General features: G+C 44.9%; 53 protein-coding genes (1 of these 53 running past the window's edge). 24 read left to right on the plus strand and 29 right to left on the minus strand.

Going from position 1 to position 57,671, the window contains the following annotated elements; all coding sequences use genetic code 11:
* Positions 1-205: 205 nt before the first annotated feature.
* The 11 genes from P2W76_RS03325 to P2W76_RS03375 all read left to right on the plus strand — a co-directional run bounded on the left by P2W76_RS03325 (position 206) and on the right by P2W76_RS03375 (position 5,332).
* Positions 206-538 carry a hypothetical protein gene (locus tag P2W76_RS03325; RefSeq protein ID WP_276346074.1) on the plus strand — a complete coding sequence of 111 codons (333 nt, stop codon included), beginning with the start codon at positions 206-208 and terminating at the stop codon, positions 536-538.
* Positions 539-617: 79 nt separating this feature from the next.
* Positions 618-914, plus strand: a complete 297-nt coding sequence (locus tag P2W76_RS03330; RefSeq protein WP_276346075.1) for a DUF4440 domain-containing protein — start codon at positions 618-620, stop codon at positions 912-914.
* An 88-nt stretch (positions 915-1,002) separates the two neighbouring features.
* Positions 1,003-1,362, plus strand: a complete 360-nt coding sequence (locus P2W76_RS03335) for an MmcQ/YjbR family DNA-binding protein (RefSeq protein ID WP_276346076.1) — start codon at positions 1,003-1,005, stop codon at positions 1,360-1,362.
* Between the two features lie 12 nt (positions 1,363-1,374).
* Positions 1,375-1,869 (plus strand): GNAT family N-acetyltransferase, encoded by a 495-nt coding sequence (locus P2W76_RS03340; protein ID WP_080779274.1) that lies wholly within the window; start codon positions 1,375-1,377, stop codon positions 1,867-1,869.
* A 32-nt stretch (positions 1,870-1,901) separates the two neighbouring features.
* The gene (locus P2W76_RS03345; RefSeq protein WP_276346077.1) at positions 1,902-2,279 is read left to right on the plus strand and encodes a nuclear transport factor 2 family protein; all 378 of its coding nucleotides are present in this window, start codon (positions 1,902-1,904) and stop codon (positions 2,277-2,279) included.
* A gap of 42 nt (positions 2,280-2,321) precedes the next feature.
* Complete coding sequence (locus P2W76_RS03350; protein ID WP_276346078.1) at positions 2,322-2,672, plus strand: DUF4180 domain-containing protein; 351 nt, start codon at positions 2,322-2,324, stop codon at positions 2,670-2,672.
* Between the two features lie 97 nt (positions 2,673-2,769).
* Positions 2,770-3,336: a dihydrofolate reductase family protein gene (locus P2W76_RS03355; protein WP_276346079.1), complete on the plus strand. Its 567-nt coding sequence runs from the start codon at positions 2,770-2,772 to the stop codon at positions 3,334-3,336.
* A 34-nt stretch (positions 3,337-3,370) separates the two neighbouring features.
* Positions 3,371-3,937, plus strand: coding sequence for a cyclic nucleotide-binding domain-containing protein (locus P2W76_RS03360; protein WP_276346080.1), 567 nt, complete (start codon positions 3,371-3,373; stop codon positions 3,935-3,937).
* A gap of 71 nt (positions 3,938-4,008) precedes the next feature.
* Complete coding sequence (locus P2W76_RS03365; protein ID WP_276346081.1) at positions 4,009-4,440, plus strand: DUF1761 domain-containing protein; 432 nt, start codon at positions 4,009-4,011, stop codon at positions 4,438-4,440.
* Position 4,441: 1 nt separating this feature from the next.
* The gene (locus tag P2W76_RS03370) at positions 4,442-4,795 is read left to right on the plus strand and encodes a YciI family protein (protein WP_132776622.1); all 354 of its coding nucleotides are present in this window, start codon (positions 4,442-4,444) and stop codon (positions 4,793-4,795) included.
* A 6-nt stretch (positions 4,796-4,801) separates the two neighbouring features.
* Positions 4,802-5,332: a hypothetical protein gene (locus P2W76_RS03375; RefSeq protein WP_276346082.1), complete on the plus strand. Its 531-nt coding sequence runs from the start codon at positions 4,802-4,804 to the stop codon at positions 5,330-5,332.
* Positions 5,333-6,103: 771 nt separating this feature from the next.
* Here P2W76_RS03375 and P2W76_RS03380 read toward each other — a convergent pair.
* The 12 genes from P2W76_RS03380 to P2W76_RS03435 form a co-directional block, all read right to left on the minus strand.
* The gene (locus P2W76_RS03380; RefSeq protein ID WP_276346083.1) at positions 6,104-6,670 is read right to left on the minus strand and encodes an AraC family transcriptional regulator; all 567 of its coding nucleotides are present in this window, start codon (positions 6,668-6,670) and stop codon (positions 6,104-6,106) included.
* Position 6,671: 1 nt separating this feature from the next.
* Positions 6,672-8,729, minus strand: coding sequence for a copper-translocating P-type ATPase (locus tag P2W76_RS03385; protein WP_276346084.1), 2,058 nt, complete (start codon positions 8,727-8,729; stop codon positions 6,672-6,674).
* 18 nt (positions 8,730-8,747) lie between these two features.
* Positions 8,748-9,956, minus strand: a complete 1,209-nt coding sequence (locus P2W76_RS03390; protein ID WP_276346085.1) for an efflux RND transporter periplasmic adaptor subunit — start codon at positions 9,954-9,956, stop codon at positions 8,748-8,750.
* A gap of 2 nt (positions 9,957-9,958) precedes the next feature.
* Positions 9,959-11,302, minus strand: a complete 1,344-nt coding sequence (locus tag P2W76_RS03395; RefSeq protein ID WP_276346086.1) for an efflux RND transporter periplasmic adaptor subunit — start codon at positions 11,300-11,302, stop codon at positions 9,959-9,961.
* A complete protein-coding gene (locus P2W76_RS03400; RefSeq protein WP_276346087.1) occupies positions 11,280-12,527 on the minus strand; it encodes a TolC family protein in 1,248 nt (415 codons plus the stop codon). Before P2W76_RS03400 ends, P2W76_RS03395 begins: the two co-directional genes overlap by 23 nt.
* Positions 12,514-14,463: an efflux RND transporter permease subunit gene (locus P2W76_RS03405; RefSeq protein WP_276346088.1), complete on the minus strand. Its 1,950-nt coding sequence runs from the start codon at positions 14,461-14,463 to the stop codon at positions 12,514-12,516. The genes P2W76_RS03400 and P2W76_RS03405 overlap by 14 nt, the downstream gene beginning before the upstream one ends.
* On the minus strand, positions 14,453-15,757 hold the full coding sequence (locus tag P2W76_RS03410; protein WP_276346089.1) for an efflux RND transporter permease subunit: 1,305 nt from the start codon (positions 15,755-15,757) through the stop codon (positions 14,453-14,455). The genes P2W76_RS03405 and P2W76_RS03410 overlap by 11 nt, the downstream gene beginning before the upstream one ends.
* A gap of 118 nt (positions 15,758-15,875) precedes the next feature.
* Complete coding sequence (locus P2W76_RS03415) at positions 15,876-16,268, minus strand: hypothetical protein (RefSeq protein WP_276346090.1); 393 nt, start codon at positions 16,266-16,268, stop codon at positions 15,876-15,878.
* Positions 16,269-16,412: 144 nt separating this feature from the next.
* The gene (locus P2W76_RS03420) at positions 16,413-16,877 is read right to left on the minus strand and encodes a heme-binding domain-containing protein (protein WP_276346091.1); all 465 of its coding nucleotides are present in this window, start codon (positions 16,875-16,877) and stop codon (positions 16,413-16,415) included.
* Positions 16,878-16,881: 4 nt separating this feature from the next.
* Complete coding sequence (locus tag P2W76_RS03425) at positions 16,882-17,442, minus strand: DUF3347 domain-containing protein (protein WP_276346092.1); 561 nt, start codon at positions 17,440-17,442, stop codon at positions 16,882-16,884.
* Positions 17,443-17,586: 144 nt separating this feature from the next.
* Positions 17,587-17,979 (minus strand): hypothetical protein, encoded by a 393-nt coding sequence (locus P2W76_RS03430; RefSeq protein WP_276346093.1) that lies wholly within the window; start codon positions 17,977-17,979, stop codon positions 17,587-17,589.
* Between the two features lie 278 nt (positions 17,980-18,257).
* Positions 18,258-18,407 (minus strand): hypothetical protein, encoded by a 150-nt coding sequence (locus P2W76_RS03435; protein WP_276346094.1) that lies wholly within the window; start codon positions 18,405-18,407, stop codon positions 18,258-18,260.
* Between the two features lie 360 nt (positions 18,408-18,767).
* Here P2W76_RS03435 and P2W76_RS03440 point away from each other — a divergent pair, with 360 nt between their 5' ends.
* Positions 18,768-19,298 (plus strand): RNA polymerase sigma factor, encoded by a 531-nt coding sequence (locus P2W76_RS03440; RefSeq protein ID WP_276346095.1) that lies wholly within the window; start codon positions 18,768-18,770, stop codon positions 19,296-19,298.
* Between the two features lie 111 nt (positions 19,299-19,409).
* On the opposite strand, the gene P2W76_RS03445 is transcribed toward P2W76_RS03440, so the two are convergent.
* The 4 genes from P2W76_RS03445 to P2W76_RS03460 form a co-directional block, all read right to left on the minus strand.
* Positions 19,410-20,009, minus strand: coding sequence for a TlpA disulfide reductase family protein (locus P2W76_RS03445; protein ID WP_276346096.1), 600 nt, complete (start codon positions 20,007-20,009; stop codon positions 19,410-19,412).
* 4 nt (positions 20,010-20,013) lie between these two features.
* Positions 20,014-20,499, minus strand: a complete 486-nt coding sequence (locus tag P2W76_RS03450) for a TlpA disulfide reductase family protein (RefSeq protein WP_276346097.1) — start codon at positions 20,497-20,499, stop codon at positions 20,014-20,016.
* A 33-nt stretch (positions 20,500-20,532) separates the two neighbouring features.
* Entirely contained in the window at positions 20,533-20,895 is a 363-nt protein-coding gene (locus P2W76_RS03455) for a nuclear transport factor 2 family protein (RefSeq protein ID WP_276346098.1), read from the minus strand.
* 62 nt (positions 20,896-20,957) lie between these two features.
* A complete protein-coding gene (locus P2W76_RS03460; RefSeq protein WP_276346099.1) occupies positions 20,958-23,810 on the minus strand; it encodes a pitrilysin family protein in 2,853 nt (950 codons plus the stop codon).
* Between the two features lie 653 nt (positions 23,811-24,463).
* Between P2W76_RS03460 and P2W76_RS03465 the strand changes: the two genes are divergently transcribed.
* Positions 24,464-25,147, plus strand: a complete 684-nt coding sequence (locus tag P2W76_RS03465) for a zinc-binding dehydrogenase (RefSeq protein WP_276346100.1) — start codon at positions 24,464-24,466, stop codon at positions 25,145-25,147.
* Positions 25,148-25,219: 72 nt separating this feature from the next.
* Here P2W76_RS03465 and P2W76_RS03470 read toward each other — a convergent pair whose 3' ends face one another.
* Entirely contained in the window at positions 25,220-25,915 is a 696-nt protein-coding gene (locus P2W76_RS03470; protein ID WP_276346101.1) for a response regulator transcription factor, read from the minus strand.
* On the minus strand, positions 25,893-27,047 hold the full coding sequence (locus P2W76_RS03475) for a histidine kinase (RefSeq protein ID WP_276346102.1): 1,155 nt from the start codon (positions 27,045-27,047) through the stop codon (positions 25,893-25,895). Before P2W76_RS03475 ends, P2W76_RS03470 begins: the two co-directional genes overlap by 23 nt.
* Positions 27,048-27,162: 115 nt before the next feature.
* On the opposite strand from P2W76_RS03475, the gene P2W76_RS03480 reads away from it, so the two are divergent.
* Positions 27,163-28,302: a TlpA disulfide reductase family protein gene (locus P2W76_RS03480; RefSeq protein WP_276346103.1), complete on the plus strand. Its 1,140-nt coding sequence runs from the start codon at positions 27,163-27,165 to the stop codon at positions 28,300-28,302.
* Positions 28,303-28,693: 391 nt separating this feature from the next.
* Here the strand turns inward: P2W76_RS03480 and P2W76_RS03485 are convergent, their stop codons facing one another.
* From P2W76_RS03485 to P2W76_RS03505, 5 genes are all read right to left on the minus strand, one after another.
* Positions 28,694-29,071, minus strand: a complete 378-nt coding sequence (locus tag P2W76_RS03485) for an XRE family transcriptional regulator (protein ID WP_276346104.1) — start codon at positions 29,069-29,071, stop codon at positions 28,694-28,696.
* A gap of 17 nt (positions 29,072-29,088) precedes the next feature.
* Complete coding sequence (locus P2W76_RS03490; protein ID WP_276346105.1) at positions 29,089-29,382, minus strand: type II toxin-antitoxin system HigB family toxin; 294 nt, start codon at positions 29,380-29,382, stop codon at positions 29,089-29,091.
* A gap of 154 nt (positions 29,383-29,536) precedes the next feature.
* Positions 29,537-30,280 (minus strand): NAD(+)--rifampin ADP-ribosyltransferase, encoded by a 744-nt coding sequence (gene arr / locus P2W76_RS03495; RefSeq protein WP_276346106.1) that lies wholly within the window; start codon positions 30,278-30,280, stop codon positions 29,537-29,539.
* A gap of 22 nt (positions 30,281-30,302) precedes the next feature.
* On the minus strand, positions 30,303-31,517 hold the full coding sequence (locus P2W76_RS03500; protein ID WP_276346107.1) for a DUF1343 domain-containing protein: 1,215 nt from the start codon (positions 31,515-31,517) through the stop codon (positions 30,303-30,305).
* Positions 31,518-31,612: 95 nt separating this feature from the next.
* Positions 31,613-32,278: an NAD(P)H-dependent oxidoreductase gene (locus tag P2W76_RS03505; RefSeq protein WP_276346108.1), complete on the minus strand. Its 666-nt coding sequence runs from the start codon at positions 32,276-32,278 to the stop codon at positions 31,613-31,615.
* A gap of 277 nt (positions 32,279-32,555) precedes the next feature.
* Here P2W76_RS03505 and P2W76_RS03510 point away from each other — a divergent pair, with 277 nt between their 5' ends.
* The 4 genes from P2W76_RS03510 to P2W76_RS03525 all read left to right on the plus strand — a co-directional run bounded on the left by P2W76_RS03510 (position 32,556) and on the right by P2W76_RS03525 (position 38,656).
* Complete coding sequence (locus tag P2W76_RS03510) at positions 32,556-34,805, plus strand: catalase (RefSeq protein WP_276346109.1); 2,250 nt, start codon at positions 32,556-32,558, stop codon at positions 34,803-34,805.
* A gap of 3 nt (positions 34,806-34,808) precedes the next feature.
* Positions 34,809-35,288 (plus strand): ankyrin repeat domain-containing protein, encoded by a 480-nt coding sequence (locus P2W76_RS03515; RefSeq protein WP_276346110.1) that lies wholly within the window; start codon positions 34,809-34,811, stop codon positions 35,286-35,288.
* 90 nt (positions 35,289-35,378) lie between these two features.
* Positions 35,379-36,182: an alpha/beta hydrolase gene (locus P2W76_RS03520; RefSeq protein WP_276346111.1), complete on the plus strand. Its 804-nt coding sequence runs from the start codon at positions 35,379-35,381 to the stop codon at positions 36,180-36,182.
* A gap of 5 nt (positions 36,183-36,187) precedes the next feature.
* Complete coding sequence (locus P2W76_RS03525; protein WP_276346112.1) at positions 36,188-38,656, plus strand: response regulator; 2,469 nt, start codon at positions 36,188-36,190, stop codon at positions 38,654-38,656.
* 37 nt (positions 38,657-38,693) lie between these two features.
* On the opposite strand, the gene P2W76_RS03530 is transcribed toward P2W76_RS03525, so the two are convergent.
* The 5 genes from P2W76_RS03530 to P2W76_RS03550 all read right to left on the minus strand — a co-directional run bounded on the left by P2W76_RS03530 (position 38,694) and on the right by P2W76_RS03550 (position 47,845).
* Positions 38,694-41,069, minus strand: coding sequence for a multicopper oxidase domain-containing protein (locus tag P2W76_RS03530; RefSeq protein ID WP_276346113.1), 2,376 nt, complete (start codon positions 41,067-41,069; stop codon positions 38,694-38,696).
* A gap of 102 nt (positions 41,070-41,171) precedes the next feature.
* Positions 41,172-41,627, minus strand: coding sequence for a DUF3347 domain-containing protein (locus tag P2W76_RS03535; protein ID WP_276346114.1), 456 nt, complete (start codon positions 41,625-41,627; stop codon positions 41,172-41,174).
* A gap of 77 nt (positions 41,628-41,704) precedes the next feature.
* Positions 41,705-42,214 (minus strand): hypothetical protein, encoded by a 510-nt coding sequence (locus tag P2W76_RS03540; RefSeq protein WP_276346115.1) that lies wholly within the window; start codon positions 42,212-42,214, stop codon positions 41,705-41,707.
* A 129-nt stretch (positions 42,215-42,343) separates the two neighbouring features.
* Entirely contained in the window at positions 42,344-45,415 is a 3,072-nt protein-coding gene (locus P2W76_RS03545; RefSeq protein WP_276346116.1) for a c-type cytochrome, read from the minus strand.
* Between the two features lie 78 nt (positions 45,416-45,493).
* Complete coding sequence (locus P2W76_RS03550) at positions 45,494-47,845, minus strand: dienelactone hydrolase family protein (protein WP_276346117.1); 2,352 nt, start codon at positions 47,843-47,845, stop codon at positions 45,494-45,496.
* Between the two features lie 213 nt (positions 47,846-48,058).
* Between P2W76_RS03550 and P2W76_RS03555 the strand changes: the two genes are divergently transcribed.
* The 4 genes from P2W76_RS03555 to P2W76_RS03570 all read left to right on the plus strand — a co-directional run bounded on the left by P2W76_RS03555 (position 48,059) and on the right by P2W76_RS03570 (position 55,142).
* Positions 48,059-48,649, plus strand: coding sequence for an RNA polymerase sigma-70 factor (locus tag P2W76_RS03555; protein WP_276346118.1), 591 nt, complete (start codon positions 48,059-48,061; stop codon positions 48,647-48,649).
* A gap of 97 nt (positions 48,650-48,746) precedes the next feature.
* Complete coding sequence (locus tag P2W76_RS03560; RefSeq protein WP_276346119.1) at positions 48,747-49,760, plus strand: FecR domain-containing protein; 1,014 nt, start codon at positions 48,747-48,749, stop codon at positions 49,758-49,760.
* A gap of 183 nt (positions 49,761-49,943) precedes the next feature.
* The gene (locus P2W76_RS03565; RefSeq protein ID WP_276346120.1) at positions 49,944-53,411 is read left to right on the plus strand and encodes a TonB-dependent receptor; all 3,468 of its coding nucleotides are present in this window, start codon (positions 49,944-49,946) and stop codon (positions 53,409-53,411) included.
* A gap of 6 nt (positions 53,412-53,417) precedes the next feature.
* On the plus strand, positions 53,418-55,142 hold the full coding sequence (locus P2W76_RS03570; RefSeq protein ID WP_276346121.1) for a RagB/SusD family nutrient uptake outer membrane protein: 1,725 nt from the start codon (positions 53,418-53,420) through the stop codon (positions 55,140-55,142).
* Positions 55,143-55,219: 77 nt separating this feature from the next.
* Here the strand turns inward: P2W76_RS03570 and P2W76_RS03575 are convergent, their stop codons facing one another.
* On the minus strand, positions 55,220-56,752 hold the full coding sequence (locus P2W76_RS03575) for a SulP family inorganic anion transporter (RefSeq protein WP_276346122.1): 1,533 nt from the start codon (positions 56,750-56,752) through the stop codon (positions 55,220-55,222).
* 88 nt (positions 56,753-56,840) lie between these two features.
* Between P2W76_RS03575 and P2W76_RS03580 the strand changes: the two genes are divergently transcribed.
* Positions 56,841-57,050 (plus strand): DUF3606 domain-containing protein, encoded by a 210-nt coding sequence (locus P2W76_RS03580; RefSeq protein WP_276346123.1) that lies wholly within the window; start codon positions 56,841-56,843, stop codon positions 57,048-57,050.
* Between the two features lie 281 nt (positions 57,051-57,331).
* Positions 57,332-57,671, plus strand: partial view of a hypothetical protein gene (locus P2W76_RS03585; RefSeq protein WP_276346124.1) — the 5' portion only. The gene runs 191 nt beyond the window's last position; 340 of the gene's 531 nt are visible here — the first part of the coding sequence; it begins with the start codon at positions 57,332-57,334; its stop codon lies off the right edge, out of view.

Genomic DNA, 57,671 nt, shown 5'->3' on the forward strand with positions numbered 1-57,671 from the left:
GTGAATTGCTGCTTTTTCATTTTATGACATTTGAAATTAAACTTTTTGTCTAATTACTTCATGTCTTAATTTCAGGGAAGCTTACAATTTCAGGGAAGCTTACAATTTCAGGGAAGCTTACAATAGCAATTTTAAAAGACTTATTGGTGTTTGGAAAACCACAGGCAATATCAAATCAAATCGGGGCATTGATAAATTAATTGGCATGGATAGCTACGAGCTGATACTTGACGGAAATTATATTTTGCATAAGGCAGATGTTATGATGGGAAATGAGAGGAGTGAAACTTTTGAACTTATTAAGTTGTATAGCTCATTAGACAAAGCCAAAATGCAATACTTTAACTCAAAAGGAGAAGAAGGTACCATGATAAGTTTTATTATCAACAATGAATTTAAAATTGAAGGAGCAGACTTAAAGTTTAGCGGCCTGATTAATGAAGAAAATACCAAAATAAATGGCAAGTGGTTTATTAATACAGAAAACGAAGGATGGACAGATTTTATTGATCTAAATCTTGTGAAAACGAAAATATGAGAAAAATAATATAATCAAAAAATAGTTAGGGAAAGTCCTGATAACACCGGGCTTTTCCTTATCCAATAAAAAGATGGCAATGAATGAACCAGATTTAATTTCAGAATTTCAACACGTTGAAGATAATTTCAACCGGGCGGTTGTTACCAATGACATCTCAGAAATAAAAAAATGTATAACATCTGATTGGGTATTGGTAGACAGTCAAGGTGGAATTATACAGCAAGAGCGGTTTTTTGAAGTACTGAAACAAGGGCTGCTATCCCATTCGGTGATGAGCAAAGAAGTGTTGCGGGTAAAAATGTACGGAGGTGTAGCACTGGTCTGGCCGGGGGCAAAATACCGGAACCTGGCAAGGAGAACCAATGGAAGCTGATGAATGGATTACAGATGTGTACAAAAAAGACGGTGACGAATGGTTGTGTGGACTGACCCATTTGACCCCGGTAAAAAAATAATTAGTTATGGTAATAGTTGAAAAATTGCTGAAACTGGCACTTTCCTTTCCCGAAACGACGGAAGAGCCCCACTTCGAAAAGACTTCTTTCAGGGTGAAGAAAAAAATATTTGCAACGTATGATGATAAGCTAAAAAGAGTTACCGTCAAGTTATCAGAAATAGATCAGGATATTTTTTCTTCCGCAGATAAATCTGCCATTTATCCGGTTAAAAACAAGTGGGGCAAGCAGGGCTGGACTATAATAGAGCTCGAAATGGTAAGTTGGGAGCTTTTCGTTGAAGTTTTGACAACGGCGTTCTGCGAAGTCGCACCCGAAAAACTAGGCGCCTTAGTTAGATCAGACAAAAATGGACTAAATAAATAAATATACGCTTGCATGGCCATTGAATTTACTGATATAAGCAACCAAAAGCTACTATTAAAACGGCTAACTGAAAAAGATGCTATTGCATTTCACAGTTTGTATTTCCAAAAAGACGGGCAGGAAAGTGAAAAAGTCGAATCAAAGGAGAACAGCAGAGCAGCTTTCGAGTTTACTGAAAATATCATTTCACAATGCAATGATATTTTCACAATACGCACCACCGTAAACCCAGAAAAAATCATTGGAGATTGCGCATTGCACCATTGGGACAAACTGAGGAACGAAATTGAAATCGGCGGCTCCCTGCTTCCCGACTATTGGGGAAAAGGTTTGATGGCAACAGCCTTTCTCTTATTGATCCCCTATGCACAGCGGGAATATGCAATAAACAAAGTCGTAGCGAATACAACCGCTGAAAATATAAACGCATTAAATTTCGCCGAAAAACTAGGTTTCAGAATAGTAGGAACGATGGAAAACAATGTACTGTTAGAAAAAGATTTATGAGGTTTTCTGGCAAATTAATTTAAGACCGAACAATGACAAAACGTGAAGAAATTATAAAAAATTATGTTGACGGCTATAATGCATTCGACATTGACAAGATGGTCCGGGATTTTAACGAAGTTATCATTTTTAAAAACATCAATAATGATGAGGTTACGATGGTGTTAAACGGGATTGAAGCGTTTAGAAAACAAGCTGACCAGGCAAAATCCTATTTTGAAAGCCGGCTGCAAACCATAAAATCTTTCAAGCATAAGGGCGATACCACCGAAATTGAAATAGATTACATTGCAACTTTAGCTTCTGATCTTCCCAACGGATTAAAAAAAGGCGAGCAAATTGATTTAAGCGGAAGATCCATATTCAAATTTTCTGAGGATCAAATTGTTGAGTTAATCGATATAGCTTAGTAAGCGGTACAGATACGAACCATTTAAAAAATTGATCTGACAATGACAATTGAAACACACCATATCAACAATTTAAAAATAGCTGAAATTATTTCTGACGACATTGTTTTAAGATCTGTTGAAGATGGATTAGATTTATTGGGCAATCTATATTATCAGGGATTTGATAAAATATTTATTCATGAAAAAAACATTACGCTCGATTTTTTTGACTTGAAAACAAAACTCGCAGGTGAGGTACTTCAAAAATTTGCTCAGTATCGAATGCCATTAACCATTATAGGTGATTTTTCAAAATCCGAAAGCAAGAGTTTAACGGACTTTATCTATGAAAGCAACAAAGGCCGACAGATCAATTTCGTTGGCTCTCTGTCGGAAGCAATAAAACGATAACTCATCGGTACTTTGGGATTTGCCATTTTAATAAAAGAAATCTGATTTCGAAAGTGAAACACAGCAAAATAAATGAAAAACATGTAAATAAAATACGATGAGAAAAGTAATTGCAACAATCAATACGACACTAGACGGTGTTTGCGACCATACCGCAGGAATTCCTGATGATGAAATACATCAACATTACACAGATTTACTGCGCCATGCGGATGCTATTCTGTTTGGTAGGGTAACGTATCAGCTTATGGAATTTTGGCGGACTTTGGTTGAAAAACCCTCCGGCGAAAAGTCAATGGACGACTTTGCCGCGGTTATAGATAATATCCCAAAAATTGTTTTTTCCCGAACCCTCGAAAGCGTAGACTGGAAAAGTGCAAGGTTGGCGGATCAGAATATAGAAAAAGTGATATTAGAACTTAAACAGCAACCGGGGAAAGACATTCTTATTGGTAGCCGAAGCCTAATTTTACAACTAATGAAACTTGATTTGATTGATCAGTACCATCTTTGTATACACCCTATGGTGGCAGGAGGCGGTTTGCCGTTGTTTGAAGACATAGACAGAACTGTTTTTAAGCTCAATAAAACAAAAATATTCGGCAATGGAGCCGTAATGCTTTACTATGAACCGACAAAGAAAAGCGCTACAAACGGCCAATGACATCATCATGTTAACCATCTTATAACAAAGAGAAATGTCAGAGAAGTTACAATCGGTGCTCAAAATGTTTTCCGACTTTGACGAAAACGAGCTTGTTAGAATATTTAGTTGTTTTAAGCGAAAATCCGTCAGCAAAAATGATGTTTTATTGCATGAGGGAAGCATTTGTAAAGAATTTTACTTTGTGAAAACCGGTTGTGTCCGTATATTTTTTGTAGATAAAAACGGGCATGAAAAGACAAGATACATTATGCTTGATAATCATATTGGAACAGCTTTAACAAGTTTCATTTCTCAAAATCCCTCCGTAGAAATGATAGAAGCTCTTGAAGATACCGAGCTTTTAGCAATCAGTCATGCGGATTTTTATCGGCTGAATAGCCAAATGGATAATTGGAGAAATTTTTATCAGCGAATTTTGGAAATGGCTTATTCGTTTCAAAACAGGAAAATTGAGCAAAGGGTAACCCTAACAGCAAAGCAACGATATGAAATTATTTTGAATGAAAATCCTGCCTTAGTTCAACAGGTATCCAACAAGATATTGGCGTCTTATCTGGATATCCGGGAGGAAACTTTAAGTAGGCTTAAATCAAAATAGAACGATTTTGACCTATGTCAATAGCAATATGTGTAAGACTAAGCATTTTTGCATTTACAAAACGCAATGCAATGCAAAAACTCACACAACACAATTATTGGATAATAATCGCAACGGGACTGATAGCATTTGTCCTCAGTGGAATTTGGTACAGCCCAATGGTTTTCGGTGAAGTATGGGAGACTTACCGAAACCCGCCAAACCCCGAAATACCCAGATGGACGATGGCGTTTGCTCCCTTAAGAGAATTGATTGTTGCATATGTGCTGGCGAAATTAATTCTGCTATTGAATTTATCACAATATAAAGACACATTAAAGCTGGTTTTTCTATTGTGGATTTCCTTTCATGCTGTTGGAATGGCGGGAGCAGTTTTATGGGATCACATGCAATGGCAGTTAGGTGCTGTGCATGCTGGCGATTGGTTAATGAAAATGACATTTATGGGAATTGTGTTGACCAAATGGCTTAATAAGAAATCAATATCATTAAATAATCAATAATATGAAAGAATTTGTTTTATTGTTCCGAATGGACATAAAGAGCGCAGAAGCACAGCCTTCAAAAGAGCAAATGGAAATTTACATGAAACAGTGGATGGTGTGGATCAACGATATCGCAGAGAGAGGTATGCTCGCCGATGGTGGAAATCACTTTTCAAAAGATGGAAGAGTCCTAAAACCCAATGACAGAGTTATTCATCAACCTTATATTGCTGATGATGTATCGGTAGCGGGCTATATAATTATCCTGGCTGAAAACTTAGACGAAGCAACTAAAATAGCTAGGAAATGTCCAATACTAAATGGTCAAAACACAAGTGTTGAAATCAGGGAAACAGCAAAACCCGGCGAATAGAAATCTATGCGAAATACGAAAAAACCATATAAACGAGATATATTAAATCAGATTATAAATTTTTTCTGGACGGCACTCTGTTTTTCTCCTGTATTTTGGTTTTGGTTTCAGGAAGGAATAGACAATATTTACTTTTATGTATTTCTTGGCGTAGCGTTATTTTTTGGGGCTCTTCCAGGGAAGATATTAAGTAAGTTTACGTTAAGTGCAGATAAAAAGGTTTATGAAAAATATGGGATAAAATTCATCAGAAAATTTGTTCAAAATGGAGATATAGTCAATTCCCGAACAAACGGGCTCGGAGCCCCGTCAATAAAGGGTAAAGCTAAAGCGAGGGACTATTTGAAAACAATTGCCATGTATGAACGCTACCATTGGATCTGTCTGCTCTTTTTTCTATTGACGACCATTTATGGTTTTTTCAATGAACATTTTCTTTTGGGATTTTCTATTTTAGCAGCAAATTTTTTATACAACCTTATTCCAATCTTTTTACAGCAATATAATAAAATCAGAATTAAAAAAATAGTGGATTGAATTTGTAAATACTCTAACAAATATAAAATCTTTGAAAGTATAGTGTTTGAGCACTATACTTTTTATTGACTAAAGATCTATAAGGAAATATGTTACTAAATGGTTACCAGTTATATATTACATTCATGTAAGATATTTTTTAAAAATCCAATTGAAGTTATATTAATCTTTTTGAAAAAAGCCCTAAAATGTATTGCCCATTGGGTTAAATTGGCTATATTTGCACCATCGAATCACAAATTATATGTGAGGAAAACGGTGAGTAGTTCTTCAACAAAGAAGTCAGTTTATTGATTAATAGATATTTGAAGGGTAATGGATTCGTCCTGCCACCCCGACAAAAACCAGTTCATCTGGATGCAAAAGCCTCTAAATATCATTATTTAGAGGCTTTTCTGCTTTTAAACAGTTCATATTAATCCGTTTCAATCCATACTTTCTCCAGATGAAAGAAATCCTTGCCACGGAACAATCAAAAACTATTATTATAACCGCAAGTCAGCAAGCAACAAGCGTCCAGTCTATTAATGATGGCGAAAAACTGTCGTCGAAGCTAGAACTAGCTTCAAAAATATAACGCCATTCGCAATTGTCCAAAGTTGATTACTCACAAGAACACATTCAGAAAGTTAATTCATATTTTACGACGGAAGTTGGAGATTGGAAGCATATTAGTTACTCATCTCGATTGGCTAAAGTGGCTAAGCCGGACCTTAACCTTGGTTTAAGACCTGTGTGTTTACTTAAAAAGGAAATACACCAACTATCTGACTAAATAATTTTATCAATGGCCTTTCTGCTGGATCGCGACTTTTTAAAAGCTGATGGTGTCTGTCCGGTAGTCTTTTTAAATTGTGATGAAAGGTGTGCGATACTGCTATATCCTAACTGATTGGCTATCTCTCCCAGGTTTAATTCATTGTAGAAAAGCAGTTCCTTTACCCGTTCTATTCTTTGCCTGATTAAGTATTTTTCTATAGTAACACCCTCCACCGACGAAAATAAAGTGCTTAAATAATTATACTCATGTGAACATTGTTCAGCGATTAGTCTGGACCAGTTCACTTTTGCGCCTACGTCTGCAAAGTTGTAGATTCTGCTGATGATCAGATTTTTTATCTGTTCAACGAGTTGGGTCTTAGTGTTATCTAATAATTCGAATCCCAGTTTTTTAAACACACTATTTAAGGAAGAGAGCTTCTCAGGATCAACGCTCTCCTCAGTAAGTTTTACTATCCCCAGTTCAACGGAAACCGGGTGAAGGTCAAATCCCTGAAGCTCCTCCTTAACAACTTTAATACACCGGTCGCAAACCATGTTTTTTATATACAACTCCATTTTAAGATTTTAAACTGCGTCTCAACAGTTGCGCATTGATTGCCACGATTATAGTACTTGCACTCATCAACACCGCTCCGGCCGCCGGACTAAGCATGAAAGCAGGATACAGAATGCCTGCGGCCAATGGAATGGCTAACACGTTATAGCCTACCGCCCAGATAAGGTTCTGAATCATTTTTCTGTAGACAGCTCTTCCAAATCTTATCATACTAACTACATCCTGAGGATCACTGTTAACTAAAATAATGTCGGCCGTTTCGGCAGCTACATCCGTTCCTGATCCTACAGCAATACCTACATCTGCCTGTGCAAGGGCAGGCGCGTCGTTAACTCCATCACCGGTCATAGCAACAATTTCTCCTTTTTGCTGAAACTCCCTTACTCTTTCCTGTTTTTGATCCGGTAGGACATTCGCTAAAAATCCGTCCATTTCTAAAGAATTCGCAACTGATTCTGCTACATGTTCATTGTCCCCCGTAAGCAGGTAGGACCGAATACCCATAGCTTTAAGTTCTGCTATAGCTGCATGGGAAGTGGGCCGTATAGTATCCGCAAGAGTTATAATACCTACAGGCTGCTCATCAATCAGAAGGAAATTAACGGTTTCTGAAGCGTGATTTATTTGGACAGGAATAGAAGGAATGGCTCGATTTACCTTTTTAAAGTAATTTGGTCCTCCTGCTACAATTTTTTTTCCTTTAACCGTTCCTGTAACACCTGCACCGGGCAAGTAAGCAAAGTCTCCGGATATCCAGAGTTCTAAGCCTCGAGCTTTCAAGATTTTCAATACCCCTCTCGCTATATAATGCTCGGAGTTCTGTTGCAAAGCCGCAGCATATTGCAGTATCTCATTTTCTGTATACTGATTGTCTAAAGAAATAACTTGCTTTACCTGATGGGATCCTTCAGTTAATGTTCCCGTTTTATCAAAAATAATTAAACTCAACTTCCTTGAATCCTCAAATGCCGTACGGTTTCGGATGAGAAGTCCGTTAACTGCCGCCTGGGACGTTGAAATGGCCACCACTAATGGGATTGCAACTCCTAAAGCATGAGGGCATGAGGTTACCATTACCGTAACCATTCTTTCCAGAGCAAACGAAAGATCACCTTCCTGACTAAACCAATATAGGAATGTTGCAATACCAACTGTAAGGGAAATATAAGTAAGCCACTTAGCTACTTTATTGGCCAGATTTTGTGTCGTAGACTTTGTTGCCTGTGCGCTCTGTACCATATTGATCACCTTGTTCAGGTAACTTTCTTTGCCTGTACCAGTAACCAACACCTTTATTGAGCCATCTCCATTGACAGAGCCTCCTATAACTTTATCATCTTTATGCTTTTCAACCGGAAGGCTTTCTCCGGTAAGCATACTTTCATTGACAGAAGAATGTCCCTCCGTAATCCTGCCATCAGCTGGGATCTTTTCTCCCGGTTTTACTAAAATTATATCGTTTTCTCTCAGTTCATTCAGCTGAATATCTGTCACAGAACCATTTCGTTCGACATGGACATTTGAAGGAAGCAGAGCCACCAGTGATTCTAATGCCCTGGACGCGGCCATCTGAGAACGCATCTCAAAATAGTGCCCTAGCAACATTATATCAATCAATGTGGCCAGTTCCCAAAAGAAATCCATCCCCTGTAATCCGAAAATGACAGCCATACTGTATACAAAAGCTACAAGGATCGCTACCCCGATAAGGGTCATCATACCGGGATTCGCGTTCTTAATTTCATTCAGCATTCCCGACAGAAATGGCTTTCCACCATAGAGAAAAACAACAGAGCTAAACCCCAACAGCAGGAGATCCGCTCCGGGAAAGTCTAATTGATATCCAAACCAATGCTGGACCATCTTCGAAAGAAGCAAAATTGGAATCGTCAGAATAATACAAATCCAAAACCGCTTTAAGAAATCGCTGGTATGGTGCCCCATATGTTCGTGGTGGGACGAGCGGTCATCATGAGCTTTAGCGCCATGTTTTGTCGCATGGGTGCTATGCTTCGCTTCCTGATGAATGTTTTCATGGTGATGCTGGTGATTTTCCATAATTACATTTTAGCTTAATTACATTTTACTCATATCGTGGCCGGCCATAGGATCCAAACCCTTCTTTAAGATATACTCACTTGACAGCAGATAAGCACCACTCACTACCACTTCCTTAACCTCTTCTAATCCTGAGGTGATAATTATTTGATTGGCGTCTTCCTGCCCGGTTGTCACCATTCTCGGTGAAAAGGTATTTTTGCCGGTTTTAACCCAGACATGGGCGCCCTTTCCATCCCGGACTACCGCAGCTAAAGGGATGGCGAATCCATTGTTAATTTTTCCTGTACTTAACAATACAGTGGCATGCATTCCCGGTTGAAGCTTCCCCTTGCTTTGTATCGATGCACGAACCTTTAGTATCTGACTCGAAGGGTCTATCTGGGGAGAGATGAAATTTATCTTCAATGTCTGTTCAAATTCCGGAAAGCCGTTGACCGATACGTTGACAGGAGTACCCAGGCTTATCGAACTGGCTTCGGCCGGATAAACGTCAGCTTCTACCCATAACTGGTCGAAATTTTCCAATCTTAGGATTGAAGAACCCTCTGAAACATATTGTCCTTCGGAAACACTTACTTCCTTAACAACACCTGAAGCGGCCGCATTGATGGTTACATAAGGTGAGATTTTGTTCGCCCGCAGCAAAGCGGCAATCTGCAAATCGGAGTACCCAAATAGCTTAAGTTTATTCCTGGCTGCCTCTCTCAGTGTAATGTATATATTTTCAGCGGGGAAAGCTGCGACTTGTTTCGTCTGTAGTAAAAAGTCCTGCTGAAGCGTCTGAAGTTCCTCACTATAGATCTGAAACAGAGGCTGGCCTTTAGATACCTGGCGGCCTGTTTCTTTGACGTATAAGCGTTCAACACGCCCCGCGTACCTGCTTGATATAACTTCTGTCAACTCCGGGTTGCTAATCAGCCGGGCATTCAATACCTTAGAAGTTCCCAAATTAGCTGCTGCAATTTGCATGGTTGTAATATTAGCCAGCTGAACCTGGCTATCCATTAATATAAGCTCATTTTTATCGCTGCCACTACTTACTGGAACTAAGTCCATTCCGCAAACCGGACAGGATCCGGGAGCGTCTTTTATGACCTGCGGGTGCATAGGACAAGTATATTTCTGAGCGGTAACTGCTTTTTCATCATTGCTGCAAGCTGCAATAAACAGAGACGGCATTATACTAGCCAGAGCCAAGCTTCTAATAAATCTTTTCCTTTCCATACTCATTGCTCATTTAAATGTTGCACATTAATAAAGCTCTCGCTGTCTACCAGGAACCAGGCGTTTAAGGCCACCTCCTTTTTGCTGTCAAGGCTGCTGCCTATATCTACCCATTGCCCGGAAACACCCTTCACGTCAACATATACCGGCAGAAAGGCACCATTACGCTTAATGAAAGATACAAAACGCCTCCCCAATTGAAGCACTGCAGTACGGGGCAGCCAGGTTCCGCTCGTTCGGTTGATTTCGCTTTGTACGGTGATCAGTTCCCCTACCTTCCACGTTTTATCTGTATTGCTCAGAGTTGCCCTGACAAGCGAATAATTAGTCCCATCATTATAATAAGGCTGGATCAGGCTCACGGGAACCCGGCTTCTTTTTGTGCTCATGTCAATGGATTGCACGTCGATCATTGTTCCTCTTTTAAATTTATCCAGGTCGCCGGGTGTTACATAGAATTCTGCCCAAACCTGATTTGAATTAACCAGGTTAAACATTCTTTGCCCTGCAGCCAGATATTGTCCTTCTCTCAGCTGCAGAGGAGCATTGGAAGTGACATCAGGTGTTTGCGGCTTTGGCCCCGTGCCCGAACCGGACATCCCTCCCATCGCAGAGCTGCTGCCGGCGGAAGATTCCGAAGTGATCAATGTGCTTCCTGCTGAAGCCGAGCCAGCTGAAGATTGCACGGTTTGTGGCTCCGATACATAGCCGCTATACGGACTGTAAATACTCACCGTGTAGTCGACCTTACCAGTGCTGAGAACATGGTTGATTTGCTGTTCTGTAAATCCTAAAAGCCGAAGCTTCTTTTTTGCCTGTTCTAAAAGAACAGGTTCATTATTACTTTTTAAAAAGAGTAATTCCTGTTGGGCGTCCGCTAAGTCCGGGCTATAAATATCCATCAGCTTCTGTCCTTTGGATACAGCCTGGTAATTATACTTTATATATAGTTTCTCAATTCTTCCGCTTACCCTGGAGGAAACTGAATTTTGGTTATTCGTATTATAATTGATCAGTCCTTTGACGTTCACATCCCGGGAACGTGTACCTGGCGAGGGATAAACGGTCTTTATCTCAGAAATTACCAATTCATTTGTCGGCTTAATTAAGCGCGCCAGGGTGTCATTGATGCCCGCGTCTGCCCCGACCGAATTAACCGGAACCAGATCCATCCCGCAGATGGGACAGGCCCCCGGTTCATCTTTCACTATTTCAGGATGCATCGGGCAAGTATATTTTGCTACTGAATCAATATCTACTCCTTCGTTCTTAGTATTGCAAGCAGAAAGTAACAGAAAAGCCAATAAAACAATAACTGGAAAATTACCTTTCAATATTTTTCTCATAATCGACAATCATTTGATAAAATTTCTTCAACTGCTCTGTATAGCTCATTTGAGCCATGTTTACCGCTTCCCAACCTTCAATCACTGTGCTTATATCGGCCTTGTTTTCCTGATAGGAAAGCATCGATGCTTTCAGATTTTTGGACAAAGCGGGCAGGATCTTACTTTCGTAATTTCTCAACTGAGTTTGCATGGTTATCAGTTCTGCTTCCATCGATTTTGTCATCCCAAGCGCTTCCGATAACATCCCTTCTTTTTGGAGCAACATGGCTTCCCTTTCGAAGTTCATTGATTTTATTTCTGATCTGTACATCTTAGCTGACCAAGGAGCAATTGGAATTGACACCATGCCCATAATCGTATACTGATTGGGCATCATATTGGAGCGTGGCGACATGTGTTCCAACCGCAGGCGGAGATCAGGCTTTGCGTCCTGTCTTATTTGATTGATATTAAGTTCGACTGAACGAATGGAGCGATCCATTTGTCGGATGTCACTCCTCTTCTCTGCTAAATAGGCCCTATCCAGAACAGCAATTGGGTTGAACCCCGGCCGGGCAGACGTATCTACACTGAAATCTGAATTGACCGGACGATACATAAGGGCATTTAAAGCAATTTTCTTAGAACGAATCTCGCTCTCAGTCATTAAGATCATGTTTTCCGATTCGTAAAGACGCCCCTCGGCTTTAAAGACCTGACCCAGGGATCCCTGATTAAAAGGATAGCGTATTTCAGCCAGCTTTTTCATTGTTCCCATGATTGTATGGTTCTCTTTTTGAAAAGCGATCTTTTTAATAGCTACCAGCAGATCATAATACAGCTCCTTTGCTCGGGCCCTTAACTCGTTTGCCTGTACAGCCTGCGAAGCTCTGGTTATAGCGGACTGAGCAGCCAGATACTCCGCCTTTGCCTTCGCCTTTGCCGGGTTAGGAATATCCTGTTCCGCAGACAACATCCAGGAACCACGGTCTGCCTCATTCATAACCCTCGAACCGGGATAGGGCGTCATAAATGTTCCTGCTCCAACCATTGGCGCCATCCAGGCCCTGGCACCTTCTACTCTTGCCTCCTGACTTTTCACCTGGCTGTTAAAAGCTTTCAGGTTTGGGTGATTGGAACTAATTTCCTGCAAAACCTTATCCAGGCTTAATACTTCCTGAGCACATAAAGTGGCCGAACTAGCTAGCAATACGACCAGGATAAAATTTTTAATGATGGACATCGTGCACCTCCAGTTTTCCAAACTTTTTTAATTCATATTCTTTCGTCATCAGAAAGATGAGCGGTGTAACTAACAGGATATGTGTAGAGGATGTTAGAACTCCTCCGATCATCGGCAGTACGATGGGCTGCATCATGTCGCTTCCCACTCCTGTAGACCACAGGACGGGTATTAAGCCGAAAAGAGCAACACATACCGTCATGGTTTTTGGCCGCAGACGTTTTGCTGCACCGTTGATAACATATTCCCTTAAATCTTCTTTGGTAATAGTGTCACTTGAATTACCCTTTAATGCCACCAGTTGTTTCATTGCATCGTTCAGATAAATGACCATCACCACTCCGGTTTCAACCGCAATCCCAAACAATGCAATAAATCCAACGGCAACAGCAACCGACATGTTAACGCCCCAAAAATAGATGATGTAGGCGCCACCGATCAGGGCAAAGGGAATAGTTACTAAACTTAGAAATGCCTCCCTGGCCGATTTAAATGCCAGGTACAGTGACAGGAAGATAATGATCAGGACAATAGGCAGAATATAGATCAAGGTCTGTTGTCCGCGGATCAGATTCTCGTACTGCCCGCTCCATTCCACAAAGTATCCGCTCGGAAGTGTCAGATCTTTGTTTAGTGTCTCCACCGCCTCCTGAACCGTACTTCCCAAATCCCGTTCCCTAACGTTGAACATCACAGCGCCTCTTAATAACGCGTTATCTGAAGTGATCATCGGAGGACCATCGGCAAAGCGAATATCTGTAACAGCAGACAGCGGAATTGTGCCGGCATCAGGAGAAATTACTGGTATCCGTTTGATCAGGTCGATACTATTCCTGAAATCCTGACCCAATCTTAAATGAATGCCAAAGCGTTGACGGCCTTCAATAGTAGTCCCAAATGGTGCACCTCCGATAGCTGTCTCGACTGTGGCATTTATATCATCTACGCTCAGCCCATAGCGCTCCAACTGGTCACGTTTAATATCAATTTCAAGATATTTTCCACCAGTTACGGGCTCTACATACAAATCCTTAACGCCATCAACGTTTTGCAGCAAAGACTGCACTTTTTTGGATACCGCAGCAATCTGATTTAAATCCTGACCATAGACCTTGATACCAACGTCGGTACGGATTCCGGTAGAGAGCATATTAATGCGGTTTATGATGGGTTGTGTCCATCCGTTCACTACGCCGGGGATTTGAAGCTTGGCGTCCAATTCTGCAATGATGTCTTTTTTAGTGATCCCTGGCCGCCAATCCTTCTTCGGCTTTAACGATATGATCGTTTCAATCATGCTGATCGGTGAGTTATCGGTTGCAGTATTCGCTCTTCCTGCTTTACCCAAGACCTTTTCTACTTCGGGAACAGACTTGATTAATTTATCCTGCACCTGCAGAATACGTTTAGCTTCTGCATTGGATACATCTGGCAAAGTAACAGGCATAAAGAGGATAGACTGCTCGTCAAGCGGCGGCATAAACTCCCTCCCCAGACTCATCACTAGTGGAACGCTTATTAAAAGAGCAACGATATTGATTCCTATCGTAGTTTTTCGATACTTCATACAAGCCCGTATAACAGGCTCATATTTCTTTTCCATCCATCTGTTAATGGGGTTTTCATTTTCTGAACGGAACCTTCCTTTCATGAAAAAAGAGATGATAACCGGTGCCAGGGTGATAACCAGTATCGCATCAACCAGTAATATAAATGTTTTCGTATAAGCCAGGGGATGAAAAAGTTTCCCTTCCTGTCCGGTTAAGAGAAATACCGGTAGGAACGAGGTGATGATAATTATGGTAGAGTAAAAAACACCCCGTGATACCTGCTTACAGGCTTTTTCTATAATAGTAAGTCTTTCTTCGCTGGAAAGTTCTACATAGTCTTTTTGATTGTTCTTTCTCCTGAAAAAACGGCTTAATCTATTCTGCATCTGTTTTCCCTCCGTTCATCGTTTCGTTAAGTTGAGCCTGCCGCATGGCAAGATGTTTATAAGAGTTTTCGGCCATAATAATTCCATTATCCACGATTACACCAATGGCCAGCGCAATTCCGGTCAGGGACATAATATTTGAGGAGATATCAAATGCATTTAAAATAATAAAGCTCGCTGCTATCGTGATTGGAATCTGGATAATAATACTCACAGCACTCCTCCAATGAAATAAGAATGCGATTACGATCAGGGAAACCACTATCATCTCCTCGATCAGAGTCGTTTTAATAGATGAAATTGCTTCTTCAATTAATTCACCTCTGTCATAAACAATGTTAAATTTCATGCCCTCAGGCAAGCCCTTGCTTACCTCGGCCATCTTTTCTTTCACTTTGATAATTGTTTCATCTGCATTCTCTCCGTAACGCAATACCACAATTCCTCCAACAACCTCCCCTTCACCATTGTAGTCGAATATCCCCAGACGACTTTCACCAGCCATCTGTACTGTGGCTACATCTTTTATTTTAACGGGTATGGAGTTCTGCGTCCGGATAGCAAGGTTTTCCAACTCCTCGATCGATTTCAGGTACCCGGTTGTCTTAATGATGTATCCAACATCACTCATCTCAAATTTGCGGCCTCCGGCTTCATTGTTATTCGAATTTACAGCGCGGGTAATGTCAGATATGGCTAGTTTATAATAAGTAAGTTTATTCGGATCAATGTTTATCTGGTACTGCTTTTGAAAACCGCCAAAGGAAGCAATCTCACTCACTCCAGGAACATTTTGAAGCGCAAATTTGACATACCAATCCTGGACTGCCCGCTGTTCTCCGAGATCCATTCCTGGTGCATCAAGTGTATACCATAATACATGCCCAACTCCCGTACCGTCTGGTCCCATAGTGGGTGTTACTCCCGCAGGTAAAGCATTATTGATTGAACTCAGCCTCTCGAGAACCCGGGAGCGAGCCCAGTAAACATCCACATCATCTTCGAAAATGACGTAAATAAAACTCATTCCAAACATGGAATTAGCCCTTACATACTTTACTTTAGGTAAGCCCTGCAGGTTTGTCACCAGCGGGTACGTAATTTGATCTTCAATGATCTGTGGGCTTCTGCCCATCCATTCAGTGAACACGATTACCTGATTTTCAGATAAATCGGGTATAGCATCTATTTTGCTTGTCTTGACGGAATAAATTCCCCAGCCAAAAATTACGACGGCAAAAAGAAGTACCAGAAACCTGTTGCGCAATGAAAATGCGATAAGTTTTTCTACCATTATTTTAATGTTGATGACCGATATGGTCCTCTGTTGGTGACGTGACCGAAACGAAAAACGGTAACAAAGGCAAGAAATGCCCGGTCAGACCAGGAAGGCCTAAACTATCAAAGGGGTATTATATACGAAAAATGCAATTTCGAATAAAAACAGGCGTGCTGTCCGTTCGCGGTGGTGAATTGGAGACCGGCTGTTCTTCAATTAATGCTGTAGTAAAAATTTGCGGGATACCTGAATTTCTGTTCGATGGCAGATCGGTACCGAAGACACTAAAGTCAAAGGAATTGCTGCTGGTTTTTTGAGCACTATCAATCTTCAGCTCTTTACTATCATGCTTGCAGCAGTCGCCAGGCTTGTCAGCCTTCATCCCACATTCATTGCAAGCCTTGCCTTCCTTAGAAACGAAGCCCGATTCAACCACCTTACCCATGCAATAATGTACGTACACAGAAGCACCGGATGATACACCCAGATAAAAAACGGCTAATATGGTGACAATGAGATTTTTCATTTAACAGCGTACAAAGATTGTCAAAAAAATCGACATGTTTTTACATAATTTTCGGGAACTTTTATATCATGTTCCCAGCGTTATAACACTAAACCATGTTTAGCCAATTAATTATTTTAGGCTTAATAACAAACGGGTTGCCTGCTACCGCGATTTCGCCAAGCTATCACTTGTACTTTCAATCCAGGTCGTAACGAGTTTCTTTTCAAGCGAGGTGAGTTTTGCATTTCGGTGAAGAACCGTATATGTTCGTAAAGGCATATCATCCGATTTAATACTTTCTGCCATCGCTTTTAATTTACTTTGTTGTCTGCGAGGAGCATAATTACCAAACTCACTGAAATTTAATTTGGCTTTTCCCTCTCTTATATGATGCGACAACCACCAACCAAAAGGCTGCACATAAGAATACCATGGATACCGGGTGCTATTACTATGGCAGTCGTAACATGAGGTTTGCAAAATCGCTTTAACATCTCCTGGCATGTCGTACATAGCACTTAACTCATTTTCTGAAATATGCAAATCCGTATTCCGCTTAGGTTGGAACAACTGTAGGAGCAGCAATATTGCCCCTACAGTAATCAGCACGTTTTTACTTCGGCTCATTCATTTAATTTAGTTCCTCTGTAACCGTACCGCAGTCAAGCATTTCACTACCAAAATACGGGTTACGAATTTCCTTGACTTCACTGAGCCAATTTCCACCTTTATTATTGTTGTACATAGGACAGTTTGCATAGTACAGCTTCTTACCACCTACACTTTTGGCAAATTCATATATCTCCTGACTGAGGGTTTCGAAATGTTCACGCTGGTGCTTTATGTTACCTGAGTTTGCACCTATGTGTTCTGCATGCTCTTTAGCATCCTCATGGATGTCGTTATAAACCTTGCTTTGTTCACTGTTCAAAGAACTCTTATCAAAGCTTTCCAAAGCATTCAATAATTCATTACCAGCTTCCGCAGCTACTTTATCATTATCCTGAGTCAAAGCATTTTTTAGTTTGAAATAAGAGTTTAACAGCGGGTCTATGGCGGAAGGGCTTTCAATGGCCTCTGAAGATGAAGCAGTCGAATCGGAGTTGGCCTGGGTTGTTTTTTTTGTTGAATCGGTAGTACACGCAGCTGTTAACAACGTTAGAACCGCGAAAGTGAGAATTAGATTTTTCATATATGAATAAGTTATTAATTATAATTAATTTAATTAGCCGGCATCAATTAGAAGAAAAACTCCGCGCAGGAGATAATTCAATAGATTAGCCTGATTGAAGAAATAGTGTCTGGAAACTTCACCTGACGACTGGAGCCCCGCCTGTCAAATACGGAAATTACAGTATAGAATGAAAGCCGGCGTTGCCTGCGTTCGGTTTAAAGCGGCATTAAATACATTTACCTTATCTAATGAAGAGATAGGAAGTTCATCGATTTCGGCAAGATTTTTTGAGGGAACTTCAATTCCGAGCAGGGTAAAGTGATAACCTACTTTAGATGCTGTTAGCGAGTCTTTAACTTTAAATTTATGCTGCAGATGCTTACAACAGTTTTCGGAACTACTCTTATCCATGCCACAATTTCCGCATTTCTCCGTCTTGTCTGAAGAAAAACTCAAGTCGATCAGTTCTCCCATACAGTAATGGATGTGCACTGTCGCTTCTGAGGAAACTCCCAGGTAGAATACGGCTAATACGGTAATGAAAAACCTCTTCATGGACACCACAAAGATTGGGAAAATGCCTAAGACGATTTTATATAATTTCTATAAAAATTTACACTTTATTTTGTTTGTCTTTTATTCTACAACGGAAATATCTACTCACTCGACTTTCTGAATTGTTCAATTTCCTTATTCTGATCAGCTATCATTTTATTAGCCATGGCAATTAACTTAGTGTCTTTCCCAAATTGAATGGCACTCCCGCTTACCTGACCAAACGGTCTGACGTGAAAGAGGATGGCACATTCGTCCCCGCCCGGAGCGTACTTCGATCAGTTCAGCACTAGTTTCCAGAGTGGGATTGCCTTTTGGGCTTTCAGTGTCAGAAGGCTTACATTGGCAAGCTCGGCCAGGTGCGGCCGGGTGATGTCCAGGGCTTCTCTTCCTTCTTTATGGACAATAATCAATTCCGGATGGTGCATTGTATTGCTCTATTTAATAAAAGAGAGCTGCAATATTTAATAAAACAAACAAAAAGAATATTATGCAACACTTTTTCAGCATTTAATAGCTTCCAATAAATATTTCCACAAGAGGTGCATTATGATGGTCTGTTACTGACACCGGATACAATCCAAGTTTCCATTAGAAGAAAAAGGGAAGCAAAACCTCTCCTTTTTTGAAAAACTTAAATGCCCAAGCAAGATCCCACTATTAAGCACTTACAGATACACGTGTTTCCCGTAACACCAGCTCAATAAGTACCTGATTTACATAACACTGAAATCCAGGGCATAAGTTTTGTTTCAATCTCCGTCTAAACTCTCCTAAAACTGAAAAACATGGACACTCTTGAATTCAATTCCGTAGTAACCAGCCAGCGAAATTCACTCGCATTATTTGCTTTGCATTTCACACACGACCCGGATGACGCAAATGACCTGGTACAGGATACAATGCTTAAGGCAATTACTTACTACACGAAGTTTAAAGATGGCACGAACATAAAGGGCTGGCTATATACAATTATGAAAAACACGTTCATAAATAATTACCGAAAGCTTGTTCGAACCAATACCTTCATAGTCAGGGCGGATGATATTTCGGATGCAAACCTTTCCTATGCTCCGGCCAAAAACCTCGCCGAGCCCAAGTTTATCATGGAAGACCTGCAAGCGGCCTTGAGCAAGCTTCCCGAGGCGTATTACGTTCCGTTTACGATGTATTTTGAAGGCTACCACTACTACGAAATAGCAGACCACCTTAAGATACCGCTCGGTACCGTTAAAACCAGGATACATGTAGCGCGACAACTGATGAAAAAGTATTTAAAAACCTACGACACTGGCCGGGAAGCTTTCTATGCGGACTAAGACACACGTTTAGAGTGTCACCGTGCGCAGGCATTCTCAGCGCACGATATGCATGTCTATCGCACCAGCCCAATCGTAAAGCCTGCCATAACGATAGACGTCCCGGCTACCTTACTCAGCAATAAGCCTGACCAGGAATGCCTTAAACTCCTCGTTGGTAAAATCGCCCATTCCCTCATGTTTGAAAACCACTCTGCCCTGTTTATCGAGAACCAGCGTTGTAGGTAAGGTTCCGTCCATGTAAGAAGACGGTATTGGGCCGGTGGGGGTGTAAACGGGTAATGAAAACTTTCTCCTGTCCATAAACTTCTGAGACTTGCTCCTGTTATTGTCGACATCAACCATTACAAACATCATCTCTTTATGCTTACGTAGTTCCGCGTAAAGTTTGTTGATGGACGGCATTTCTGCGATACAGGGCGGGCACCATGTAGCCCAGAAGTTGATAAAAACAACCTTTCCTTTTTGATCGGCCAGCTTCATGATCTCGTCATTGGAACTTTTGAACATGATCTCTTTGTCCTCCCCCTTTATAACCGTCCCGGTTAGCAGCTGACCAGGGCCATCGGGCACCTTCGGCTGAAACAAACCTATTTTCATCAGGTTCTGCATCACAAGTCCCTTGAAATCGGGATTTAGAAACATAGCAAGCATGAAAACTACCAGGATAGCGGTAATCAGATTGGATGTGGTAAGGTACTTCGCCTTCAAAATATTAAATAGACTTATATGCTTTTAACAGGTCATCATAGGTAAATTCCTTTTGGTAGAACTCACGTTTACCTTTGGATCTGTTTATAAAGATTGTTGCAGGCAAAGCGCCCGACCAGCTTTTGTCAACACGGCCGGGGTACGCTTGCTGGTTCTTTTCATTGAGTAAAAGCACCTCGTTCTTAAGCTTCAGCCGCTTTGTTATCGGTTTAACAGCAGAATTCAGTTTTGAAGGTAAATCGATACTGAGCAGAAGGATCTTAACTTTATCGTTTTGCAGTTCTATACCAAGCCTTTCAAAATGAGGCAGTTCTTTCAGGCACGGAGCACACCATGTAGCCCAGAAATTAACCACATAGGTAGTATCCTTGCCTTGGTCTAAACGCTTTTCCAATTGGTCTAACGTGATCAGCCTAACCGTCTGGCCTTTTATATTGGGTGACGGGCCTAAAAATATAAAGAGAAAGGCACCTGCAAGAATTGATCGCATCCGCGAAATTACACAATAAGCTGTACCTAAATTCTATTTTATATTATCCACTACATAAGAGCTCATTTTTACGACCTTATCATCTTTAAAATGATAAATATCGCAGAAGTTGCTCTCGTACTCCGTACCGTCTTTTCTCTTGTTGGTACTCGACCCTTGTACGGAGGCCATATCGCCTTCAATTACTACCGTGCTGAACCGGAAGTTGGTATGCTCGGGCATATCGCTGCCATCCATTTTGCTGAGCTCTTCCAATCCGTTAAACCTGGTATGTCCTGAAGAGGAACTATACATATCCCAAACGACATCCTCTGCCAGGTAATCCATAAAAGCCTCCATCCTGCCATCCGTAAAGAGACGGTTGATCTGTTCGATAAGTTCTTTTGTTGTTGCCATTGTAGTGAAACAGTTAGTAATAGAATATTGTTTTCCCCCGCCTGCCGGCGGAGACTTTTGACTTAAAGCAGCTTTCCGTCAGAATCAACTTCGATCACCTCATAACCAAGTTTTTCCAGCCCGGGCTTGATAACACCCTTATCCCCTACGATCACAATATTCATTTTGTCAACAGGTAAATGTTTTGCCGCTAAAGCATTGATCTCAGCCTTAGTTATATTCTGCAATATCTCGTTCTGCTTTTTCACGAAGTCCTTATCAAGATCGTAACGGATAATATTACTCAGGAAAGACGCTTTTTGCAGTGCAGTCTCATATTTACGGGCATCGCTCTGCCCGATGGCACTCTTCACAAAGGCAAGTTCCTCATCTGTAATACCTTCCTCCTTGTATCGCTTGATCTCCTTAATAAATTCCACCACCGAGCTATCTGAAACATTGGTGCGGACCCCGGCAGAAGCAGTATATGGTCCCGGAAATTCAGTTCCCGAAAAACCAGAACCAGCGCCATAAGTATAACCCTTGTCTTCGCGCAGATTTAGGTTTATACGACTGTTAAAGGCGCCTCCTAAAATATAATTCATAATACCTGCCCTGTAGTATTCGCCCGTGGCATCATAAGGCAGTGCGATGTACCCGATCCTGATCTCCGATTGGGCGGCCTTATCTTTGTTGACAAGATAGATCTTAGTTTTCTCTATTACAGCCGGCTTGACATCAGCAGGGATCGCTACAGGCTTTGCCTGCCATTTATTAAGGAATGCAAGTTTAGGCATAATAAGCTTTTGCTCAGTATCGCCAACGATCACCAGGTCGGCAACAGCGGCTGAAAAGTTATCCCTGTAGAACTTCTTGACATCGTCCAGGGTGATCGACCCCACGCTGGCTGTTGTGCCGATATTTGGAATTGCCATGATATTACCGTCACCGTAAAGCAATCTGCTGTATACGTTGGAAGCTACCACGTTGGCCTGCGTGCTTTGGTTAGCTATTGACTCGATCGTTTGCTTTTTTATGCGGTCGAAATCTGCCGGGTCAAAACGTGGATGTAACATCCGTTCCTCAAGCAGAGCCAGGGTCGCATCCAGGTTCTTGGTCAAGGATTGTACAGAAATGTTCAAACGGTCGGCGCCGCTGTAAAAGCTGATCGAGGAGCCTAATTTTTCAAGCTGGCTGCTAATTTCCTCAGACGAGTATTTTTCTGAACCTTCATTCAGCATGGCAGCTGTTAAGGAAGCAATACCAGCTTTCCCGGGATCCTTCGCTTCCAGCTTATGCCCGCCTTTTATCGAGAACAATAAGGCCACAGAAGGCACTTCGTTGTATTTTGCACCGATGATCCGTACACCATTACTGGTCTTATCAGTCCAGAACGGCGGTACATTAACCACCGGATTAGGTCCTGACGGCGGCCTTTGCTTCCTGTCGAAATTATCTTTCGCCTTTTCGTACTTCAGGCCGCTATACTGGTCTTTGGGCGGCACATAACCTGCCGGGTTAACAGTATAATTATCCGGCGCTGCTACAGCATCCGCCTTGCCCTTGGGTACTACGCTCAGCAGTACGGCGTGTTTACCCTTAATATACTTATTGTAAACCCTCATCACATCCTCACGCGTTACACCTTTATAACGTTTAAGGTCGGCAGGAAGATAATTAGGATTACCCGTAAAAGTTTGATACGCTGCGAGTGCAGCGGTTTTTCCAGCCACGCTCGACAGCGTATTGATCTCATTTGCTTCATACGAAGCCTTAAAACGGGTGAGCGCGTCGTCACTGATACCGGTTTTTTCGAATTCGACAAGCGCTTGCCTGACCAGCTTTTCCATTTCAGCAAGCGTTTGTGTGGGGAAAGGCAAGACAGTTATTGAAAATTCACCTCCAAGCTCAGAGCATGGGTTGGATGCGGACGCCTGTACAGCCTTCTGGGTCTTAACCAGGTTTTTATAAAGGATAGAATTTTTGCCCTGCCCTATTATTTCCGCTAAGAGATCGAGCGGCACCTCATCCTGGTGGAATCGCGGCACAGTGGGAAATGTCATCTGGAGTAAGGGAAAACGTACATTATCCTCGTAAGAAATATAGCGGTCCTTATCCAGAACAGGCGCAGGCAGTTTCATATTCTGCACTGCCGGGCCTTTCTTTATAGGTCCGAAATACTTCTCAGCCAGTTTTACAACCTGTGCAGGACTTACATCACCGCCAACGGTCAGCGTTGCATTGTTTGGTCCGTACCAGCGCAGGAAAAAATTCTTCAGGTCGTCCAGGTTCCCACGGTTCAGGTCCTCGATATAACCAATGGTAGTCCATGAATATGGGTGCCCGTACGGATACAAAGCCGCCGAAGTCTTTTCATACACAAGGCCATAGGGGCGGTTATCATAATTCTGGCCGCGTTCGTTCTTAACCGTTGAGCGCTGTATCTCAAATTTCTGCTGTGTCACAGCATCCAGTAAAAAACCCATACGGTCTGCCTCAAGCCATAAAGCTGTTTCGAGCTGGTTGCTTGGCAAAGTCTGATAATAATTGGTGCGGTCGCGGTTGGTGCTGCCGTTTAACGTTCCACCTGCCTGTGACACGATCTTAAAATGTTCCTCATCCGCTACGTTATCCGATCCCTGGAACATCATATGTTCAAAAAAATGAGCAAATCCCGACTTACCCACCTCTTCTCTTGCCGAGCCCACGTGATAGGTTACATCCACATGCACTACAGGGTCAGAATGATCCTCATGGACAACAACGGTAAGACCATTTGGCAATACATACTTTTCGTAAGGAATAATGATCTCGCTGCCTTTACGGGCAACCTTTTCAACAAGTTTAGCCTGGCCCGCAGGCTTCAGGGTCTGAGCGCCGGCATTGAGACTTAAGAATGCCAGGACTGCAAAGCATATTTTGACGTTAATTTTCATAAGGGTATAATAATTGGTGACCCAAGATAATTATTTGATACCCAAATCACAATAGTGGAAGAGAAGGCAATATTATCTGCTGCGGATCTGTGTATTATTCTTCCCATAATGTTTAAAATTTAAAATATTAAAAATTCAGTTAATTCAGCTGTGCGTCCACCGGTATAACTATTTGCCAGACCAAACGTAAACGAGCTCTCAGGGTTAACCAAAAAATGACCTGAATTGACCGATTGATGATTGATTGGTGATTGATTGGTGACTGATTGATAACCTTTATCACCAATTCCCGTTGCAGAAGGCGCTCGCTTTCTGCCGCTGACTGACGCAGGTTTGCATCTGAGAGATAACAGATTATTACCTGCTTCGTGTCTGATTCGGCGAGTTTTCGTGATTTTTTCGGTGGCCGCGCAATCCCCGCCGAACCTGACACGAATCTGTGCCGAACCTGTCACGGCGCTGATACGGCACAGATACAGCCAAAACCCGAAGCGCAGTCGAAGCCGACTCGAACAGTTGTCGAAGCCCACTCGAACAATTGTCGAAGCGCAGTCGAAGCCGTGTCGAACAAATTGCTTGATAGTTTAGATAAGGGTATTCTGTACGTACGGGTCCCCTACGCAGATATCAGTCCCCGTATCGTACCGGAAAACATGACTGATGAACAGGTATTATTCCTGACTGATATATTTCCTACCGGCTGGTCGGCCATAGACTGGGCACAGCTCAGAGGCGGCGAAGTAGTGGCCATATTTGGTTCAGGTCCCGTCGGACTTATGGCGCAGAAAGCAGCCTGGCTGAACGGTGCCAGCCGGGTAATTGCGATAGATCCCCTGAACTACCGCCTGGAAAAAGCAAGAAAGGTTAATAACGTAGATACCCTTAACCCCCATGAGGTAGACGTGATCGAAGCCATACGGGATATGACAGGCGGCCGTGGCGCCGACGTATGTGTTGATGCTGTAGGATTCGAGCCGGAGCGTACCATCATAGACCGGGTAAAGACAACTGTCAACTTTGAAAAGGGAAGCATAAAAGTTTTGGAGATGGCATTCCTCGCCGTCAGAAGGAGCGGTACCGTGAGTATCATGGGAGTATATGGAAGTACATATGATAATTTCCCCCTGCACCGGATCTTCGACAAGGGTCTGACCATCAAACAGGGACAAGCCCCGGTGCTGAACTATATCGATAAGCTGACCGGTCTGGTGAAAGATGAAAAGGTGATACTGGATGATATCATTACACATCGCTTGCCGCTTGCTGAAGCTGCAAAAGGATATGAAATTTTTGATAAGAAAGAAGATGATTGTGTTAAGGTGGTACTCAAACCATAAGATTACTAAATCCCCGGCCGTGAAACGAACAAACCGCGGTGATCATTGACGGGAACCAGCGGGACCAGACGGTTAAATGCGCTTAACACCGTGAACCCCAGGGATGCGTATCGCATCAATTTTATACGATTCCCCCACGGGAACTTTCATGTCTCCGAGCTCTATTTCATTTCTGCCAATGGAAGTGATATGATTAGTACCTACGATAAAAGATCTGTGTACACGCCGGAAAAGTTCAGCCGGAAGCAGGCCGGTAAGATATTTCATCGTCATGTGAGTAACGTAGTTTGCTTTTAACGTTTTGATGATGATATAATCCTTGATTGACTGGGCGCAGATAATATCTGTGTGCATGATCTTTACCATCTTCCCGTTTGCTTTAAAATAGGAATAGCCGGGCTGCGGTTCAGCGTCTGCCTGCTGCTTCAACAATTTCCGGATGCTGATACCAAGACGCTCAAACGTAACCGGCTTAAGGAGATAATCTACCGCGTTCAATTCGTAGCTTTGCACGGCATATTCAGAATAGGCCGTGATGAAAATCACGGCAGGCGGATCTTTTAGCGACCGGATAAAGTCGATTCCCGTCAGCGATGGCATTTGGATATCCAGGAAGATCAAGTCCACAGTTTCCTTGTGAATAATTTCAAAAGCTTCCAGCGCGTTGCTGCAAGTCTTCACGAGACTTAATTCCGGGATCCTGTGGATATGCTCCTGCAGCACCTGCTGTGCCAGCGGCTCGTCGTCAACTACTATACATCTGATCATCTGTTTTCACGATTAAGTTTAAACGCAGTTCATAAGAGCGCTCTTTATCTTCTATCTCAAGCGTGTACCTGCCCGGGTAAAGGATCTCCAGTCGCCTGACCACATTTTGGAGCCCGATACCTGTCTTCCCGCCCCTGCCCCTTGCGGGTTTACTATTTCTGATCTCCATAAACAGTTCCTTTTCTACGAGGCTGATAACGATGTAAACATAGCCATCCGAGGTTTCCTCACGGATACCATGCTTAAACGTATTTTCCACAAAGGGCAGCAAGAGTAAAGGCTCGATCAGCGCTTGAGCGATGATCCCCTGCGTCTCAAAGCTGATATCGATCTTATCCGAATGCCGCATGGCCTCCACCTCTACATAGTTTTTCAGGAAATCAACATCTTTCTGCAGGCTCACTATGTTTTGCGACGACTCATACAGGATATAACGCATCATTTCAGCATGTTTCGCCACTAAGGAAGCTGCTTTTTCCGAGCGTTGCAAGGTCAGCGCGTAAATATTGTTCAGCGTGTTAAAGAAGAAATGCGGCTGCAACTGCACCTTCAGGTACCTGAGTTCTGATTGCAGCTGTTGTTCTTTCAGATCACTGATCAGCTTTTCTTGCCTTGCCGACCGCGTAAAATACGCCAGGGCAGAAAGTACGATCAGCTCTCGCAGCATATACACACTGATGAAATGCCCCAGGTTGTATTTTATATCTATACTGTAGCGACTCGCCGCGCGCTGAACGATATTGGCCGGCAAGAACGACATATTGGAGATAAGCCAGTGCACGCCTATATCGTAGAAATTCGAGAAGACCAGGTACAGGACAAAGAAAAAAACGAACCGGAGGTATTTCTTGTTAAAAAGATAGCCCTGGATAACTACCTTATAGCAGATCCAGGGTGGGATCATTGTAATGATCCCGTAGAAGAGCGTCTCCCCCATGTTCAATTTATAAGGGTGGGGCTCGAAGACCTGCATTTCAATCGTCGTCAAAACAGGAAAGAGCAGGTAGTATATAATAAAGAAAGCGATCTCAATCCTTCCGTACTTGTCCCTAAAATAAGCTGATACCATAATAACCGTCAATATAAAGCCTTTAAGGACTTCCGGATGAGATCTCCACTCCTTTTTCGACAAACCCTGGATTTTTTTCGACAGAGCGGGCTCGTCTAATTTATGAAAGCCTCCGTCTAGTAACTTCTTCCATTCCTATTAAAGAAGCTAGGTTTGATCCACACCAAAAGAAAATACGATGAAAAAGACTCTTTTTATACTCCTGTCACTTACAATTTATAAGACTGTTTGCGCGCAGTCAAAACCTGATATAACGTTAACAATTAACGACATTATTGCTGAAGTACAAAAAGCACAGCAGGCGCTTCAGACTATCGAGTACACACTTCAGCGAACCGACACGCTCGTTACCGGCAATACAAGGATTATAACAGGAAAGGTTTTGTTGCAGATAATCCCGCAGGATTCTATCTATGGCTTTCATTTCTTTGCTAAACAAGATGGCGACAATTCTGAGCAGGTTTATGATGGGCATATCGCTTATCACACCGACCAGGACAAAAAACGTTACGAGATGTCGATCACTGGTGCTGGCTTTTCAAGGCTTGCCGGCACAGGCGGCGGCAGGGTTTTAATGCGCGACCTGGTTAAGATCGATACCTCTAGAGCCTCGAAAATCACCCTGGCACAGGATGAAAAATACTACTATCTGGCTATTCATCACCCCGACCTCACCGAATATGACGTGGTCAGGCGCCGCAAGACCATCACCATCGATAAAGCCAGCATGTTACCCGCAGCCGTCCGGGAGCATCAGGAGACTTTCGGTAAAACCCAGGATCTCTACTACCACATCACCGGGTTGAAGATCAACAAGCCGTTAAACTATAATTTCTCATCTCCACCCTTCTTAAGCGAATATACCCAGTTTATCCCCGCTAAGACCACTCATCCGGCCCTGAGTCTTGTGAATACGAAATCCCCGGCACTTGCACTGACCTCTTTTGACGGGAAAAAAGTCACCTCGAGCGATTTTAAAGACAAGGTTGTTCTGCTCGATCTTTGGGAGGTCTGGTGCGGCCCTTGTATTATTAACATGCCCAAAATGGAAAACCTTTACCAGAAATATAGAAGCAAAGGCTTCCAGGTATATGGTGTGATCAACGACCTCAAACAACTGGAGGCCGCCAGAAAGCTCATCAAAATCAAAGGCGTCACCTTCCCGGTATTAAGCGGCAGTTCCCAGTTTAAGAAGGATTTTAAATTCGATGGCGGGGTTCCTATGTATATTCTCATTGACAAAATAGGAATGGTCCGTTGGATCAATTGGGGGGAAGCAGCTGATATGGAAGAAGTGATCGTACGAGCGCTGCAATAGTTTAATAGTGATTTCCTTATAAACCTCTCCATATGTACCGAGGCTTTTTGAATCTTGAGAAAACCGTAAATAGCCTGCAGCTGGGGAATGGAGGCGGGCTTCGGTACGCTTCCCAGTCCTTTGCCAAGAGGAGCTGTCCCACTTTCCGCGGGATTAGAGGTTTGCGTCTGCACAGAAAATAATCAAAGACTTTTAATAAATTACAATGAACTTGGAATGGGAATTCCTATGAAACTACCGCGGCGACCTGTATTAAAATTAAAGCCCACAAAAACAGACTACTGGATAAAGGTCTTGGTGCTGCATTATTAATAACCATCTGGGCATAGCACCGGTAGTATCCGGCAGAATAAAGCCAGGAGCTACTTGCATGGAATACTTAGGATGACAACTAATTTGCGAGCTTGTATTCCTTGAGTAACTCTGAGGCGGGTAAATGTAATAATTTACTAAATTTCCGGATCATTGTGAGCGACAGAGGTTTTTTATAATTTAACACTTTGCTCACCGTACCCTTATCGCCATATATAGCTGCAAGATCGGCCGCCTTATAGCCAAAATCTTCCATACGTATTTTAATCATTTCGACCGGATCAACTTCAGGAACATCCCAAAGACTACTTTCATATTGAGCAATCAGATGAACAAGGAGGAGTTTTTCCTGATGCTCTTCTCCGGCGCTTGCATGCTTAATTTTTTCATACCTGGCAACAGCGTCATTATAATCTTCTTCGGTTTCAATTAAGAACCACTGTGGCTTCTTATTCATAATTTTAATTAATCATATTAAATTATCCCTGCATCAATTTTATCATAATCAGAATGAGTACCGATAAACCGGATCTCTACAATCTTATCTGCATAATCCAGTTCAATGATTAAACGGTACTTATTACCGGTAATTTTAAAACGGGCACGTTTTGCCGGTATAAGTTTAGCTTTCGGAAAGTCAGCTAAAATATCAGCTCCCTTTTCCCATTTAGCTTCTTCTACTATCTTTTTCCAGGTAGTAATACTGTTTGATGCATCGGCATGTTTCCTTACAAAATCCTGCAATTTCTTTTGATAGATGATAATCATCGCTTGTATATTCTTTTATCCATCGGCGATCTCTTACATCTTTTGTGATCCTGCATTTTTACACTTTACGGCGCTGTCCGGGGCCTTCCCGGTTTACTAATCAAAGATAAAATAAAGTTGGTAAAAAGGCAACTTTATTTTTGACGTTAAGCGGTTAATTTATAATATCCCCCTTATTATCTGCTAATTTTCTACGCCAGGCTTCCAGCTGCTCAGGTTCCGGTCGTACCCAGTCTGTTATTTCACCGACTATTTTTAACGGGTTTTCCGAACGATACGAGCGCGTTGGATTCCCTGGAAACTTTTTATCAGTAACATTGGGGTCATTTTCAAAATTCCCCGTTGGCTCAACGATATAAATGCGTTCCCGGCCAGTACCCTGCGCCAATGCGGCAGCAAGCCCTGCACCGTTTACCAATGCAGTAAAATAGATATGATTCATTGTAAGTTCTGCCTGGTAGTTAGAGCCGTGACCAGCTTTCAGTACATCACCAACCTGCAAGTCAGCTCTGGTTCCATGATAAAAGGGACCTTTGTCAGAAATTTTATATCTATACGAACCTGACAAGGCATAATTCTTTCTTGCTTCGGCCAGATCGCCCACCTCCTCACAGCATTTCCCGATGTTGAAATAAAGAGCCGGTAGAGCACTCGTAATGTTGTTGTCCTCCCATTTTAAGGCCGACTGCAGAGCTGCTTCGAGCCATTTTAATTGCCCGGAAACATCTTTCTGAACACGGGCTAGGTAATATGCACCAAGAAATTTCTCGAAATCATTAGTCGCTTCATCCCAGGCCTGAAGAAATAGCCGGCCTGCTTCTTCAGGTTTGCTTTTATCCTCAAGGTCCATACCCTGAAGACAGAGTTTTACTACATTATTAAATGGCGAGAATTCCATACCGCGGCTATGAGCGGTAATACTAATTATACAACAGGTACTTCTTCCTCATCTCCTTATACTGACTCAAGCCGGGCTCCCAACTCGCCCTGATCTCAGCCTCCGGCACCCCATCAATGATCTGCTGGCGGAATAATCCCGAACCGATCTGGATCTCGATATTATTCATTTCCTTGCTCAGCTTAGAGTCGAAGAATTTTTCTTTATATGGATGTGCTTTGTACAACTCCATTATAAACCGGAGGTTTATCTGCTTCTTTTTCCGTAATTGCTCCACATCGTAGTTGCGCAGGTCGAGTCCGTAGCAAACCTGGTTCATGAAAAGCGGCGTTTCTGCCATACCCTTAATGCTGGTTGGCGTATAGTTGAATTTATACTTGCCTTTCAGTTCCGGGCTGCCGAGAACAGTGAAGGGGAATTTGGTACCACGACCCAGATTAATGTAGGTCCCTTCAAACATGCAGGTAGAAGGATACAGCATAACAGCCTGCTGGGTGTTCAAGTTCGGCGAAGGGCTGACAGGCAGGGTGTAAGGCATATCATGGTTGTAATTAGCAACCTTAACGATCTTAAGCTTACATTTTACTCCATCTTTTAACCATCCCTGGCCGTTTGCCATTTGCGCAAATTCAGCCACTGTTAACCCGTGTGACATAGGGATCGGGAACATACCGATACCTGATTTATATTTCATATCGAGTACAGCGCCGTCAACCAGGTAGCCATTAGGATTAGGGCGGTCCAGGATAAGAAGTTCCTTTCCATTTTCGTGGCAGGCCTCCATCAGGCGGCTCAACGCGTTGATATTGGTATAAAAACGTACTCCTACATCCTGCAGGTCGTACACCATAACGTCAACATCAGCCATGTCCTCTTTGGAGGGCTTATTTTTTTTGCCGTATAATGAAATAACCGGGATGCCCGTTTTAGCATCTACTTCATCCTCCACATGCACGCCTGCACTGGCGTTTCCGCGGAAACCATGCTCCGGACCGAAAACCTTAACCACGTTCACACCCAGGCTTTGCAGGCTGTCAACCAGGTGAGTTTTCCCGATGATAGAAGTAAGGTTAGCCAGGATAGCCACGCGCTTTCCTTTCAGGTAAGGCACATATTCTTCCGTCTGCTCTGCACCGGTCCTGATCGGGTTTGCGGTGTTCGCACGCAATGCGTTTTGCGGGTTAGCAGAAGCGCAGCTGACGCATAAGGCTGCAAGGCAGATGATCAGATATTTCATAATAACGTATTTTGGGGCTAAGGTAAGATTTCAGGGCTTAATCGACAACCTCCTTCATGATCCCTGTTCGCCTGATACTTCGCCAACCTCTCTTATCATTCAACCCTCCCTGTAGCCGGGTCAGGACGCTCTCCCAAAAACTCGACCCAGGCCTTTTTGATACAAGGGTAATTCTTGGCGGCTTCCACCGAATTCATAAAGGCTACCAGGTTATCTTCAAAACGTTTTGTCAAGGTCTCATCGGCAATTTTCCCCTCGGGAGTGAGGGCCTTATGTGCTGTTGCCAGTGAAAACATGGAAGAGAAAAGGTTTGAACCAAGTTTCTCGAGCGGGACCCTCAGGGACCAGAGGCCGTGATTGGCCCCTCCCATTGAGGGTGACGCAGACATAAGCATGCCATGCTTTTCATTAAATGGCTGCGGTTTAAACCGCGATACCCAGTCGATGGTGTTTTTCAGGAAACCGGGTATCGAGCCATTGTATTCGGGCGATGAAATGATAAAGGCATCATTGGCTAAAATGCGCCTGTTAAGTTCTTCGGCTCCCGCTGGATGGAAACCGTCTACTTCCAGGTCCTGATTGAAGGACGGGCAATCAAAGTCACTCATACCGGCAAAATCGACCGTGCCGCCATGTTTTTCAATTACTTCTGCCGCTAATTTTGCCAGTTGGGTATTGTAGGAGGCCTTTCTTAACGATCCGGAAAAAACCAGGATCCGTAACGGCTCCTGTTTATCGGGCAGGGTGTGTTCTGTTTGCATTGTTTTTATATTTACATTTTTCAGCCGTGGCTTTTCAGTCACCTGATAAACCAGTTTGTGCAGTCTTTGTTCTCTGATTCTTTGAAGGAGCTTGGATAAAGATACAGATTGCAGTTGATTATACTCATTTTGAGGCAGGTATTCCGGCTTCAACTTCTTCAACACCAGGGCTATAAGAAAGCGCTCTGATCTGCCGTCTCCAAACCCGTATTTATCCCGCTTTTTCGTAGAACAAACCCTAACCCATTTTTGTAGTAATCATAGATTCATTATGCTTATGAAAAAGGAACCCACAAAATCAGCTAAAGCCACTACATCTACAAGTGGCAAACCCAGTCCGCCCAAAAAAACAACCGATCTGAAAAAGTCGGCGCCTGAATCCTCAGGCGATAAGCTTGATGATTTGGCCGGCAATACGGAATCCAGTGCGGGCGAAACCATGACCACCAACCACGGTGTACGCATTAACGACGACCAAAACTCTTTAAAGGCAGGCGACCGCGGTGCTACCCTGCTGGAAGATTTCATCCTGCGTGAAAAGATCACCCATTTCGATCATGAACGCATTCCGGAACGCATTGTTCATGCCCGGGGCGCTGGTGCCCATGGGATATTTACCTGCTACGAGTCCATACATGAGTATACCAGGGCGCATTTCCTGGGCGAGGCAGGACGGGAAACCCCTGTGTTCGTTCGCTTCTCGACGGTAGCAGGCTCACGCGGATCTACTGACCTTGCGCGTGATGTGCGCGGGTTCGCCGTAAAATTCTATACCCAGGAAGGCAATTTCGACCTTGTGGGTAATAATATGCCAGTATTCTTTATTCAGGATGCGATGAAGTTTCCGGACCTTATCCATGCAGCCAAGCCGGAGCCGGATAACGAGATCCCACAGGCAGCCACTGCTCATGATACATTCTGGGATTTCATTTCCATGATGCCCGAATCGGCACATATGATCATGTGGGCGATGAGCGACCGCGCTATCCCACGCAGTTACAGGATGATGGAGGGATTTGGTGTACACACGTTCCGGTTTGTGAACACAGAGGGAAAGGCCTGCTTTGTAAAATTTCACTGGAAGCCGCTTCTGGGCGTGCATTCAGTAGCGTGGGACGAGGCGCAGAAAATTTCGGGTAAAGATCCTGATTTCCATCGCCGCGATCTCTGGGACTCCATAGCAGCAGGCAACTTTCCGGAATATGAATTCGGTGTACAGATCGTGCCGGAGGAAGACGAATTTAAGTTCAGCTTTGACCTGCTTGATCCTACGAAGATCATTCCGGAAGAACTGGTACCTGTGAGACGTATCGGAAAGCTGACGCTTAACCGGAACCCGGATAATTTCTTTGCCGAGGTAGAGCAGGTTGCATTTCATGTGGGCCACGTAGTGCCTGGTATCGACTTTACGAACGACCCGCTCTTGCAGGGGCGCTTGTTTTCTTACACAGATACGCAGCTTATCCGCCTGGGTGGCCCCAACTTTCACGAAATCCCCATAAACAGGCCTATTGTACCGGTACACAATAATCAGCGGGATGGCTTTATGCGGCAAACCATTAACCAGGGTAAAACAAGTTATGGGCCGAATTCATTGTCGGACAATGCGCCCCTGCAGGCTACGGCTGCCGACGGAGGTTTTGTATCTTATAATGAACGGATCGACGCCCGCAAGGTGCGTGCACGAAGCAAAAGCTTTCTAGACCATTTCAGCCAGGCAAGGCTGTTTTTCAGAAGCCAATCTGAACCGGAGAAACAACATATCATCGATGCCCTCTCATTCGAGTTGGGAAAGGTGAAGACCATCGCCGTTCGTGAGCGCATGCTGGGCGTCCTGCACCAGGTAGACCCCGAACTGGCAGCCCCTGTAGCCCTTCACCTGGGCCTGGAGGTTCCTGAAGACCCGAAAAAGCTGAATTTCAGCGTTCCGGCGGATGCGGCCCCCGCCGACTACGAACCAGTCAAGGGCGCCATGAGCGAAGCTGGGACCTCTCCTGCGCTCAGTATGGCGGGCACAGTAAAAGACTCGATCCGGACACGGAAGATCGCATTCCTGACTGCCGATGGCGTGGACAGTAAATCGCTGGCCGCCATGAAATCTAAACTGGAGGGCGAAGCAGCCGTTGTAACCATCATCGCACCAAAACTTGGAATGATCCTGGCAGACGACCAGACAAAGATCCCTGCAGATGAGTCGTTCCTCACAGCAGCTTCAGTACTGTTTGACGCCGTTTTCGTGCCGGGCGGTGTGAAAAGCTCGGCTACCCTGGAAGCCAACGCCGATGCTATTCATTTTTTAAATGAAGCCTTCAGGCACTGCAAAGCTATTGCAGTTGATTCGTCGGCCCGGCCGGTGATCGATGCGACCTACTTCAGCAACAAGATCTCTGAAGACCCGTCTCCGAAATCGGCATTGGAAGAGGGGCTTATAATCGGTAAAACCTCATCTATTGGCGAAAATTTCATAAAAATAATAGCTTTACACCGGTTCTGGGACCGTGAGAAGTCTATGAAAGTTCCGGCTTGAAAAATGGAAATTACACCTGAAATTATAATCCATGCCGCCCGGCAAGGCCGGGCGGATATTCTTGAAGAGATCCTCAACACAGGTGCAAGCCTCGACGTGAGGGACGAGAAGGGCTTTACACCCCTGATAATAGCCTGTTACAGCGACCGCTATGATGCGGCTAAATTCCTTTTGGACAATGGTGCCGATGTCAACGCTGTCGACTATAGCGGCAATACCGCCCTGATGGGTGCGGCTTTCAAGGGTTACATTAAAGTTGCTGAACTATTGATCTTCCATGGTGCAAACCTCGAAATGCAGCACGGCAATGGCGGCACTGCGCTAATGTTCGCGGCGATGTTCGGCCGGAATGATATGCTTCGCTTGCTTCTTAAGCATGGAGCAAGCAAGGATGTGACCGACCAGCGCGGCTTTAGCGTTTACGATCTCGCTGCCCAGCAGGGCAATGTGGAAGGAATCGAGATCCTGGACGGAAAAGGGTAAATGAAATTTCCCCTGCGCCCCACCTAAGTTTTCACTAATATTGCCGCCGGATGAAGCATTGCGGTATTCATCTTCAACGACAATAAAAACATGGTGAATCCACAACTGATAAAGAAGTATAACATCTCTGTAGAGGGCAACCCGGATGCTGAACAGGTGATCATTTTTGCACACGGTTTTGGTACTGACCAGAACGCCTGGAAGGATGTAAAAGCTGCTTTTGCGGCTGATTACAAACTGATCCTTTATGATAATATCGGTGGCGGCAAGGCCGACATGGCTGCCTTCAGCCCGGTAAAATATACGAGCCTTTCAGTTTACGCTAACGATCTGCTGGCGATAGCTGAGGCTTTTGAATTAAAAAACGCGATCGTTGTGGCACACTCGGTAAGCGCCATGGTCTCTTTGCTTGCCGCACTTAAATCACCTCATCACTTTTCGAAGATGGTGTTCGTTGGGGGCTCACCGCGTTACCTGAACGACGGTGACTATTTCGGCGGGTTTACGCAGGAAGGACTCGACTCAATGTACGAGACTATGAGGACGAACTATTATGCCTGGGTGAGCGGCTTCTCTGCTGCCGCCATGGGGAATGCTGACAAGCCGGAGCTGGGTGAACAGTTTGCAGGCAAGCTGGGCGCCATCCGGCCAGACGTGGCGCTGTCGGTCGCCAAGGTTATTTTTGAATCGGATGTCCGTGAAAGGCTGTGGCAGATCGATAAAGAAATACTGTTGGTGCATGCACTTAAGGATATAGCTGTGCCGGATAACGTGGCGCACTACCTGAATGCAAATATCAGGGGTAGCAAACTGGTGTTTGTCGATGCCGAAGGCCACTTCCCGCATATCAGTGCGCCGGATGAAGTTACGGCTGCAATAAAGGATTTTATTTAAAGAATGTGAATCACGACGAGCAATATGTGAACTGGCCGAAACGTGCCCTGGAGTTTATTTCCAGCCTCAGCGAGGTTAAGAAATATCACAACTGGCCGGCAATCATGGCCGAGAGTATGACTAACCTTAAACGTTTGTCAGGCGCCTCCTCCGTCATCGTTGTAAAGCAGGATGATGAGCTGACCGCACGTGTACTGCTGGCCGGTGAGGGTTATCCAAGCCTCGTCGAGCCGGAAGTGATCCGGCCCTTCGCCGGGCAGGAAAAGCCGGTCTACATTCAGCCGCCTTTTTCTGAGATCCACACCGGCCTCAAGGTTCTGATCAGGGAATGCCAGTCGGCCGCTGTTCTTCCCATTAATGAGCAGGCAATACAAGGCGTGATCCTGATATGCTGGGATAAAGCGACAGACTTTACACCCGACTTCCGGGAGTTCCTCGAAGCTGCACACATCCGCGTGCGCGAAACCTGCCGGCTTGCGAGCCTGTTCTATTCGATGGATGAACTTACAGTACGGTTCAACACCATTCTTCAAACCGTGCCGCAGGGTATAGCCTTTACTGATAACTCCGGAAATAACGGATGGGTAAATCATAAGGCTGCCGAAATATTTAATATTCCGCAGGGGCATGTGTCGCCGGTTGTACTTTCAGAAGCTATGCATAACCTCAGAGAGAAAGCGGATAACCATGCTGATATATTGGCTGAAGGAAATAAGCTTTTTCAGTCAAAAGACCAGGCTATCGACAACTGGCTGTGGAAATATTCAGACCCCGAACAGCTTGTATTATGCGTTTCGTCCCGCCCTACGGTAACCGACTACAGCAGCGGCAGATTATGGATCTTCGAGGATATTACCTTTAATTATCTTTCGGAGCAGCGCCTGAAAGACCTGAATATAGAGCTTGCAGAAAAAACCAAGCTGGCCGAAGAGCGGAACCTGGCAAAGTCCCAGTTCCTGGCTAATATGAGCCATGAGATCCGTACCCCGATGAACGGTGTGATCGGCATGACCAGTCTCCTGTCGCGCACGCGTCTCGACCCGGAACAGTTTGATTATGTGGAGTCGGTAAGGATCAGTGCTGAAGCTTTACTTGAGATCATCAACGAGATCCTGGATTTCTCAAAGATCGAATCCGGAAAGCTCGACCTGGAGGAACATCCCTTCCTGATAGCCCGCGTTATCGAGGAGACCTACGACCTGCTATCGACAAGGGCGCACGAAAAGAACCTTGACCTGCTCTACTTCATTGAACCGGAAGTTCCGCAGGAGGTTATCGGCGACATCACACGGATCCGGCAGATCGTAGTTAACCTGGTTGGCAATGCCATCAAATTCACCGAAAAGGGTGAGATACTGACCAGCATCAGGGTCAGCGGGAAGGAAGGCAACCTATACACCCTTGAATTTTCGATAAAAGACAGCGGTATAGGCATCCCTGCCGATAAAATGCACCGGCTCTTCAGTTCATTCTCGCAGGTTGATGCGTCAACCACTCGCAAATATGGTGGCACCGGCCTCGGCCTGGCCATCAGCGCAAAATTGATTGAGCGCATGGATGGAAAAGTATGGGTAAACAGTGAAGTTGGTGTTGGTACCACATTCAGTTTTACGCTTAAAGTTCAGGCTGCGACGCGCATCAAACAGTTTAACACGGAAAACATGCTTACTGACCTGTCCGGAAAGTCAGTCCTGATCGTGGATGATAATATCACGAACCTCTATATCCTCCGGAAGACCTGTGAGCTGTGGGGTATGCAGGCTCATACCTTCGAAAAGGGCAGTGAGGCGCTTCAGATGCTGGCTGAACGGAAGTTCGACATCGCCGTTCTAGATATGCTCATGCCTGAAATGGATGGCATTGAGCTTGCGAAAGAGATCCGGAAGATGAATACCACTATGCCAATGATTCTGTTCAGTTCGGCTGGCCAGTTTCCGGCTGAGCTTAAGGGTAACTCGGAGCTGTTTAGCGGAACCATAGGAAAGCCAATCAAGAACGAATACCTTAAAAAGATCCTGACTGAAACCCTGGCCGGGCGGAAACCTGAACGGCAGGGCCAGATGCTGGAAAGTAATATTCTGCCGCAAACAAAAGCGATGGACTCGAACGTCAGCATACTGGTTGCAGAGGATAACCTGATTAACCAGAAGATCATTACCCGCACCATCAATAACCTGGGCTATACCTGCGATGTGGTTTCGAATGGCCTGGAGGTGCTTGCCTCGCTCGAACGGCAGCATTACGATCTGATCTTCCTGGATATCCAGATGCCTGAAATGGATGGCCTGGAAGCTACCCGCCGGATAAGGAAGGACCATAAAGGCAAACAGCCGTTTGTCATCGCTATGACCGCTGCAGCCTACGACGATGACCGCCAGGCTGCCATCGAAGCGGGAATGGACGACTATATGACTAAGCCGTTCAAGTTTGATGAGTTTGCGGCTAAACTAGCAACGTGGACCTCAACCAGGTAGCGCCGGACCTAACCGGCTGGCTACCTGGTGTAGTGCGTCAATAGGTCAACGTGATCCCCCCTCCATAGCCCATATCACTGTCGTAATGGGTAGAAAGGGAAAAATATTTAGAGACGATATAGCGCAGCCCGCCCATATACTCCCTATCTGTGTTTCCCATCAGGTTCAGTCTTAATCTTGGAGTTAAAGGAAGGTCCTCACGCATCAGCTGGAAACGAAAATTCCCCTTGCTGTCTGCCCGCGCCTCTGCCACAACGTGCATTGGCAGGGTATATTGAAGACCTGCTACAAATGCTTTCCTGTTAGCCTGGTTGCTCATTTGCCCAAACATATTCTTTTCTGCCATTCCTCCCATACTGTTCCGGTGATAATCAAATCCTATAAAAGGGAACCACCATTGCATCCGGCCAATATACCGGCCAAAATATGTCTCCACTTCATTTCCGTGATCTTTCTTTAAGCCGAGCCGCCATTCTGTCGACAGCCTGAAACGGGTATTGGCCAGCATAAGTTCTCCGTCACTACCGTTACTTTCCAGGCCGACCGAGCCCATCAGGTGGAACATACGGTCATCCCTGAATAACCTGCGCTGTGCAAGTTTTGGGTTAGGCACCTCAGGATTAGGCGGTGAGTTTTCATATTTAAAGATCCTGCCCATCCCGCTCATCATGTGATACAGGATGTGACAGTGGAAAAACCAGTCGCCGCCAGGCTCGGTAGCGGCAAACTCTATCGTGTCACGTTCCATCGGCATAATGTCGATGATATTCTTCAACGGAGCATGATCACCCTGGTCGTTCAGCACCCTGAAATCATGGCCGTGCAAATGCATAGGATGCCTCATCATGCTATTGTTAAACAGGATTATCCGCAGGTTCTCACCCTTTTTGATCAGGATCTTATCCGATTCTGAAACGGTCTTGTTGTCGAGGGTCCAAACGTAGCGGTTCATGTTGCCCGTCAGGTCGAACTTCAATTCGCGCACCGGGCCCTTTGGCAAGCTTGTTTTCTCAGGCGCCCGGAGCAGATTATAGTTCAATGTGACCGGTTCTGCGGGGCTACTGTCGGAAGCGGTCATGTCATGACCCGCATGATGATCTGCAGGCGCCACCATCCCTGCTTCCGATCCGGGCATATTCATGCCTTCTGCTGTGTCAGGGTCCTTTTCCGGACCGGTAATTTCAGGATACATGACCGTATTCATGTCCATGATCTGGTTTTGCATGCGCATGCCTTCCATTTCCACCATGTTCCCCTTCATGTCCATCATGTCGTTCATCATCTTCATACCGGCAAAATATTTCAGCCGGGGTAATTTAGCTGCAGCAACCTTTTCTCCATCGCCGAGCCATAGAGACGTAGATTTAGTCCGGTCTTCGGCGGTAGCCAGGAACTCGTAGCTCTTGTTTTCGGGAATGGTTACCACCACATCATAGGTTTCCGAAACGGCAATGATAAGGCGGTCGACCTCTACAGGTTCCACGTCATTTCCATCAGTAGCGACAACGGTAATTTTACCGCCGGAATAGGTAAGCCAGAAATATGAGGATGCGCCCGCGTTTGCGATGCGAAGCCGCACCTTGTCGCCGGCCTTGAACTGTGGCTGCAGGTATTGATTCTTACCATTGATCAGAAACTGGTCATAGTACACATCGCTCACGTCCATGGCATTCATCCGTTTCCATTCATTGGTTACCTTGGTTTTAAAGTGACCGGCTTTTATAGCTTCAGAATAGCTTTGGGTACTCCCCTTCTGAACAGCAAACCAGTCGGTTGCAGCATGCAGGCTCCGGTCAACTTCCCTGGGATTCATATCGGTCCACTCGCTAAGAATCACCGGAATTGTAGGAATATCCCATTCCTCCCGCTTCAGCATAATGAATGCGCCGTACATACCGATCTGCTCCTGGAGACCTGTATGGCTGTGATACCAGTGTGTGCCATCCTGTATGATTGGGAACTTGTAAACGTGTGTAGCACCGGGTTTAATAGGCATCTGAGTAAGGTTCGGAACACCGTCGTAGCGGTTAGGCAGAAAAAGGCCGTGCCAGTGGAGGGAAGTTTCCTCCTTTAAACGGTTATGCACATGGATCTCAGCTGTATCACCTTGGGTAAATGTCAGCGTCGGCATTGGGATCTGTCCGTTAACAGCAATGGCCCGTCTCGCCTTGCCTGTGAATTTTACCGTGGTATCGGCTATATAAAGGTCATACCGGACTGTACGCGGCGGTATATTATTGGGGATCGTCTGCCGGGATCCTAACTTATCCTTTGCTGTTCTCTCCGCGCCGCCTGAGCTGTCTGCGTCGCTCTTTCCGGGTTCAGGGGCTGCAAATGTTAAATATATCTCATTTCCGGCATATAGCTTTTGCTGAAAGCAAAGCAGCACCACGAGTAATAATATTTTATTCATAATATCTGTCTTTAAATTTATTCCTGGCTACGCCAAGCCAGAAGAACAGCGTGCTGAAGGGTAAATTCAGCACGCGCTTTCTGTCAGCGTGTATCAGCGAAATTATTTCAGCGGTCCGACTACCTTGCCGCAGGTTAGCATGGCGCTTCCGTAATAGGGGTTTTTTATCGCTGCCGATGCACTGAGCCAGCTCGACTTGGTCATGGGACAATAGGCATGATAGACCGGATTGGCGTCTAATTTTTGTACCTTGGAAAGTGCTATTAAACTCTCCGAGAGCGCTGAGAAAAAGACGCGTTGCTTTTTGATGTCTTTCGTCCCGGCAATGTTTGAAGCGTCATTGATCAGAGCTTTCTTATTTTGCCCGGGCAATGAGCTGTCGGCAGTGACCGTTTCGATAAAGGCACTGGCTGTGGAGTTAGCCAAGTTCGCGTTTCCGCTGATTAAGGCATCTTTTATTGCATAGTAGCTGTTAATGGTATTTGGCCTTTCCTGGGCGGAAATGGTTTGACTAAGCGAAATTGCTGTAAAAGCAAGGATATAAAATAAAGTTTTCATGTGAATTTGATTTAATGTTTAAGCGAAAAATGTGTTCATGACAAGCCAGGCCCATCATGGAAAGCTCGGACAAAAAATCAGATCAGGAAACTCTGGATTGCTATGCGGGTATCAGCTATCGGAGGGTGATGATTCCGGACTAAATGCCGCTGATCGGAATTATGAAGCGGTACTGAAGCAGCACCGGGATTGTAAGCCCAGTTGGGGTTTAAGGTTATAAATAATGGCTGAAGATTGTAATTAACAGGCTGGGGATTTAGTTTATCCTTCTTTTCGAATTTTGCGGCTTCGTCCCTGCAACAATCTTCCGGCGTGCTATTTTCTGCACTATGCCTTTCCTGTGCATGTTGAGCTCCGTCATGGTTGCTTTCTATGCTCTTAAGGTGATGGTTTGCATTATGTGAAGACCCTGGATGCTTATGGCCTGGTCCGGGGTGTTTTGCCGGAGATGAGACCATAGATGTATGATGGTCCCGGTTATACCCCATATCCAATCCTGCTGCGCAGGCAAAGCTTAGCAGCGTATTCAGGGAAAATACGACAAGAAGAAAAAATGCTTTAAGCTGTATGGAAGGACTTTTTTTCACTGCTTATTCTATGCATCAAAAATAATGCTAAAAGCTGCCGGGGATTTACATAATTTAATGAAGATTTTATGTAATTCTAAGTTTTGGTGATTCCGGCAGCCTCATGGGTAGCAATTTGAGATGATCTGGTTAATCCTTCTTCATTATATACGCAAAGATATCCCTGACCTCCTGATCTTTTAAGCGATCGAGAGTGCGCTCAGGCATAACTGATGTGGGCAAGGCCTTCATCTCTTTGATCTGATCGGCAGAAAGTGTTATTTCTTTTCCGGCCTGTGTTTGGATGGTATGGGTGTTGCCATTACTGGCCGCAATCTTACCCTCGATAGTGCGCCCATCTGTTGTTGTAATGCGATGAAGGCCATAACCTTCTCTGATATCAGCATTCGGGTCAACGATATTCAGTAAAAAGTAATTTACATTTGAGCGTTCATAGCCAGTCAGATCAGGGCCTATCGTTCCTCCTTCATTAAACAGCCGGTGACAGTAGCCACAATTGACCAAATAGAGTATTCTTCCCTTTTTTGCATCCCCCGCTCCTGATTTGATCAACTTTGAGTATTTAGTTATGGCTTCGTTCTTCTCAGACGAAGTTGCTAACTTCACATTCGGCCAGTATTTGTCAACTGAAGCGGTGATTTGGGGATCATTCAGCAGTTTCAACCTGCGCGCAACCTGATCAGATATATCACTCTTGCTTATCTTTTTCGTTTCTCCGATAGCAACAAATAACTGACGTGCCCAGCTTGCCCTGCTGGCAAATAAATCTAATGCACCAGTCCGGACACCGACGTCTCCACGAAATTGAGGATATGCATTAACTACCCGCAAACCAATTTCATCAAGGTTATAACGCTGCAAGGACTGCAGTGCAGCTTCTTTCATCGCACCGGAAGATCTGCTGTTTTCAATAACCTTTAACAGAAAAGGAACTGATTCTGGTTGATTCGTCTGACCAAAGATCGTGATATAGGACAGGCGATGATCAAGCTCTGCATTCTCATCAGCAATCACAGCCAATGCTTTTTTCACAGCATCAGCATCTCCCTGGCGGATTCCCAGGGCCAGGGGAGCTCCGAAAAGTTCGGATTGGTAGGGTTGAATTGCCTTCGTTAGCTCTGCGGATAATCCAATAGCATCTCTGCCCCGGAGTCCTTCACGCAAGCCGGCAATCAGTATTTTAGCGTGAGCTTTTGATGGTGCAAGACTGATCAGCTTTGAAGCGGCGTTATAATTCTCATCTCCCGCCGCCATGATGTAGCGCTGCATCAATCGCTTTAACAAAACATTCTGAACGAGCTTTTTCTGCCAGATTAACCGGTCCTCAAACATGGAAACGATCGCGTCCCGGTCAGACTCAGCTTTGGCTTCAATTGCCCACCAGATCAGCAAAGGAATATCCGGATCATTAACATCATCCTGATTCCTCAGGAGATTCCCGATAACCGGTATCGCAACCTGTCCGGGTAATCTTTTTGCACTTGAAGCAAGCTGGCTTTTTACTGTCAGGCTTGTTTCTTTTGCAGCAAGCTGGATAAGCTGGCTGGATAATGCCGCTGAGATTTTCGTTTTGTCGCCCAAAATACGGACAGTCCATTCTCTTACGTATTGATCGGGATGATTCAGGCCAAGCCCCGCGATTTCGTCACTCAGGCCCGCACTTAGATTGATCGCCCAAAGGGCTTCCAAAGCCAGATCATTATTCCCTGACTTCAATAATGGTTCTAGTTGAGGAACAAGCGACTTGTCTCTTCTATTGGCAAATTGCAGCAATGCCTGCTGACGGAACCATTTATTATTATTCCCCAGTAATTCGATTAGCTGATCGTTCGAATATTTACTCAGATCAAATTTCGGGTTAGCTGCAGGAACACCTTTAGCCCTCAGCCGGTATACCCTGCCGGAGCTCTTATGCCAGGTATCACGCGGATCGACATGTGAAAGCCGGCTATCATACCAATCGGCAATATAAACCGCACCATCGGGGCCAGCTTTGATATTTACCGGTCTGAACCAACGGTCGCCGGTTTCAATGATCTTTCTTTCATCCACATTCCGAAAGGTCGAACCCTTTGGCTCAAAGCGGCTTAGCTGTACATTATTAAGCAAGGGATTCACAGCGATCATTTTACCTTCATAGGCTGCCGGCAATTTGCCTCCTTCATACCTGATCAGGGAATGCGTAAAGCGGACCTTCGCTCCATCCAGTTCCATATTATCCAGGTTTCCGAAGGTATATGGGTTAGTATAAGGGCCATGTTTGCCCAAGCTCCGGGGATAATATCCACCCTGCTTGTAATAGGGCCCGCGATCTGATGCATTATTTCCCGAGTACAGTCTTCCTTTACTGTCAAATTCGATATTAAACGTATTACCCCCTCCTTCGGCAAACACCTCGAAAACCTTAGTGTCCGTATTATATCTCCAGATAACCTGTCCGGAAAAAGCAATATTTTTAGAAACTGCAGAACTGATATTAGCCGTCGTTGTACTTCCCTGTGCGCCATAAAGCCACCCATCTGGTCCCCACCGCAAGCTATTGGCTACAGCATGGGTATCCTCCAGGCCAAAGCCGCTTAAATGTACTTCGGGTTTTCCATCAGGAATCCCGTCAGCATCCGGATCTCTGTATGAAAGCAGGTAAGGCGGATTCAATACCCATATTTTGCCTCTCCCGGTTACCACACTGGTTGCAATATTAAGTCCCTTTATCGCATCGGTTGATTTATCATACGTTCCATCTCCATTGGTATCTTCAAAGACGGTAATTTTATCCGCCCCCCTGACACCTCCCGGAGGCGCTGAAGGAATCTTGTCAAATTTCACTCTCAGGAAATTATCCACGCTAACCACCTTTAGGTCTTTTGGATAAGGGTATTGATGATACTGTACTACCCAAAGACGGCCCCGGTGATCGAAACTAAGTTCAACAGGTTGTACTATTTCCGGTTCAGACAATACCAGGTCCAGGCTAAGGTCATCCGGATAACGAAAGTCAGAAAGTGCTTTCTCAGGCTCAGTGGGCTGAGTTGAATCTGTAAGGGCTCCAAGACCTTTGAAAGCTTCCATGTAACGTGCTACGTCTTCATTGGCAGCTACATCGTCTATTTTGAGCGCTTTGGATTCCTGATAGATCCTGCAGGCCTGCAGGCCCGCAAACAGTAATAGCATTGAGTAAAGCAGTTTCTTTTTCAGACTCATACGATTTTCATTGGTGTAATTCGGGAACCTATCTGCCGGTTGATAAATTCTGCGTCAATTTTTTAAACTATTATACTATTATTTGTCCACTGGCCAATTAAACTGCTGTTTAATAAACTCAAAAGTCCCTTTAGCATTAATTTCATGTCCGCCATTAAAATACTCTATTTTGGTCTTATGCGGTATCTTTAATTTATTGTAGAGCCGGTTTACTTTTGAATATTCGAAAGCAACCCATTCATCAATCCCCACCCCATCATCATGACCCCGTTCAACCATGAAAGCCCTTGGTGCAATCATGGCAGCCATTTCTCCGTAATTAAATGTTCTGCCAAGGTTGAAATCAAACATTTCATATTCCGGGGCGAACATATAACTGTTTGGCCAGTCGGTGGTTGCATTTTTCCAGATCCATTCATTAAAGTCCCCGGAGGCAATGGTAAGACTGTAGCGGTCCAGAAGCGAAGGCACACGTATCGCCACTTTTCCACCCCAGGAAAGTCCGTAGAATCCTATCCGCTGAGAGTCTACCCATGGCTGTGCTGTCAGCCAGTCCAGAATACGCTCATGCTGATTTAAAATAATAGAAAAAACAGATAAACCCAATGGATTAGCTTTACGTTGAATTGCCCGGTAGTCATGCCCCCCGCGCCATGGAAAGTGCGGCACAAATACTATATATCCACGCTCTGCAAGCTGTGCGGCAAACCCTTTGTAAGTCTGATTACTTTTATCAAGCAAATCTTTTGGCAGACCTTCCCCCCCATGCTGAGCAATTATTACCGGCCGTTTCTCTCCAGACCTGAGGTCTTTGGGAAGCAATAGATAGCCCCAGGCATAAATATCGGGCAATACGTCGAGTGTTACCTCATAACCTGTCCATTTAGCTTCATTCAGAATCTGCCGGGAACGTGGATTCAAATCAATCTGACCCGGAGGAATGCGTCCGATAACATTAGTCCAGAAATATTCCCTGAAAGGTTTCATACTTTCACGCCATGCCTCCGGACTTTTTATGGAGGTTTTATGCCAGAAAAACTCGTCTCTAACATGACGGGACGACTGGATTAACTGCTGCGTATACTGCTCCAGCTGTGAAAGCTGACGAAGCTGCCGGTCATCTGGATTAACCTTTGCCAGTACATTTAAAGGAGTTTTGCCACTGGGTGATAATGATTTTATTTCTGGCCTTAACTGCTTTAGGAAAATGAGCAGGCTTTGTTCATTAACAGGCTTTGTTAACTTCTCCTGATCATGAATAAAGTGAATCGACGACTTAAACGAACCGGTTAATTGCTGCGCCCTGTTAACTTCCGAGTTTACATCAGCAAATGAAGCAGTAACAATTTTACCCGGAGCTGCTGAAGCACGCAGACGGACTGGCCCCGGCAGAGCCAAAGGCGGACCCTTTATATCCGGAGACCCGGAATATTCTATTATCAGGCTTCTGGGAGCAATAAGACCCGCAATCTCCGCATCACCGAATTCACGTAACAAGCCAAATAAATTCCGGTAAATTGGCTCCTCCCATAGATTTTCACGTTTGCCGAAATAACCACTAACCAGGGTTACATCTATATGTGTATCGAGTGCGGCGCTATAAAATCCAAGCAGGGCACCTTCACCCCATCCCAGAACTCCTATTGGTGCATCAAATTCCTTATTCTGACGGTCAAACCAGTTGACAACTGCCCTGATCTTTTGCACTTCATACCCGATTATATGGCGGCCAAAAGTGTAGGCCTGCCGGTAGATCCATTCGCGGTGAGGCTGATTAGTAAAGCGGTCCAGCCGTAAACTGCCCGAACCTGTGGCTGCACGATCGATTAAGGCAGGGATGATTACCTGGCATCCGTTTTCAGCCAAACGCCGCCCATATTGAAGTTCAGAAGGTAAGCCTGGCATTATTCCGGCAAGTAACTCCGGAGTTTGATCCGCATCGGGAATGGCTACTACCCTTGCCTTGACAACTCCTCTGGGTTGAAGCAAGATACCTTCGCCATAGATATCTCCATATACATGCCAGCGAACGGCGTAGGCAATAAAAGATTCAGTCTTAACAATTTCAGCGGGCTTAGAAACTGATGAGATGTACTCCATCTCCATGTCAGGCATCAAAGTATCTGCAACACCAATTATTTCAGCCAGGCGTTTGCGGTTTGGTAAAACTGATTTTTCATACGCCGCAGGATTGGAAAAATCAGTCTTCCAGAATTTCGCCCGCCCCTGAATCGAAGCAGATAATTCCCTGTCAAGGAACTTGCTGATCCCCGTTACCATCATAGAAGATAAATCTCCCTTTTCAAGCAAGAGAGTACTTCCCCGAAGGCTCCCGTCGGAGTTTTGAAAAGTATTGTTTTGTGCAATGCCTGGTGAGCTAAGACAGGCAAAAAATAGAAACAAAAGAAAATTTATGAATTTACTGATCATAACTTTGTTTAGTTGTTTAAGATTATTGAGGGGTTTCAATAGAATATTTCTATGGTGTTATCCTCGAGCTTGTACTCCTGTCAATTTGGAGACGATTAAATATAAGATTTTAAATTATTGCTAAACGTTTTTAGTGATAATCATAACCGACCTGCCGCCGGCAAGAATTAAATACTTGATAGATTTAATTTTTGTCCCTAGATTCACTTTAATATGCGGAACTTCGAGAAGCTTTCTGATCAGGAACTTTCTGTACTGCTTGTTAAAAGCGATAATGGTGCATTTGAAGAGATCTTCAACCGGTACTGGTCGTCTTTGTACTCCGCTGCCTTTAAACGTGTAAAATCACACGAAAAGGCCGAAGAAATTGTCCAGGACCTTTTTACCCTGCTGTGGTCTAAGAGGGAAAGCATCCAAATTCACACATCCCTTGCCGGTTATCTTTTTACCGCTGTTCGTTACCTGGTGCTTAACGATATCCAGAAGGAATCGGTTAGGGAATCATATAAAGTTTCCCTCGGTCAGGCGCAGGAATTTGATAACTCTACCGAGGATACGGTACTTCTGAATGAACTGAAGAGAAACCTTCAAAAGGAAGTGAACCATCTCCCCCCGCAATGCCGCTCGGTATACGAGCTCAGCCGTAACCATCACAAGATAAACCGCGAAATTGCAGAACTGCTTGGCATCTCCGAGAAAACGGTTGAAGGGCATCTCACAAAAGCTATAAGGCAGCTAAAGGTCCGGCTCGCGATATACAGCGCCGGCATCCTCATCCTGGTCCTCTCATTAACCGGGGTCTAAGCCCTCCCGGCTTCCTGTACATTTCCAAATTATTTTCATGTTAAGCAAGGGTTAAGGAGGAGTTAACTGTCTTTATAGACGTAACCCTAAGAATCGTATGACAAAAAAGTCATTATTGCACGAAGATGCTTTGCAGAAATTAGTTAAGAAATACTTAAATGATGAGTGCAGCCCGCAGGAGATCGAGACGCTTAATAATTGGTATAACTCATTTGATAAACATCAGGATCCGATCGAGGGCCTGACCGCCGAACAGGTACAGCAGCTTAAAGAGCGCTTAATGTCCCGCATCAGGAAGAATATCGCAGTCGGTTCCTATTCAGCTCCGGCACCCCTTCGCCGCAATCCTGGCCCGGCGAAATTAGTGTACCTCATTACCGGCATTGCAGCTATGGCTTTACTGGTAATGGGCATATTCCTTTCGAGGAACGAGCAAACTATACCAGCTCTGAAATCAGCTTCGGCAAATATGGTGATCTCCAATACAAGCAAAAGCATCAGGAGGGTGGCGCTTGAAGACGGGAGTATTGTATGGCTGAATCCGGACAGCAAGATTGAATATCCGGAGAAGTTTACGGCGGCGAGCAGGGAACTCCGTATGCAGGGAGAAGCTTTCTTTGAGGTTGAACCCGATCTCAAGAGGCCATTTATAATTTACAGCAATGATATGGTCACCCGCGTTTGGGGTACCAGTTTCCTGGTGCGTGCAACTGAAGGCATCGCCGGCGAAGTGTCGGTAGTAACCGGAAAGGTCTCCGTTCGCCTGAATCAGCAGGATGATAATTCGGCCATCATGCTCATGCCCGACGAGAAAGTTACTTTCATAAAAGCAGCTAATGTGTTAAAAAAAGAAGGTGAAGCTAAAAATTCTGCTGTACGTATCTGGCAGAAAACAACCCTTTCCTTCGATAATATACCCCTGAGAGAAGTATTATCAACACTCAATAAAAAATTCGGTGTGGATATCAGCACGGAGGACAAAGCCCTGCTCAGCTATTCTTTAAAAGCTGACTTTACGGATCAGAGCCTTCCGGCGATTTTAGAAATGCTGGAAAAATCCCTGGACTTGAAATATGAAATAAACGAACGCAAGATAATCTTAAACGACTAACACCAAAACCATTCATGATTAACAATACAAAACCAAATTAAGCCAGACACCCGTAGCCAAATGCTTCGACCCGGCGACAGGTCCTATACCTGGCCGGTTTAACTGAATTATCTCATTCTAACAGAAAAAAACGATGATCTTATGAAAATTCATTTACAAAAAAGTTTTACATGGTCCAGAATTATGAGGAATACACTAAGACAGCTATGTATAGCACTCGTATTCACTGGGGTATCTTTCGCGAAAGAAACCAGTGCCCAGGCTGTATTGGATCGACCGGTAACTATTGCGGTTGACGATGACAGGCTGGAAGTTGCATTGCGAGCACTCGAACAAAAGGCAGATGTTAAGTTCGTGTATAGCAAGAATGTAATCAAGATCGACCAGAGGGTTTCTCTTAATGTTACCAGCCAGAAATTAGGCCTGGTACTCGACAGGCTCCTGAATACCAACGGAATATCTTACGAGGCATTCAATGACAGGATCGTCCTTGGAAGGAAGGCTGTCAAAATTCCTAACACAGCGCTGACGACCAGAACTGTTTCTGAAGAAGCACAGTTCAGGGTTAGCGGCAAGGTGGCCGATAGCAAGGGCCTGGCCCTGATCGGCGTAAGCGTTAAGCTAAAGGGCACCCAAACAGCTGTAAGCACGGACGCGAACGGCCAGTATTCGCTTACCCTTCCCGACGGCAGCGGAACATTGGTCTTTACTTATATCGGCTACGTAACCCAGGAAGTTGCAGTGAATAACAGGATCACTATTGACGTAAGCCTGGCGGAAGATTCGAAATCTCTTGAGGAAGTGGTTGTTGTAGGATACGGAACGCAAAAGAAAGCTAACCTGACCGGTTCTGTTGATGTCATATCGGGTGAGCAATTAGCTAACCGGCCTGCTGCAAAAGTCGCGGATCTGTTAAAGGGTGCGTCCCCGAACCTTAACATAACCCTAAACTCCAGAGGCGGCGAGCCAGGTGCAGGCAGTAACTGGAATGTCAGGGGTGTTGGTTCGATCCAGGGCAGTTCGGCTCCCCTGGTGCTGGTTGACGGAGTTGAGATCGACCTGAACAACGTCGATCCTGAATCTGTGGAGAGTGTTTCGATCCTGAAAGATGCTTCGGCGTCAGCAATTTACGGATCACGTGCACCATTCGGTGTTGTTCTGATCACTACAAAAAAGGGCAGTAAGAGCGATAAGATTAATGTCCAGTACAATAACAACCTGTCCTCGGCATCCCCGATAAGGGTGGCCAGCCAGGTTAACTCGCTGACCTGGGCGACAGCTTATAACCAGGCTAACGCGAATGCGGGCTTAACGCCGGTATATGCCGATGAACAGATGGAACGGATCAAAGGCTATCTCGCCGGAACATTTAAGACCGAGTATGACCCTGCCAACCCGATCAATAATATTTTTGCCGGCAGGCGGAACGGAAACGCGAACTACGACTGGGCACAGCTCATGTATAAGGATGCCTCCTTCAGCCAGAAACATAATATCAACGTTTCAGGGGGAAGTGAGAATACCCAGTATTATATCGCAGGTGGGTTTTCTGACCAGGAAGGCCTTTATAACTACGGTTACGACATGTACAAGAGATATAACTTCCTGACGAATATCTCTTCGAAGGTTACCAACTGGCTGAGTGTCAATTCGAGTTTAAAGTACGCAAAAAGCCGTTCTGACTATCCTTTGGGTATTACTACCGTGGGCCGCGACCATACATTTGGTGAGTTCATCACCTGGTCGCCAATGACGCCTATGTACAATATTAACGGAAGCATTCAGAACCCGCTGATCAGGATGATGCAGGATGGCGGAAGGGACAGAATGGAAACTAATGATTTCCTCATAGCCGCCGGCGGCGAGCTGCAACCTGTAAAGGGCTGGAAAACCAATATTTCCTATAATCACAACCTCCAGACGGACAGAGGCACTGTAAATCCGATGCCTGTTATGGTAGAACTCGGAAACGGCGCCTTCGGAAATATCGGTAAACCGGCCTCAAGCTACCAGGCAATTTTTTCCCAGCCTTCTTATTCCCTGTTTAACGTGGTTTCTGCTTACGAGAAGAACCTGAATAACCACTACTTTAAACTACTGGCAGGATATGAACAGGAAGAAAAATCTTTCTCCAACCTCAATGCAACCAGTACAAACCTGATCACTACAGCAGTGCCGTCTATCAGCACATCTTTAGGTGAGAAAACTGTTGACGATCAGTTATGGCACTGGGCAACACAAGGTATTTTCGGTCGTCTGAACTATAGTTTCAAGGAGAAATTCCTTGTAGAACTTAGTGCGCGCTATAATGGTTCTTCCCGCTTCGCAGAGGATTCGAGATGGGGATTTTTCCCGTCAGCCTCAGCAGGATACAATATTTCCCGCGAAAGCTTCTGGGAGCCGATACAGTCTTATGTGAACATGTTCAAGATAAGAGGCTCTTACGGTGCACTGGGTAATCAGAACGTAAGCAATTACCTGTACCTGTCTACAATCGGCGTTTCTCCCGAGTTAAACTGGATCCTTGACGGACAAAGGCCGCCGTTTGCAGTTGTGCCGTCCTTATTAAGCGAGGACCTAACCTGGGAAACTATCACCACCCTCAACCTGGGCTTTGATGCAGGTTTGCTTAATAACCGCCTGAGCCTGGTGTTTGACTGGTACAGCCGTGAAACAACGGATATGATCGGCCCGTCGGAAACACTGCCATACCTTCTCGGGGCAGCCACACCTTTCCGCAACAATGCATCATTATCGACTAAAGGTTTTGAAATAGCGCTTAGCTGGAACGACCGGATATCATCTGATCTTTCGTATAATGCGAGGATCAGTTTAGGCGACAGCAAGTCGACCATTTTAAGTTACACGAACCAAAAGGGCCTTATCGATACCTGGTATAAGGGTAAAGAATTCGGTGAGATCTGGGGATTTGAAACGGATGGTCTGATCCAGACCCAGGGTGAGCCTATGGCTGACCAGTCGAGGTATTATCCAACCTGGGGTCCTGGCGACATGAAATACAAGGACCTTAATGGCGATGGCAGGATCAACGACGGCACCAGGACGGTAAATGACCACGGCGACCTCAAAGTGATCGGCAATACCTCGCCAAGGTACAATTACGGGCTTAGCGCAGGCCTTAACTGGAAATCTTTCGATTTTAATATGTTCTGGCAGGGTTTGGGCAAGCATGACTACTATCCACATGCTTCTTCCGCGATGTTCTGGGGAATGACTACCGGCTTCGGATCATCGTCGATCCTGAATAACTCGCCTGCTCTTGACTACTGGAGGCCGGCTAATGAGACCAACCTTCTAGGTCCGAATACGGATGCGTATTTTGCCAAGCCTTATTTTACCGCGCAAACCAATAAGAACCGCCAGGTGCAGTCGCGCTACCTGCTTAACGGAGCTTACCTGCGCTTAAAAAATATCAGCTTTGGCTATACACTTCCGCAGAAATATGCTACCAAGCTGTTCATGCAGAAAGCCAGGATCTATATGTCGGGCGAGAACCTGCTGACTTTTACGGGCCTGCCTAAGACTTATGATCCGGAGACTGTATTCGCAGCAAATCTGAGCGCCAACACCCCGGGAGCTACTTATCCACTTTCCAGATTCCTGATCATGGGACTTAATTTAACCTTCTAAGAAATTATGAAATCTATAAAAATAATCATCAGTTGCGTAGCGTTGGGAGCACTCCTGACCGGATGTAAAAAGGATTTTCTGCAGCGGGCGCCTGTAGATGAAGTGACTTCGCTGGATTACTTTAAGAATCCGGAGGAGCTTAAGACCTATGTAAATCAGTACTATAACAACACCTTCTTTCCAAGGTATAATAACCACGGAAGTGACTTCGATAGCGATAACCAGGTAAGGCTAAATATTGACCAGCGCCTGGAAGGAACACGCACCGTAGTAACCAGCGGCAGCATTGGCTTCGGAAATGTCAGGAGCATCAATTACTTTTTTGACAATTATAAAAAAGTTGAGCAGGGTCATACCCTGGATAAATACAAGCAGTACCTGGGTGAAGCGTATTTCTTCCGCGCTGTAAACTATTTTATGCTGCTGGAAACGTATGGCGACATTCAATGGATCAGCACCGAGCTTAAGACCACCTCTCCTGCCCTTTACAAACCGAGGGATCCAAGAAGCCTGGTAGCAGATAATATCATTGCGGCGCTTGACACAGCTGCGATGTACCTGACAGAGGATAAAACTACCGGTGCAGGCCGTGTTAACAAGTGGATGGCTCTGCTGATGCAAAGCCGCGTTGCTTTATTTGAAGGTTCGTGGGAAAAATATCATGCAGGAGGGCCTTTTGCCGTAGCTAACGCGCAACCGGCTAAATATTTCAACAAAGCTGTTGAAGCTGCAGGGAAGATCATGGCTTCCGGAAAATATGATATCTATACCACCGGCAACCCTAACTCCGACTATAAAGACCTGTTTGCCCTGCAGGATTACTCCTCCAATAAGGAGGTTATGTTCTGGAGAAAGTATGACAATGAGCTTTCCAGGGGAAATTCGGCTTTTGTTAATGACCGGAACTTCAGGATGGAAACTCCGTCAGGAAATACCATTACCAAACAATTAGCTGATTCTTACCTGATGACGGATGGGAAACCGATTACTAATAACCCGCTCTTTAAAGGTTATACTACCTTAAAGGTTGAAGGCCAGAACCGTGACCCTCGATTCTTCCAGACTATTGCCTCGCCGGATGATGTATGGAAGATCTCTGCGGGCGCGCCGAATAAGATCTGGAAAGAAGTTTATGATAAGCTTAATACTTCGGCAGATTATAATGCCCCTACCGGCTATGTGGTTTTAAAAGGCTATAACCCGAACCTGTTGTACCATGTGCAGCAGTACGAGGAGACTCCTTCCATTATTTACAGGTACGCAGAAGTTTTGCTTAACTACGCTGAAGCGAAAGCTGAACTGGGAACCCTGACGCAGACTGATATCAATAATACGATTAAGAAGCTTCGCGACCGGGTTGGCATGCCGAATTTAGATCTTGCCAGTATCACTCCTGACCCGGCATGGGACTTCCCTGCACTTTCACCCCTGATCAATGAGATCAGGCGCGAACGCCGCGTTGAGCTGGCCCTGGAAGGTTTCAGATTATCAGACATTATGCGCTGGGCTGGTGCCGACGAGCTGATAACCGGCAAACGGCCCAAGGGCTTCCTTGCTTCACAGGTTACAACGAATAAATTCCCGGTTGATAACAATGGGTTTCTTGATCCGTTCAAAAATATTGTACCTAACGGGTATGGATTTATACTTGGACGCGATTACCTGAATTCGATCCCTCAAAGTGAGATCGTTTTAAACCCCGCCCTGAAGCAGAACCCGGGCTGGCAATAATTCATTGCATTAAATAACGAAAGGGCAAACAGTTTGACTGTTTGCCCTTTTTGGTTTATAAGAATTCAATGAGCAGGTTATTCAATAGCTACCTTATACAGCGGATCTTCCATGATATTCACTTCGATCACCGACTCAGCATTTTTCAGCAGTGCCCGGCAATCCTGGCTAAGATGGCGCAGGTGAAGCTTTTTCCCTGCGTTTGCATAACGCTCGGTCAGCCGGCTCAAAGCCTCTATCCCACTCATATCCGCTACGCGGCTTTCCCTGAAATCAACGATAACTTCTTCAGGATCGCCATCCACATCAAACTTTTCATTAAAAGCCGCTACAGAACCGAAAAATAAGGGGCCGTAGATCTCGTAGTGCCGGATGCCCTGCTCATCTGTATATTTCTTTGCGCGGATACGCTTGGCGCTTTCCCAGGCAAATACCAGGGCCGAGATGATCACGCCAATAAGTACAGCCAGTGCCAGGTTATGGAGCCAGATGGTAATGGCGGCGACCAGTATTCCCACAAAAATGTCCTGCTTGGGCATTTTATTTATAATACGGAAGCTGGCCCATTCGAAGGTGCCTATAGCAACCATGATCATAACGCCCGTTAAAGCGGCCATCGGCACCCGTTCTATGATTGGCGCGCCGAAAAGTATAATTACCAAAATCGTCAGTGAAGCTATGATACCCGATAACCTTGCCCTGGCACCGGCGGAGAGATTTACAAGCGTCTGGGCGATCATGGGACAACCGCCCATACCGGAGAGAAAACCGTTGGCAATATTGGCTGCCCCCTGGGCGACACACTCCCTGTTACTGTTTCCTTTTGTACGGGTGATCTCATCGACCAGATTAAGTGTCAGCAGCCCCTCGGTAAGCCCCACTGCAGCCATTATCAGTGCATAAGGGAAAATGATCTGCAGGGTTTCCAGGGTAAATGGCACCATCGGGACATGAAAGGGAGGAAAACCACCGCTGACAGAAGCTATATCCTTAACGGTCTTTGTATCAATATTAAAACCCATTACCAGCAGAAAGACAACAATAATTGCTACCAGCGAGGGCGGGACAGCTTTGGTAACTTTAGGCAGCAGCAGCACTATAGCGATCGTTAACAGCACTAGTCCCCCCATGATCATCAGGGGCGTGCCGCTCAGCCAGTTTGCCTTACCATCGACCACCGTCTTGAACTGCTCAAGCTGCGCGGTAAAAATGATTACCGCAAGGCCATTTACAAAGCCATACATTACCGGTTGCGGCACCAGGCGGATAAATTTTCCGAACTTAAATATACCTACCAGTATTTGAATTACACCCGCCAGGGCAACAGCAGCAAAGACATATTCAATGCCGCTGGCCTTCATAAGTGCAATAAGTACAACCACCGTTGCGCCAGCACCCCCCGATATAAGTCCCGGCCTGCCGCCGAAAATAGCGGTGATCAAGCCCATGATAAAGGCTGCGTACAACCCGGCAAGGGGTGGAAACCCGGCAAGGATCGCAAACGACAAAGATTCGGGCATCATAGTCATAGCCACGGTCAGCCCTGCCAGTACCTCGTTCTTATAATTAACCTTCTGCGTAAAATCGAATAGATTGAGATATGCGTTCATTAGAGAAAATCTGACCAGTTGCCCGAAAGTAGAAAAAAACGCAAACTAAATTTATGCATGAGTGTTTTTTATAGAAAATCATGTTCCTATGAAAAATCATATACATACACGCAGTGTGCATAACGACTTAAAACCAGCCTCCAGGTATGGTGCCAGGCTCGCATGTATTGAGCAAAGGTACGGGGTAACCAGCGAGCAGATCCGGAAAATTATAGCCCAGGTTGGCAGCAATCCCGAAAAAGTCGAGGAATATCTTAAAGCAAAGCTTTTCTCCTTTCTTTCCTATACCCATAACTGATACCTGGAAGGGTTCTCATTCGTAGATCCTTCGTTCAAAAGGCTTCTGGAACGAAGGATCTGCTATGCAGTTAGCACGCAGTACCTGGCAAGCCCGCTGCCTGGCCTGTTCCCGTTCCGTTGAGTATCCCATTCCTCAAATGGGGAAATCTATCCCAGCCTAATTTCCGGCATTCCCCAACAAAAGGTCATTTAACAGTAATTTAACGCGGTTTTGCTGTTTGGTCTTTTCTTTGTCTATGTAGGGTCAACACAGACATCAAAGAAAAGATAAGATATAACATGAAAAAGATATTCGCATTAATCGCATTCGTTACCCTGGCAAGCTCAGCATCATTCGCACAAACTGCTAACCTGAACATCACCCTGACTGATGTATTATCATTCTCGGTAACACAACCTGCTGCCCTCACCGTCAATTTCGATAACGAGACCAAATACTCAAACGGTATTACCGCCCTGGCAACAGACCATATCAGCGTAGTAAGTTCAAAAGGATATGTGGTTAAAGCTATCGCAGGAACAATAACCGGAACTGCAGCATTAACTCCGGGTTCAGTAAAGCTGACTTCAACAATCGGAACAACCAACGCTGGAAATACAGCAGGCATCACTTACGGAT

It is taken from the genome of Daejeonella sp. JGW-45 (assembly GCF_029360805.1).
Classification (GTDB): domain Bacteria; phylum Bacteroidota; class Bacteroidia; order Sphingobacteriales; family Sphingobacteriaceae; genus Daejeonella.

What these genes read in the sequence shown, in the direction of transcription:
- P2W76_RS03325 (WP_276346074.1), top strand. Translation starts at nt 206, where the DNA reads ATGGATAGCTACGAGCTGATACTTGACGGAAATTATATTTTGCATAAG.
- P2W76_RS03330 (WP_276346075.1), top strand. Translation starts at nt 618, where the DNA reads ATGAATGAACCAGATTTAATTTCAGAATTTCAACACGTTGAAGATAAT.
- P2W76_RS03335 (WP_276346076.1), top strand. Translation starts at nt 1,003, where the DNA reads ATGGTAATAGTTGAAAAATTGCTGAAACTGGCACTTTCCTTTCCCGAA.
- P2W76_RS03340 (WP_080779274.1), top strand. Translation starts at nt 1,375, where the DNA reads ATGGCCATTGAATTTACTGATATAAGCAACCAAAAGCTACTATTAAAA.
- P2W76_RS03345 (WP_276346077.1), top strand. Translation starts at nt 1,902, where the DNA reads ATGACAAAACGTGAAGAAATTATAAAAAATTATGTTGACGGCTATAAT.
- P2W76_RS03350 (WP_276346078.1), top strand. Translation starts at nt 2,322, where the DNA reads ATGACAATTGAAACACACCATATCAACAATTTAAAAATAGCTGAAATT.
- P2W76_RS03355 (WP_276346079.1), top strand. Translation starts at nt 2,770, where the DNA reads ATGAGAAAAGTAATTGCAACAATCAATACGACACTAGACGGTGTTTGC.
- P2W76_RS03360 (WP_276346080.1), top strand. Translation starts at nt 3,371, where the DNA reads ATGTCAGAGAAGTTACAATCGGTGCTCAAAATGTTTTCCGACTTTGAC.
- P2W76_RS03365 (WP_276346081.1), top strand. Translation starts at nt 4,009, where the DNA reads ATGCAAAAACTCACACAACACAATTATTGGATAATAATCGCAACGGGA.
- P2W76_RS03370 (WP_132776622.1), top strand. Translation starts at nt 4,442, where the DNA reads ATGAAAGAATTTGTTTTATTGTTCCGAATGGACATAAAGAGCGCAGAA.
- P2W76_RS03375 (WP_276346082.1), top strand. Translation starts at nt 4,802, where the DNA reads ATGCGAAATACGAAAAAACCATATAAACGAGATATATTAAATCAGATT.
- P2W76_RS03380 (WP_276346083.1), bottom strand. Translation starts at nt 6,670, where the DNA reads ATGGAGTTGTATATAAAAAACATGGTTTGCGACCGGTGTATTAAAGTT.
- P2W76_RS03385 (WP_276346084.1), bottom strand. Translation starts at nt 8,729, where the DNA reads ATGGAAAATCACCAGCATCACCATGAAAACATTCATCAGGAAGCGAAG.
- P2W76_RS03390 (WP_276346085.1), bottom strand. Translation starts at nt 9,956, where the DNA reads ATGGAAAGGAAAAGATTTATTAGAAGCTTGGCTCTGGCTAGTATAATG.
- P2W76_RS03395 (WP_276346086.1), bottom strand. Translation starts at nt 11,302, where the DNA reads ATGAGAAAAATATTGAAAGGTAATTTTCCAGTTATTGTTTTATTGGCT.
- P2W76_RS03400 (WP_276346087.1), bottom strand. Translation starts at nt 12,527, where the DNA reads ATGTCCATCATTAAAAATTTTATCCTGGTCGTATTGCTAGCTAGTTCG.
- P2W76_RS03405 (WP_276346088.1), bottom strand. Translation starts at nt 14,463, where the DNA reads ATGCAGAATAGATTAAGCCGTTTTTTCAGGAGAAAGAACAATCAAAAA.
- P2W76_RS03410 (WP_276346089.1), bottom strand. Translation starts at nt 15,757, where the DNA reads ATGGTAGAAAAACTTATCGCATTTTCATTGCGCAACAGGTTTCTGGTA.
- P2W76_RS03415 (WP_276346090.1), bottom strand. Translation starts at nt 16,268, where the DNA reads ATGAAAAATCTCATTGTCACCATATTAGCCGTTTTTTATCTGGGTGTA.
- P2W76_RS03420 (WP_276346091.1), bottom strand. Translation starts at nt 16,877, where the DNA reads ATGAGCCGAAGTAAAAACGTGCTGATTACTGTAGGGGCAATATTGCTG.
- P2W76_RS03425 (WP_276346092.1), bottom strand. Translation starts at nt 17,442, where the DNA reads ATGAAAAATCTAATTCTCACTTTCGCGGTTCTAACGTTGTTAACAGCT.
- P2W76_RS03430 (WP_276346093.1), bottom strand. Translation starts at nt 17,979, where the DNA reads ATGAAGAGGTTTTTCATTACCGTATTAGCCGTATTCTACCTGGGAGTT.
- P2W76_RS03435 (WP_276346094.1), bottom strand. Translation starts at nt 18,407, where the DNA reads ATGCACCATCCGGAATTGATTATTGTCCATAAAGAAGGAAGAGAAGCC.
- P2W76_RS03440 (WP_276346095.1), top strand. Translation starts at nt 18,768, where the DNA reads ATGGACACTCTTGAATTCAATTCCGTAGTAACCAGCCAGCGAAATTCA.
- P2W76_RS03450 (WP_276346097.1), bottom strand. Translation starts at nt 20,499, where the DNA reads ATGCGATCAATTCTTGCAGGTGCCTTTCTCTTTATATTTTTAGGCCCG.
- P2W76_RS03455 (WP_276346098.1), bottom strand. Translation starts at nt 20,895, where the DNA reads ATGGCAACAACAAAAGAACTTATCGAACAGATCAACCGTCTCTTTACG.
- P2W76_RS03460 (WP_276346099.1), bottom strand. Translation starts at nt 23,810, where the DNA reads ATGAAAATTAACGTCAAAATATGCTTTGCAGTCCTGGCATTCTTAAGT.
- P2W76_RS03465 (WP_276346100.1), top strand. Translation starts at nt 24,464, where the DNA reads ATGACTGATGAACAGGTATTATTCCTGACTGATATATTTCCTACCGGC.
- P2W76_RS03470 (WP_276346101.1), bottom strand. Translation starts at nt 25,915, where the DNA reads ATGATCAGATGTATAGTAGTTGACGACGAGCCGCTGGCACAGCAGGTG.
- P2W76_RS03480 (WP_276346103.1), top strand. Translation starts at nt 27,163, where the DNA reads ATGAAAAAGACTCTTTTTATACTCCTGTCACTTACAATTTATAAGACT.
- P2W76_RS03485 (WP_276346104.1), bottom strand. Translation starts at nt 29,071, where the DNA reads ATGAATAAGAAGCCACAGTGGTTCTTAATTGAAACCGAAGAAGATTAT.
- P2W76_RS03490 (WP_276346105.1), bottom strand. Translation starts at nt 29,382, where the DNA reads ATGATTATCATCTATCAAAAGAAATTGCAGGATTTTGTAAGGAAACAT.
- arr (WP_276346106.1), bottom strand. Translation starts at nt 30,280, where the DNA reads ATGGAATTCTCGCCATTTAATAATGTAGTAAAACTCTGTCTTCAGGGT.
- P2W76_RS03500 (WP_276346107.1), bottom strand. Translation starts at nt 31,517, where the DNA reads ATGAAATATCTGATCATCTGCCTTGCAGCCTTATGCGTCAGCTGCGCT.
- P2W76_RS03505 (WP_276346108.1), bottom strand. Translation starts at nt 32,278, where the DNA reads ATGCAAACAGAACACACCCTGCCCGATAAACAGGAGCCGTTACGGATC.
- P2W76_RS03510 (WP_276346109.1), top strand. Translation starts at nt 32,556, where the DNA reads ATGAAAAAGGAACCCACAAAATCAGCTAAAGCCACTACATCTACAAGT.
- P2W76_RS03515 (WP_276346110.1), top strand. Translation starts at nt 34,809, where the DNA reads ATGGAAATTACACCTGAAATTATAATCCATGCCGCCCGGCAAGGCCGG.
- P2W76_RS03520 (WP_276346111.1), top strand. Translation starts at nt 35,379, where the DNA reads ATGGTGAATCCACAACTGATAAAGAAGTATAACATCTCTGTAGAGGGC.
- P2W76_RS03530 (WP_276346113.1), bottom strand. Translation starts at nt 41,069, where the DNA reads ATGAATAAAATATTATTACTCGTGGTGCTGCTTTGCTTTCAGCAAAAG.
- P2W76_RS03535 (WP_276346114.1), bottom strand. Translation starts at nt 41,627, where the DNA reads ATGAAAACTTTATTTTATATCCTTGCTTTTACAGCAATTTCGCTTAGT.
- P2W76_RS03545 (WP_276346116.1), bottom strand. Translation starts at nt 45,415, where the DNA reads ATGAGTCTGAAAAAGAAACTGCTTTACTCAATGCTATTACTGTTTGCG.
- P2W76_RS03550 (WP_276346117.1), bottom strand. Translation starts at nt 47,845, where the DNA reads ATGATCAGTAAATTCATAAATTTTCTTTTGTTTCTATTTTTTGCCTGT.
- P2W76_RS03555 (WP_276346118.1), top strand. Translation starts at nt 48,059, where the DNA reads ATGCGGAACTTCGAGAAGCTTTCTGATCAGGAACTTTCTGTACTGCTT.
- P2W76_RS03560 (WP_276346119.1), top strand. Translation starts at nt 48,747, where the DNA reads ATGACAAAAAAGTCATTATTGCACGAAGATGCTTTGCAGAAATTAGTT.
- P2W76_RS03565 (WP_276346120.1), top strand. Translation starts at nt 49,944, where the DNA reads ATGAGGAATACACTAAGACAGCTATGTATAGCACTCGTATTCACTGGG.
- P2W76_RS03570 (WP_276346121.1), top strand. Translation starts at nt 53,418, where the DNA reads ATGAAATCTATAAAAATAATCATCAGTTGCGTAGCGTTGGGAGCACTC.
- P2W76_RS03575 (WP_276346122.1), bottom strand. Translation starts at nt 56,752, where the DNA reads ATGAACGCATATCTCAATCTATTCGATTTTACGCAGAAGGTTAATTAT.
- P2W76_RS03580 (WP_276346123.1), top strand. Translation starts at nt 56,841, where the DNA reads ATGAAAAATCATATACATACACGCAGTGTGCATAACGACTTAAAACCA.